This is a genomic window from Micromonospora sp. CPCC 205558 (genome assembly GCF_036902955.1).
In the GTDB taxonomy this organism is placed as follows: Bacteria; Actinomycetota; Actinomycetes; order Mycobacteriales; family Micromonosporaceae; genus Micromonospora.
Map to the genome: position 1 here is coordinate 344,641 of NZ_JBAKHR010000005.1, position 56,890 is coordinate 401,530.

Consider the following 56,890-nt stretch of genomic DNA (forward strand, 5'->3'; position numbering starts at 1 on the left):
TTCCGTTCTCGTTGATCTGCTCGACCGCCTTGACCATGGCGGGCAGCAGGCCGCGCTCGACGGCCTCCTGCGGGGTGAGCACGGGAGCGGTGACCGCCCGGCCGGTGACCTCACTCAGGATGGCCGCGATCTCGGTCATGGTGAGCAGGTCGCCGGCGAGTTCGACGTCCAGGCCGTCGAGCTTCCCCGGATTGGTGAGCGCGACCGCCGCGGCTTCGCCGATGTCGTTGACGGCGATCCACGGCATCCGCGTGTCCGCGGCGAAGCCGGTGATGATCGTGCCGCTGGACCAGTCGCCGAAGAGGTAGGACCAGCCGAGGAGATTCTCCATGAAGGTCGAGGGCTTCAGGATGGTCCAGTGCGCGAAGCCACCGGAGCGCACCATCTCGTCGATGGCGGCCTTGCTCTCCCAGTAGTGCGTGTCCCACCGACCCTCGGCCCACCCGGGCTGGTTGCGGTGGAAGTCGCCGGCACCCGAGACGCTGCTGTGCACGACGTGCGACACACCGGCCCGGCGCGCTGCCTCGATGACGTTGCGGCCGCGGGTCACCTCGGCGTCGCCCTGCATGTCCGTCACGTCCGGATACGGGATGGAGAAGAGGCCGTCCATCCCGTCCGCCGCGGCCAGCAGCGACTCCATGTCGTCCAGGTCGCCCTTGACCAGTTCGGCGCCCCGATCCCGCAGCGCCTGGGCGCTCTCGGCGCCGGGATCACGAACCAGGGCGCGAACCGGGACGCCACGGTCGAGCAGGGCTCGGGCCGTGGCCCCGCCCTGCTTGCCCGTCGCGCCGATGACGAGAACAGCCATGATGCCTCCCACGAAACAAGTGGGGTAGTCCCCCACTTTCCGTCGGCTACGATACGGGGGGCCACCCCACTTCTGCAAGGCGGGTCATGAGAGCGGACGCACAGCGCAACTACGACCTCATCGTCACGGCGGCGTCCGAGGCGATCGCCCGCGACGGCGCGTACGCCTCGCTGGAGGAGATCGCCCGATCCGCCGGGGTGGGATCGGCGACCCTGCACCGGCGCTTCCCCACCCGGTGGTCGCTGCTCCAGGCGGTCTTTCGCGGCTGCATCCGCAACCTGGCGGCGCGCGCCGGAGATCTGCTCGCCGAGCCGGACGCCCTCGACGCGCTGACGACCTGGCTGCACGAGGTCACCGCGTACGCCACGACGACCCGCGGCCTCGCGGAATCGCTCCTGAACGAGCCCCCCGAGGAGACCGAGGCCTGCGGCGCGATACTCGTCGCCGCCGGTGAACAACTGCTCCGCCGAGCCATCGACGAGGGTGCGGTACGGCCCGACATCACCATGGCCGACCTGATCATCCTCGCCAACGGCATCTCACTCGCGGCGCAACCGATGGGCGCGGCCAAGGCGGAACAACTGCTGACCCTCGCACTCAAGGGAATCGGCCGATCACAACCGTAGGCCGCAGAAGCACCGCCGGCCTTGGTGGACCGACGCGAGAGTTCCTTCCACCACCAAGATCGCGCATGGTCCTGGTTGTAGTGGCCTCCCGCGCGGCCCTACGCCACTACAACAACGATCGAGCACGATCTTGGTAGCCAAAGCGCGTCAGGTCGCCGGCCCGGCCCGGCAGCCCTCGCTGACCCGCCAGCCCTCGCTGACCCCGGCAGCCCTCGCTGACCCCCCCCAGCCCTCGCTGCCTACGTCGGGGGGCGCATGATTCGTTTGCGACATCAGCTCGATAGCGCCTGAAGCCACCTCACCGCCGCGACAACGACCCCCACCACGACGACCCCCACCACGACGACGATCACCCCGCCGACGACGGGCCCCAGACGACGGCCTGAACACAGACGACGGGCCCCAGACGACGGCCCCAGACGACGGCCTGAACACAGACGACGGGCCCCAGACGACGGCCCCAGACGACGGCCTGAACACAGACGACGGGCCCCAGACGACGGCCCCAGACGACGGCCTGAACACAGACGACGGGCCCCAGACGACGGCCCCAGACGACGGCCTGAACACAGACGACGGCCTGGACACAGATACGCCCGGGCACCGACCGGCGTCGGCACCCGGGCGTACCAGCGGTCAGGCGACCGGCTCGCGGGCCGAGTCGGCGTCGCGCTCGGTGCCCGGGGTGACCCGAGGGTCGCCCTCGTCGGCGAAGTAGTCGTCCGGCTCGGTGCCGTCGACCCCTTCCTCGACCTTCGCGGCCCGCAGCGCCAGCGTCACCAGCGCCGCCACGGCCAGGTTGACAGCCACCGCCACGATGCCGACGTAGATCGTCTTGGTCGTGTCGAACCCGAACTCCGACAGCGGGAACGCCGAGCCGCCGAAGTGCTTCCGGGTCGGGCTGGCCACCTGGTAGAGCATCCACATGCCCAGCCCCATACCGACCACCCAGCCGACGATCAGGCCGGTGCGGTGGAACCAGCGGGTGTAGAGGCCCAACGCCACCGCCGGCAGCGTCTGCAGGATGATCACACCACCGATCAGCTGGAGGTCGATGGAGAACTGCGGGTCGAGGAACACGATGCAGGCCACCGCGCCGACCTTCACCACCAGTGAGGTGATCTTCGAAACGTTCGCCTCCTGGGCCGGGGAGGCGTCCCGCTTCAGGTACTCCTTGTAGATGTTGCGGGTGAACAGGTTCGCCGCCGCGATCGACATGATCGCCGCCGGCACCAGCGCACCGATGCCGATCGCCGCGTACGCGACACCGGCGAACCAGTCCGGGAACTGCTGGTCGAACAGCAACGGGACGATGGTGTTGTTGTCCACCGAGCCGGCCGAGTTGCCAGGCAGCGGCTTCACGCCGGCCGCGATGGCCATGTAGCCGAGCAGCGCGATCAACCCGAGCAGCAGGCTGTACGCGGGCAGCGCCGACATGTTCCGCTTGATCACGTCGCGGTTCTTACTGGCCAGCACACCGGTGATGCTGTGCGGGTAGAGGAAGAGCGCCAACGCCGAGCCGAACGCCAGCGTCACGTACTGAAGCTGGTTGTTGCCGTTGAGCAGGATGCCGTCGTTCGGGCTGGGCGAGGCGTCGAACTTCGCGTCCGCGGCGGCGAAGATGTCACCCCAACCGCCCAGCTTGTACGGCAGGTAGACGACCGCCACCAGGATCACGATGTAGATCAGGCTGTCCTTGACGAACGCGATCAGCGCCGGCGCACGCAACCCCGACTGGTACGTGTAGGCGGCCAGGATGGCGAACGCGATGATGATCGGCAGGTGCCGTGCGATCGTGCTCTCGCCGGTCACCCCCATCGTCTTGAGCACCGCCTCGATGCCGACCAGCTGCAACGCGATGTACGGCATGGTGGCGACGATGCCGGTGATCGCGATCAGCAGCGCCAGCACCGGTGAGTCGAACCGGTTGCGGACGAAGTCGGCAGGCGTGACGAACCCGTGCCGGTGCGACACCGACCAGAGCCGCACCAGCACCAGGAAGACCAGCGGGTAGATGACGATGGTGTACGGCACGGCGAAGAACCCGGCCGCGCCGGCACCGAACATCAACGCCGGCACCGCCACGAAGGTGTACGCGGTGTAGAGGTCACCGCCGACCAGGAACCAGGTGATCCAGCCGCCGAAGCTGCGCCCGCCCAACCCCCACTCGTCCAGGTGCGCCATGTCCTTCGGTGCCCGCCACCGGGCGGCCACGAAGCCCATCACGCTCACCAGCAGGAAGAGGAACGTGAAGACGATGATCTCGGTGAGGTGGTCGCGCCACATCAGGAACCACCCCGCTTCTTTGTCATCTGGTAGACCAAGGTGGTGGTGCCGACGCCGAGCAGGATGAAGGCCAGTTGCAGCCAGTAAAAGCGGGGGAAGCCGAAGACCCGGGGCGAGTCGCCATTGAAGAAGACCGGGACCAGCGGCACCACGATGGGAATGAACAGCAACCAGTTCCAGGGGCTGTGGTCCTTCGCCCTGGTCGGCGCCGTGGTGGGCGCCTCCGGTTCGGGTGCAGCCATCTGACACACCTCCGGGTAGTCGTGGCTCTCGATGTAACGGCCGGAGGCTACGACTCTGTGATGGCGGTCACCTGACCCGCTCGGAGGGTGCTGCGCCGAACGGCCGGCCGGCTGCGCCGAACGGCGCGACCGACCAGCCTGACGGACGGGTGCGGGGGCTCAGCCGATGGTGGAGAGGTGGGCGGTGTCGTTGACCGTACGCACGGCCACGCCGCCGTCGGGCCACATGTCGAGCACCGAGATGCCGGCCGCGTCCAGGAAGAGCCGGTGCAGGAAGCCGTCGCCGGCCGCGAGGGCGTCGCGCAGCAACAGCTTGATCGGCGAGACGTGCGAGACGACCACCACGGTCTCACCGGGGTACGCGGTGAGCAGCCCGGCGATGACGCGGTGCGCGCGCTCGGCGACGTGGGTGAACGACTCCCCGCCCGGCGGCGCGACCCGGGGTGAGGCGAGCCAGGCATCCATCTCCCCCGGCCACTGCTCGCGCACCTCCGCGAAGGTGCGCCCCTCCCACTGGCCGAAGTTGCACTCGATCAGGTCGTCCTCGGTGCGGACCGGCACGTCACCGAGCGCCCCGGCGATCGACGCCGCGGTGGCCGTACACCGGGACAACGGTGAGCTGAGCACGGCCGCGACGGACGGAGCCAGCTCGGCCACTCGGGCACCGGTGGCGCGGGCCTGGGCCCGGCCGCGCTCGGAGAGCGGCACGTCGCCGCGCCCGGAGTAGCGCCGCTGCTCCGTGTACGGGGTCTCACCGTGCCGGACCAGGATCAGCCGGGTGGCGGTGAAGGTCGGCCGTGGCTCCCAGGAGGCCGGCGCGGTCGCCGGGTCACTGCCGATTGCGGGCTGGCCGGGGGCCGCAGCCGCCGCAGGACGGCCCGGGGAATCAGCCGCCGCAGGACGGCCGGTGGGCGCAGCCGCCGCAGGACGGCCGGTGGGCGCAGCCGCCGCAGGACGGCCCGCGGCGGCGTCCATGGCGGCGTTGGCGAGGGCGTCGGCGTGCCGGTTCTGCTCGCGCGGGATCCAGCTGAACCGGACCGCGGTGAACCGGCCCACCAGCGCGGCGGCTTGGGCGGCGAGGGGCCGCAGGCCGGGGTGCTTGATCTGCCACCGGCCGCACATCTGCTCGACCACCAGCTTGGAGTCCATCCGGACGTCCACCTCGGCGGCGCCCAGCTCGGCGGCGGCGGTCAACCCGGCGATCAGGCCCTGGTACTCGGCGACGTTGTTGGTGGCCGTGCCGAGCGACTCGGAGCGCTCGGCGAGCACCTCGCCGGTCGCCGGGTCGCGTACCACCGCCCCGTAGCCGGCGGGGCCGGGGTTGCCCCGGGACCCACCGTCGGCCTCGACGGAGACCACCCGCGGCGCCACGACCTACAGGCCCGACTCGTTGGTGCGGACCATGATCCGTCGGCAGTCCTCGCAGCGGACCACGTCGTCGGGGGCGGCCTTGCGGATCCGGGCCAGGTCGGCGCCGGACAGCTCCAGGCGGCACCCGCCGCAGCGGCCCGCGGTGAGCAGCGCGGCACCCAGCCCGGTGTCCTCGCGGATCTTGTCGTAGAGGTTGACCAGCTCGCTCGGGAGGTCGGAGGCGAGCGGTTGACGTGCGCCCCGCTTGAACTCCTCCTCCTTGGCGATCTCGGCCAACGCCTCGTCGCGGCGCTGCTCGGTCGCAGCGCGCTTGTCCCGGGTCTCGGCCAGCCGCTGCTCCACGCCGTCCAGTACGCCCTGCGCGGTCTCCCGCTGCTCCATCAGCTCCAGCTCGGCGTCCTCCAGGTCGCCCTGGCGGCGCTTCAGCGAGACCAGCTCGTGCTGGAGCGCCTCCAGCTCGCGGGCCGGGCCGGTGCCGGCGGCCAGCCGGTTCTCGTCCTTCTCCTTGCGGGCCCGGACCTGCTCGACGTCCTTCTCCAACCGGGCGATGTCGCGGTCCAGGTCGTCCACCGCCACCTGGGCGCGGACCCGCTCGTCCTCCATCGACGACAGCTCGCGGGCCAGCGCCTCCAGCTCGGCGCGCTCGGGCAGCGAACGCCGGCGGTGGGCGAGCTGGGCGAGGTTGGTGTCGATCGCCTGGAGGTCGAGCAGGCGGCGCTGCACCTGAGGGTCAGCCTTCACGGTCGGGCTCCTTGTCGTCCACAGCGGGTGCGGCGGCGTGCACGGTCCACGGGTCGGTGTCCAGGTCGGACACCAGCGTCTCGACGTCCAGCGCCTCCCGGAGGAAGGCGGCCAGGTCGTCCAGCCACGGTCGTTCCGTCGCCCAGTGGGCGGCGTCGATCAGGGCGGGACCATCGGCGGCGAGGTGCTCGCCGGCCGGGTGGTGCCGCAGGTCGGCGGTGAGGAACGCGTCCACCCCGGCGGCGGTCGCGGCGCCAAGGAAACTGTCCCCCGACCCGCCGCTGACGGCGAGGGTACGAACCATACGCCCGGGATCCCCCGCCGCGCGAACTCCCCAAGACGTGACGGGAAGCACCGCGGCGGCGTGCCGGGTCAGTTCGGCGAGAGTCATCGGCTGGGGCAGCTCGCCGATCCGGCCGAACCCCCGGTCGGCGCCGTGGGCGGGCGAGCCGGGCGTGGGCCGCTGGAGTGGGCGTAGACCGGTGAGCCCGAAACGGGCGGCGAGGGCGTCGGAGACGCCCGGGGAGGCGACGTCGGCGTTGGTGTGCGCCGCGTAGAGCGCCACCCCGGCCCGGATCAACCGGTGGATGATCCGCCCCTTGAAGGTCGTCGCAGCGACCGACGACACCCCGCGCAGCAGCAGCGGGTGATGCGAGACGATCATGTCCGCGCCGGCGACGAGCGCCTCGTCGACCGTCTCGGGCACCACATCCACCACACAGAGCACCCGGCGGACCGGGGCGGCCGGCTCACCGAGCACCAGGCCCACCCGGTCCCACTCTTCCGCCCAGACCGGCGGAAAGCGCCGTTCCAGCTCGGCCACCACGTCGCCGACAGTGGGGGCGGATCCGCTTGTGCTCACGGCGGGCCAGCTTACCGGCGTGGCGGCCACCGGGCGGTGACACCCGGCCCGGCCGCGTCGGGCGGATGATCTGCCGGGCTCGCTAGGCGGCGCTCCACGAGACGGTCTGCAGCGCGGCCAGCGGCATCGCCCAGGGGAAGGCGTGCATGTGCTGTTCCCCCATTCCGGGCGGATGCAGAGCGATCACATCGTCGCCGAAGAGCACAGTGACGCCCCACTCGGCCAACCGGGCCACCCCGGCCCGAAACGCCGGGTGGCAGGCCATCGCCGCGTTGGTGTACGGCACCGCCACGATGGGGACGCCCTTGCCCTGGGCCTCGACCAACAGCCCGAGCGCCAGGGTGTCGGTGATCCCGGCCGCCCACTTGTTCACGGTGTTGACGGTGGCCGGGCAGACGATCATGGCGTCGGCGGGCGGCAACACGTCCGGGTCACCGGGATTCTTGTAGTGCACCCGCACCGGATGGCCGGTCTGCCGAATCAGGGCCGACTGGTCGACGAACTTCGCACCGTCCGGCGTGGTGATCACGCAGACGTCCCAACCGTCCTGTTGGGCGAGGTCGACCAGACGACCGACGTGTCGTGCCAGCGGCGAACCGCAGGCGATGACGTAGAGCACCTCGCGGTGCCCGCTGTTGCGCGCTGTACCGGCCATCAGACCGGCTCCGCGCTCATACCCCTACTCCCATGTGCTCAGCCAACTCCGCTACCGGAGAAGGCGGCGCACCACGTGTGCGACGGAGGATGTCGGACATCACCTCGTGCGCGATCGGCCGGCAGCGGATCTCCGACGGGGCGAGCCGATCACCGAGCAGCAGCATCTCGCCGGCGTTCGCCACGTCACCTATCTGGGCGTAGCCGCGGGCGATGTCGAGCAGGTGGTGGGCGCGGCGCTCGGGCAACAGCGCGTTGAAGGCCGGCTCCGCGATGCGCAGCTGGTGCACCTCCACGGCCCGCCCCCCGTCACCCAACTCCACCGCGGCGGCGGCCCGGTGCAGCTCGACGTTCGTCGGGCCGAACGACGTCCAGTAGTGGTTGTGGTCGCCGCCGAGCAGGGTGGCGGCCTCCTGCGCGCAGTTGATCAGATCGTCGACGCTGGCCGAGTCGCCGATCCGGGACGCCGCCATCGCGCCCTGGAGCAGCAGCATCCCGTAGACGGAAAGGCGGGCCGGGGAGACCTCGTTGCTCCCACCCGGTGCCAGCCGGTTGGCGATCTGGACGTTCAGCTCCAGCGCGGGGCGGGCCCTCCCCATCGCGACCAGGGCGTTGCACACCCGGGTGGTGGCGATCCCGGCCAGCAGCGGGTCGTCGGCCCGCTGGGCCACCGCCATCGACCGGTCGGCGGCCAGCCAGGCGAGCTCGCACTCGCCGAGCTTGCGCAGCACCGAGGAGGCGATCTGATAGACCTGACCGAGCAGGTGGGCGGCCTCGGCGGCCCGCTCACCGCCGTAGGCGGCGTCGGCCGCCTGGGCGTCGCGCAGCAGCTTGGGCAGCGCCCGGGTGAGCATCCCGTAGCGGCCGTACTGATAGGTGAGCCAGGCGTGGTTGACGGCCTTGCGCATGTCGTCCATCGGCGGCGGGAACGGCGCCGCGTCGAAGTACGCGCTCATCGAGTCGTAGCGTTCCAACGCCGCCCGGATCTCCTGCACCTCGACCTGGTCGATGCAGTTGAGGGCGTCTGCGCGCCGCTCCGGGTCCTTACCCAGCAGCAGCTGGACGTCCATCTGGAGGATGTCGGCGATCTCATAGAGGACGGAGAACTTGTCCAACCGGCGGACGCCGCGTTCGACCTTGTCCACCCAGCTCTTGGACTTGCCCAGCCGGTCCGCGAAGACCTGCTGGGACATCTTGCGTCGCCCCCGCCAGTAGGCCACTCGCCGTCCTATGGGTAGCTCGTCCATCTCCCCATCCTCCCCTGCCACCGACGATTGATCGAGTCGGGGCGATGTCCGTGGGCCCGGCGGCTGCTGTTCACTTTCAGGTTTGAGCTGGTCGCACAGGATGTGCGTCAGCCGTACAGCTGGTCCTCGTACTTTTCGTGCAAGTTGCACGAGCCGTTCGTCAACCTCAACGATCGTGGGTTACGGCAGTGACGGTGCTCGACATGCGACCTGGCGAACGCCGGGACCGACGAGAGGAGTGGGCACACATGTGGGGGAATGTCGGACCGCGCGTCGCCGAACTGTCGCCGCTGGAACGGGTCCGGCTGCGCCGGGTCGCCATCCGGTACGCCATGCACGGCTGGGAGGTCACACCGGGCGCCTGTCTGGCCCGCAGCCGCTTCGTCTGCGGGCGGGCCGGCTGTCCCACAGTGGGCTGCCATCCCGCCCTGGAGAACTGGGAGCTCGCCGCCAGCGCCGACCCGGCCCGGGTGGCCACCTGGTGGCGGAGCCGCCCGCACGGCGTGCTGCTCCCCACCGGCCGGGCCTTCGACGTGCTGGAGGTGCCCGCCCACCTCGGCCGGCACGTGCTCGACGCGGTCCAGATCCACCCGGCCGGCACCGGCGTACGCGGGCCGGTGCTGGTCACGCCCACCGGGCGGTGGATGTTCCTGGTCCGCCCCGGCGACCCGCTCCGGCCCGAGTTGGAGCACTGCTTCCACGTGGTCCGGCACGGGCCGGGCTCGTGGATCCCCGCGCCGCCCACCCGGCTGCCGGAGGGCACGGTCCGCTGGGCGGTCGCCCCCGAGCAGGCGCGCTGGCAGCTTCCGGATTCGTACCTCGTGCAGAACACGTTGATCGGGGCGCTGCGCGCCGCCGGGGTGACGCTCGCCCCCGACCTGCTCCCCGGTCACCTGCCGCTGCCCCGACGAGGCATGTGAAACCAGCCCGGTCGACGATTCGATTCGAAGCCCGACAGCGTCGCCGGGGCGCCGGTCCTCGTTGAAAGGGAGACGGTGCGAACGCGCGCCACGAACGGGGGAACGATGTCCACCAACGACAGAGCGCCTCACCCCGGCGGGACCGAGCCGCCCCGGCGCAGCCACCCAGGGCGTCGCTGGGCCGGCACCCGACCGTCCGGCTCCCGCCCCGGCCGCCCCCGACCCACCGGCTCCCGCCCAGCCGGCACCCACCGCCCTCTCCGCTAGTCCGTCAGGGGGAGGTCGACGGACTGGTACTGGCGGGCGTTGTCGGTTATCGCCGCGTGGGTGTGATCGTCCAGGCGGGCCAACCAACCGAGGCCGGGGGTGCCCATGGCCAGGGCAGCGGTGGCGTACGCGTCGGCCACCCCGAGGTCGGTCCCGACCACGGTCACCGAGCGCAGCCCACTGGCCGGCGCTCCCCGGCGCGGGTCCAACACGTGCCGGCCCCGCTCGTACACGCCGGACGTGGCCACGGCCAGGTCGGTCCCGGCGAGCACCAGGCAGGCCGCCGTCGCGTCCCACGGGTGCCGGATGCCGATGCGCCACGGCTCACCGGACGGCGACAGGCCCCGCACCCGCACGTCACCACCGGCGTTGACGCAGTGGTTGACGGCACCGGCGGCGACGAGGCGGTCCGAGGCGACCTGAGCCGCCCAGCCCTTGACGAAGCCGGACGGGTCGAGCCGACCGGTGGCGTACGCGTCGAAGAACCCGTCGGTGGCGCCCCACAGGTCGGCGCAGGTCTCCAACACGTACCGCAGGTCCGCTGACGCTTCGGACAGCAGCACCTCACCCCGGTCGAAGCGGCACACCTCGCTGGCCGGCTGGTAGGTGCTGAACCGCGCGTCCACCTCGTGCATCCAGGCGAAGACCTCATCCGCCAGCTCGCGCAGGGTCGCCGGGGGCAGATCGTCGGCGAGGTCCACTGTGATGGCCGTACCCATGATCTGTTCGACCCGGCACAGCCCGGGTCGGGTCAGTGTGGCCCGCACGTCAGAAGGCCTGCTCGATGGCGGACCGCAGTGACTGCTTGTAGGAATTGCTGGTCTCGGTGGCCCCGGAGACGGTGTTGAGGTTCGCGTTCTGCTTCTGCACCACCTCGCCGCCGCTGCCGTCGTAGCGGTCGCGGACGTCGCTGCTGTGGATGTCGGATTCACCGCCGCTGGGCAGCGACAACGCCACGGCCTCGACGATCCGGTTACCCGAGACGACGATCTGCACCTGCACGTACCCGTACTCGTTGTCGAAGCCGTTGCCGGTGACCCGGCGGGTGCTCGACTGGGGTGCCTTGGTGGTGGTCCGGGGTGCGGCCTTCGTGGTGGTGCGCGTGCCGGACGGGCGAGCGGTGTTCTTGGTCGGCTTGGGCGACGTGGGCGCGTCGGCGGTCACCGACGGCGTCGGCGGCGCGCCCGACGGGTCGGCGCTCGGCTCGACCTCCTGCGGGGTGGGATCGACCGGCTGGGCGGTCGGCAGGTTCTGGGCGACCTGGGTGGCGCCCGGCGAGCCCTTGAACACCACCAGCGCGGTGGTGCTGGCGGCCAGGCCGGTGATCGCGAGGAACGCGCGACGCATGGGTATGCCCTTCCTACAGCTCGAACGTGGCCAGGTGGATCTGCCGCCGGGGCACGCCGGCCCGCCGCAGCGCCCGCACCGACTGTTCCACCAGCCCGGGCGGCCCGCACAGGTAGACGTCGCGCCGGGCCACGTCGGGCACCAGTTGGCGCAGCCCGTCCGGGCTCATCAGCTGCCGGGGGCCGGGGTCGTCGCGGGAACCGATGACGTACCAGACCGAGGTGTTCCGCTCCTGGGCCAGCCAGTCCAACTCTCGGCTGAGCAGCACGTCGGCCGGGGTGCGGGCCCGGTAGATCAGCGCGGCGCCCGGCGGCAGCTCCTCCAGCATCGCCCGGATCGGCGTGATGCCGCTGCCGCCGGCGATCAACAGCGCCCGCTCGCGGAGCCGGTGCGCGGCGGTGAAGGTGCCCGAGGGGCCTTCGGCCCAGACCCGGGTGCCCGGGTCCAGGTCGCGCAGGTCGGCGGTGTGGGTGCCGACCACCTTGACGGTGACCCGCAGCCAGCGGCCGTTGGCGGCGGCGGAGACCGAGAACGGGTGCGACTGCCACCAGCAGCCCCGGGTGAGGAACCGCCAGCGGAAGTGTTGGCCGCCGAGCATCGCGAGCCGGCCGAGCCGCTCCCCGGTGAGGTAGATGGAGATGGTGTCGGGGCTCTCGGCGACCACGTCGGCGACCCGCAGCCGGTAGCGCAGGTTGAACGCCAGCGGCGCGATCACCCGACCCCAGAGCAGGGCGGCGACGACCAGGAGGTAGAGCGCGATCCAGCCGGTGCGCACCGGGCCGGGCTTGTACAGCTGCGCGCCGTGGGTGAACTGGTGGCCGAAGCCGAGCAGCAGGATCAGGTAGCTGGACAGGTGCAGCAGGTGCCACAGCTCGTAGGGCAACGCCCGTCGGATCGCCCGGATGCTGCTGAACCCGACCAGCATCATGATGCCGGTGGCGGCGAACGCCGAGACCATGTCCTCGTAGTCGCCGAGCAGCGTGCCGACCTCGGCGAGGATCGACTGGTTACGCAGGTCGGCGTAGCCGACGAGGATCAGCGACATGTGCGCCAGCGCGGTGACCAGCAGGGTGGCACCGATGTCCCGGTGCCAGCGGGCCGTGTGCTCGCCGCCGATCCACCGTTCCAGCACCGGTAGGCGGCTCATCATCAGCACCTGCACCAGCAGCAGGTAGCCGGCGACCAGGCCGGTGATCCGGCCGGCCGCGGTGATGGTGGTCGCGGTGGTCCGCAACGATCCGGCGGGGGTGCCCAACCACCACGGGAGCACGCTGGCGAGCAGGCCGATCAGGAGCAGCACGCCCAGCAGCCGTCGGCCGCCGGGTCCGCGCCGGGCCGGCACCTGCGGGGGTACGGGAGCAGCCGACCGGCCGCCGTGCCGGGACGAGGTCCCGGTGCGGCGGCCGGTGGCGTGGGTGTGCGGGTACGTCACGCGTACAGCTTCATCGGGGCGTACTTCTGGCGAGGGAAGACCTTGTCGACCTCCGCGTTGGTGAGCCCGAACCGGCCCTGGGCCACCGCGCCGTAGACGTTGAACATGTTGTTGTACTCCGGCACGTCACCGGAGTCCAGCTTGTCCAGGCCGTTCCAGGTGCCGAGCAGCGAACCGGCCAGCTTCTTGCCGGAGAGCAGGGTGACCACGCCGCCGTGTCCGTGGTCGGTGCCGCCGGTGTTGGAGCTGACTCGCCGGCCGAACTCGCTGGACACCATGATCGTCACGTCGGCGGCCTGCGGGCCGAGATCGGTGAAGAACGCGGCCATCGCGCTGGCCAGTTCGTTCAACCGGCGGTGCAGCTGGCCGCCCTCGCGGGTGCCCTGGTTCTCGTGGGTGTCGTAGCCGCCCATGCCGACCGTGGCGACCCGCACGTTGGCGCCGCCCTTGATCAGCTGGGCGAGCTGCTGGAACGCGTTGCCGACGCCCTCGTACTTGACACCCTCGGCCGGCTGGTACGGCTTCGCGGCGAGCTTCTGGGCGGTGGCCAGCGCGCCCATGCCCTCCTGCACGGCCTCCTCGACCGGGTGGTTGATGCCGGTGAAGAGCCCCTTGATGGCCTTCTCGGTGGCGGCACGGAACCGCTCGTCACCGTTGAGCCGCAGCGAGCCGACCCTGCTCAGCGAAAGCGCGCCGTTGTTGCCGACCAGCGAGCGGGGCAGCGTGCTGCCGACACCGACGCTGCGGAACGCGGTGCCCTTGCCCAGGTTGTCGACGAGCCCGTCGAGCCAACCCCGGCCGCCGGTCTCGTTGGGCAGCCCGCCCAGGTTGCAGGCGTCCGCGGCCTGGAAGTGGCTGCGGGACAACCGCTCGTCCGAGACCGCCGGGATGAAGCCCAGCTGACCGGCCGTGAGCCACTTCTCCAGCGGCTTGAACGCGCTGGTCAGCTTGAAGCCCCGGCCCAGGGCCAACGAGTCGTTTCCGAGCAGCAGGTCGGGGCGGGCCTTGGCGAGCACCGGGTCGTTGTCCGGAGCGACGAGGCTCAGCCCGTCCAGCCCGCCGTAGAGGAAGACGTGGATCAGGGTGCCGGTCTTGGTCGCCGCGAACGACGCCGAGGTGGTGACGAACTGGGCGGTGGCCAGCGCGGTCGCGGTGGCGGCGGCACCCGCGACGAAGGTCCGTCGGGTCACGCCCCGCCCGTCCTGCTGGGCCTCCTCCAGGTCCTCCAGGGTGCGGTACCTGTCGAACTCGGCGGCGTTCTCGGCGGCGACGATGTCGGCCTCGGCGCGCAGCAACGCCTCGGCCGGGTTGTCGGCCAGCCGTCGCACGTCCGGGCATTCGGGGTGCAGGGGGAAAGAGTTGTACACAGTCTTCTCCATCGGGTGCCTCACCGGAGGTGGTGCTGGGGGGAAGCGAGGATCGCCCGCGCGACGGCGGTGATGGCCCCGTTGAACGTGGCGTCGACCTTGGCGGTCGCCGACACACCGGCCACGCCGAGGATGAGGTTCTTCTCCCGCGTGCTCAACTTCTGGCCCACCAGCCGCAGGGAGAGCGCGTCCACGTACGCCCCGGCCGTCGCCGGAGGCTTGGCGACCAACTTCTCCGGCGCCGTGTACGTGAAGGTGGTGCGGTAGCCGGCGAGGATCTCGCCCGCCTCGTTCCAGCCGTTGACCATGGTGCCGGCCGAGGTCCAGGCGACGTAGACGTCCGGGTAGCCGTCCGGCGTGGGCTGACCCATCGGGTAGTGACCCAACTCGCGCAGCTTGTCGTTGATCTGGCGCAGCCCCCGGGCGTACGGGGTGCGCTTGCTGTCGCCGTTGTTGTGCTTCGGCGACGCCTCGGGCGAGACACCCAGGGTGCGGTACGTGGCGACCAGGTACTCCATCGGCCGGCGCACCTTCTGGCCCACACCGGCCCAGAACTCCGAGGAGCAGAAGAGCGTCATCAGGACCGGCTTGATCATGCCCTTGTTGGTGGTGTACGTCTTGGCCAGCCGGTCCACCAGGGACTTCGGCGGGGTGTCCGAGACGAACCGGGTGGCCAGGCTCTGCGCCACGTACTTCGCGGTCGACGGGTGCGTCGCGATGTAGGTGATGTACGCGTCGATCGCCGCTTCGGCCTTCTTCGGGTCGGCCGAGTTGTTGGCGTGGGTGAAGCCGAGGATCTTCACCTTGCCGACGTAGTGCTGCTCGGGCCGGAAGACGTACTTGCCGTCCTGGACGCCACGGCCGGTCTGGAGCATGGCGGCCTGCCGGACGTCCGGCTCCTTGTAGCCGCCGTCGACGCCGACCGAGTAGAGCTCGAGGTTCTCCCGCGCGAGGTTCTCGTTGATCGCGTCCTTGCGGGAGTCCTTCTGGTTCAGGTAGATCAGCAGCGCCGGGTGCTTGTTCGCGGCGACCAGCATCTCCGGGTAGCTGCCCAGGGCGTGCTTGCGGACGACGTCCTGGTCGAACGAGTTGCGGTACACCTCGCCGCCGTCGAAGTCCGCGGCGACGTGCAGGAAGTCGTTCCAGAAGTCGACCATCACCTCGAACAGTTGGCGCTTGGACCAGATCTGCCGGGCGATGGTGGCGTCGACCATCTCCTGGTCCGGCTGGGCGCCCTGGTCGTTGAGCTTGTCCCGCTGGTCGCGCAGCTGCTGCACGGAGAGCTTCTGGGTCGGCAGCTCGGCGAGCTTCAGCTCGCCCTTGCTCGGCTCCAACTTGTCCGGGTCCAGCTGGGCGCGGATCCAGGCGTCCATGCCCTCGCGCTTGATGTCGGCGACCAGCGCGGGCGTCACGCCGAAGGTGGCCCGCCGGGCCAGGTGCAGGATCGGGTCCTTCGCCAGCACCGTCTTCACGGTCACCTGGGTCGCCGCCGCTGCCGCCGCCGGGCCGGAGAAGGTGCGCCCACCGGCCGGCGCGTTCTTCTTCAGCGCCGCACCGGCGCGGGAGCCCATGTAGCTCTCGTTCTGCTCGGTGTAGGTGCGCACCGTGCTGGGCTGCTGGCCGCTGGGCCGTGCAGCGGTGCCGTCGGTCACCGTGCTGCCGGTCGCGTCGCCAGCCGCCGCCTCGCCGCCGAGGAGGCCACGGATCTGCGGGGTCATGGCGAGCGCCGCGCCACCGGCGACGACGGCGGCGGTGCCGCCGAGGGCCACCATCGCCTTGCGTCGGCCGACCTTGCGACCCGGCTCGTCGTCATCGTCGAGGGTGGGCAGTCCGGTGCCGGCCGGGCGGGCCGGGGCCGGGCGGCCAAGGCCCTCCGGGCCGATCCACTGCGGACCGCGCGGGGCGGGTGCGGGCTGCCCGGCGTACTGCTCACGCGGGTCGGCCGGCGCGGCGTAGCCGCCCTGCTGGGGGTGGGGCGAGTCGTAGCCGTAGGGCGCGGGCGGGTGGGGGTCGCCGTAGCCGTCAGCGCTGTGGTGCTGGTGTCCGTCCCAACCGCGGTCGTCCCGCGGCCGACGTGGTGGCACATTCTGGTCGGCCATGTACCAATCCCGATTTCTGATGAGCGCCGGAAGCTGCTACCAGGCAGGTGCGGCAGGTGCGGCGACTGTTGCCTGAGGGGGTTGCTACGGCAAAGTAACCAAGGCCCCAGGGCCCTTCAAGGCGGCCGGAGCACCCCCGTGAGGGCACTTAAGACACCGTTCAGTGCGGCCTCGTCGGCGGGCGACGGGACGGATCCGCCCGCAGACTCTCCCAGCAGGGCGTACGCGCGCCAGCCGAGCACGGATCGGACCACCCCGCCGTACCCGACACTTTCGGCGTCGTTAACCACCAAAGGCAAACTTAAGGTCGGGGTAAGCCGGACATGAAGCGCGTTCGGATGGAGGAAAAGTAGCAGCAGCAGGCGAGCGTGAGCCGCCACCGCAGCGGGTATGCCGCCGAACCGCTGAACGCGTGAGGGGAAGGCAGCGCCATGCTCAGCAAAGAGGATCAGCGCAGATTCGACCAGATCACCCGTCAGCTCCGGGAAAGCGACCCGGCTTTCTTCAAGAAGCTCGACCACCGGGTCCGGGCCCGCAGGGGCCGCTATCTGATGTTGTTGACCATCGTGCTGTGGGCGTCACTGCCGGCGATAGCCGTGTTCGCCGGTCGGCTCACCGGGGCGATCTGCGCGGTGGTGCTGATGGTCAATGCCGCGATCATGTGGCGGTTCCGCCGCCGCTGGACATGACCGCTCAACCGCTCGACGGGACGGCTCACCGGTCCGCCGGGCCGAACGCCCGGTACGCGCGGCGCAACCGTTCGAGCATTCCCGGCCCACCGATGGCCGGGGCTGGCGCTCCGAGCTGGCGCAGCAGCAGGTCCGTGCCGGTCACCAGTCGGGGCGGGCGGTCCGGCAGCGGCACCGGCGCTGACCAGAACCGGTCCGCCGCCTCCGCCAGCGGCGTCGCCGACAGCCCGACGAGCGCGCGGGCGGCACCGACCGGCGCCACGACGTCCACCGCCGACACCACACCGTCCGGTTCGGACGGTTCGGCGACCGGCGGGGGCGGCGGGATGACACCGGTGGCCTCGGCCCGGCGGGCGCGCAGGGCGTCGAGCAACTCGGCGCGGGACCGACCGCGCCAGTGCAGCAGCTCGAACGGGTCCGCGTCGAACGCCTCGGCCAGCAGGTAGAACGTCGCCGCAAGGTGCTTGCAGGGCACCGCGAAGTCCGGGCAGTTGCAGCGCTGGGTCAGCTCGTCGACGCCTGCCGGAAAGAGCGGCGCGCCGGCGGCGGCGAACAGCTCCTCCAACTCGTCGGGCAGGTCCCCGGCGAGCAGCCGGGCGCTGAAGAACGCCTGCCCGGCCAGCTCGTCCTCGATTCGGGACCAGAGCGCGGCCGGGAACGGCTGCACCGCGATCGACACCTGGTACGGCTTCGGCCGGGAGCCCTGCACCACCGCGCTGACCCGTCCGGGGGTGACGTCGAGCGTGAGCACCTGACCGGCTCGCGCGTACGACCGCCCGCGGGTCAACCGGGTGCCGAGCGCGAACGACTCCAGCACCTCCAGGAAACGCCGCGACCACCAGGACCGGCCGATCGCACCCCGGGCGCTGCGCGCCCGCAGACCCCCGTCGACCCGACGGGGGCGCCCGTAGTCGGCGAACCGGTCGGTGCTCACGCCGGCGCTCCGCTCGCTCACTCCACCACCGCCCCGGCCTCCAGGGCGAACAGGTCCCGCAACTGGCCGGTGGACAGCTCGGTGATCCACTGCTCACCGGTGCCCACCACCCGCTCGGCGAGGCTGCGCTTGTCGGCGATCAGCGCGGCAACCTTCTCCTCCACCGTTCCGGCGCAGACGAACTTGCGGACCTGCACCCGTCGGCGCTGCCCGATCCGGAACGCCCGGTCGGTGGCCTGGTCCTCGACCGCCGGGTTCCACCACCGGTCCACATGCACCACGTGGTTCGCGGCGGTCAGGGTCAGCCCGGTGCCGCCGGCCTTGAGGGACAGGACGAACAGCGGCGGACCCTCCGCCGACTGGAAGCGCTGCACCAGGGCGTCCCGCTCGGCCTTGCCCAGGCCACCGTGCAGGAACAGCACCTCCCGACCGAACCGGGCCGACAGGTGACCGCGCAACATCGCACCGAACTCGGCGTACTGGGTGAAGAGCAGCGCCTTCTCCCCAGCCGCCAGCACCTCCTCCAGGATCTCGGTGAGCCGGGCCAGCTTGCCGGAACGGCCCTCCAACGGCGAGCCGTCGCGCAGCAGTTGGGCGGGGTGGTTGCAGACCTGCTTGAGTCGGGTCATCGTGGCCAACACCAGGCCGCGTCGCTCGATGCCGTCGCTGGTCTCGATCCGGGCGAGCATGTCGTCGACCACCACCCGGTAGAGGGCGGCCTGCTCGGCGGTGAGGTTGCAGAGCACCTCCATCTCCAGCTTCTCCGGCAGGTCGGAGATGATCGACGAGTCGGTCTTGAGCCGGCGCAACACGAACGGGCCGGTGATCCGGCGGAGCCGCTCGGCGGCCTCGGCGTCGCCGTTGCGTTCGATCGGCTCGGCGAACCGCTTGCGGAACGTCGCGGCCGGCCCGAGCAGACCCGGGTTGGCGAACTGCATGATCGACCAGAGGTCGGCGAGGCGGTTCTCCACCGGCGTACCGGTCACCGCCACCCGCTGCCGGGCGGGCAGCGCGCGCACCGCCTCGGCCTGTCGGGTCGACGCGTTCTTGATTGCCTGCGCCTCGTCCACCACCACCCGGTGCCAGTCGATGCCGGCCAGGTCGGCGGCGTCGCGGGCGGCCACCGAGTAGGTGGTGAGGACCAGGTCCGCGCCGTGCGCGGCCGTGGTGAACTCCGCCCCCCGCGCCCGCTCGGCACCATGGTGTACGTGCACCCGCAGCCCCGGGGTGAACCGCGCCGCCTCCCGCTGCCAGTTGCCGACCAGCGACATCGGACAGACCAGCAGGGTCGGCCCGGCCTCCGGTGGGTCCCCGGCGAGCAGCGCGAGCAGTTGCACCGTCTTGCCCAGCCCCATGTCGTCGGCGAGCACACCGCCCAGACCGAGTGAGCGCAGGAAGGCCAGCCAGGCGAGCCCACGCTGCTGGTACGGCCGCAGCGTCCCCTCGAAGCCCGGGGGCGGGTCCAGCGGGGTGAGCCGCCGCTCGACCGCGCCGGCGAGCAGATCCCCCAGCGCTCCGTCGGCGCTCACCTCCAGCACCGGCAGCGCGCCTGTGGCGTCGCCGTCGGCCAGCCCGAGGCGGAGCAGGTCGGCGACGGTCAGCTCGCCCGAGGAGCGGAGCAGGCGCAGACCGGCGGCGAGCCGCCCCGGGTCCAGCTCCACCCACCGGCCACGGAGCCGTACCAGCGGGGTCTTCATCTCGGCCAGCGCCGCCAACTCCTCGGCGGACAGCGGCTGGTCACCGAGGGCGATCTCCCAGCGGTAGTCGACCAGGGCGTCCAGGCCGACACCGCCATCGGTGCCACCCACAGTGCCCGGCGCGGTGCGGCTGCGCGCCCGCAACCGGGCGCCCAGGCGCGCCGACGGGCGCTGCCACCAGGACGGCAGCAGCACCCCGAAACCGGCCGAGTGCAGCACCGGGGCACCCGCGCTGAGGAACCGGTGCGCCCCTTCCACGTCGAGTTCCATCGCCTCCGGGGCGGCGGTACGCAGCGCCGCGTCCAGGTCCGGCCAGAGCCGGCTGGCCCGGCCCAGCTCGGCGAGGAGCGTCTCCTGCGGGCTGGTCGTCCGGCCGACCAGGCCGCCGAGGGTCTGCGGGGCCTGCCAGATGTCCCCGGCATCGACGTGCAGGCCGGGTTCGTCCGCGGCCTGCAACCCGAACTCCAACCGCCAGCGCCCGCCACCGGTCGACTCGACCGGCTCCGGCGCACTGTCGGCCGGCACCGCTCGGGTGGCCAGGATCGGTTCGGTGACCTCGTCGGGGGCCGGCTCGACCAGGCGGAAACTGGCCCGCACCGGCCCACCGGCCGCGTCGCGCTGCCACGCGTCCAGTTCGGAGGAGAGGACGGCCAGCCCGGCCGGGTCGATGGTGAAGTCCCGCTGTGGGCCGGCGAGCGCGGCCAACCAGGCCGGTGCCGGACCACCCGGGCGCAGCCCCCGGCCCAGCGTGGTGGTCGCCAGCGCTGCCCGCGCGGCAGCGTCGGTCAACGCGTCGAGCGCGTCCGCGACCAGCGCGGCGGCGGTCAGCTCGCCGACGGCAGAACCGGCGGTCGCCACAGCCTCGCTCTCGGCGCGTCGCTGAGCAGCGGCCAGCTCGCGCCCGCCAGAACCGGCGGTCGCCACAGCCTCGCTCTCGGCGCGTCGCTGAGCAGCGGCGGCGGTGGACGTCGGCAACGCGGCGGCAGCGGGCGGCACGACGGTGGCGCGGGCGGCAGGTGGCAGGGCCAGCGCCAGCGATCGCGCCCAGGCGGCGTCGGTGCCGGTCAGCAGCGGACGCCAGACCGCCTGCGCGGGCACCTCGCCGGCAGCGCCGGGCGTCACCGTCTCGGCAGCGCCGGAGGTCACCCGCGCGGCAGCGCCGGAGACCACTGTCGCGCCAGCGCCGAGCGGCCGGTCGCCCGTCGGCGTGCGTACACCGGGCAGGACGCGGCCACGGGTCACCAGGTCGGCGGCGAAGTCGGCCAGCTCGGCGAGGTGCCGCAGGGCGGCCCCGGGCACCGCCAGGATGCTGTCCAGGGACTGGAGCAGCGGCAGGGCGGCGTCCGGGGCGTACACCAGGATGGGGACCCGCCACCCGGCCAGGGTGAGCCGGCCACGGGCCGCAGGTGCGACGGTGGTGCGGATCAGCTCGGGTGAGTCGGTCGGCACGCCCGCCAGGGTCGGCAGGGTGAGCAGCGCGGTGTCCAGCCGGGTCGGCTCGGCGGCCTCGGCGAGGACGGCGGCCAGGTCGGTGTGCCCGGCGGCGAAGGGGTGCGGGCGTTCCCGGGCCGGGCGACCCGAACGCGGAGCGGGAATCGGCGCGGCGCTGTCCTCGGCCCAGACGGCAAGGCCGCCGGTGAAGCTGGCGCCGGTCGAATTGTCGCGGGGCAACCACAGCCCGTGGATGACCAGCACCTGCTCCCCCTCACCGCCGCCCGCGACCAGGATAGGCGGCCCGACAAACCAGGCACCCACACCCACCACCGCACCCACCACCACACCTGCGCGATCTTGCAGTTCGTGTCGACGATCCGCGAAGAATGCACCTTTTGTCGCAGCCGAAAGTGCAAGATCGCGAGGGCTGGAGGTGGAGGGGCAACACCGGTACCGAGGGTTCAGAGCGCGCCGCACTCGCCGTCGGTCAGCTCGCGCAGGATGTCGGCGTGGCCCGCGTGCCGGGCCGTCTCCTCGATCAGGTGCACCAGAATCCAGCGCACCGACACCTCACCGAGCTGCGGGTGCGGCACCACGTGGTCGAGGTCGACGCTCGCGACGATCTCCCGGGAGCGGGTGCAGGCCCGCTCGTACGCCTCGACGACCCCGGCGACGCTTTCCTCGTCGCTGAGCAGGAAGCTGGCCACCGCGTCTTCCTCGGAGGTCAGGTAGACGTCGCCGGGCTCCGGGGCCAACAGGGTCGGGAACCAGTTCCGCTCGACCATGCTCAGGTGCTTGACCAGCCCGAGGAGGGTGGTCGCCGAGGGCACCAGCCGGCGACGTGCGTCGGCGTCGGAGAGCCCGCGCAGTTTGCGCAGCAGCACGGCCCGGTGAAAGTCGAGGAACGAGGTCAGGACGGCGCGCTCGTCGCCGGTGCGGGCGAGCACCGGACCGAGCGTGGGATCGATCGTCTGCTCCATCCGCCGACCCTAGCCACGGGCGGGTCACCCCGCTGCCCCGCTATCCGCTGCGGGCGGGCGCTCTGCCGGGCAGGATGGGCGCATGGCTTCATCCGTGCAGATCCTTCTCGTCGGCGGCACGGCGGACGGGCAGACCGTCACCGTCGAACTGGACAGCAACGGCCGCCCGCCGCTGACCCACCACCACCTCGGCTCCGGTGGGCTGGCCGACGCGCAGATCTACGAGTTGGAGACCGCCCGCGAGGAGGGCCGCGAGTGGCGCTACCGGTGGACCGGCCCGGCGGTGTGACCGCCCGCTCAGACCCGGGTGAGGGTCTGGCTGCGCAGGCTCTCCAACACGCCGCGGGTGACCTCCGAGGTGCCCCGCGCCTGATCACACACATCCGCCACGCGCCGTGCGGTGGCGTCGGCGCGTTGCTCCCGCTCGTCCCAGAGTCGGTCGACCTCGGCCAGCAGTGGCCCCTCGACCTCCCGCTCCACGCCGCGTAGCGCCGGCACACCGAGCCGTTGGGCCAGGTCGAAGACCTTGCCGGCGTACGGCAGGGGCAGGAACGGCGTACCGACCATCGCCGCGAAGATCAGGAAGTGCAGGCGCATGCCGACGGCCAGGTCGAAGTGGCGCATCAGCCCCAGCACCTGCTGCGGAGAGTAGGTGCCGTGCAGGATCCGGCCCCGCTCGGCGGCGACCATGTGCGACAGCACCCCGTGAGCGTGCCGGATGTCGTCGCGTTCCATCGGCACGAACAGCACGTACGCGTCGATCCGGTGCACCAGGAAGTCGCCGATCTGCGCCAGCAGCCGGTGGTAACCGTCCACGTCGAGGCGTTCGGCGGCACGCCCCGGTTCCCGCACGCTGATCCCGACCAACCGTTTACCGACCGGCACACCTTCCTCGGCCAGCAGGTGGGCCGGGAACTCCTCCGGTTGCAGGAGGAACGCCGGGTCCGCGGTGACGGTGATCGGGTTGAGCAGGCCCGCCTCCTCCAGCACCATCCGGGACTCCTGGTCCCGGACGGTCACCTGGGTCGCGCTGGAGAGCGTCTCCCGGACCATGCCGGTGTCCACCGCGTCGCTGAGCGGCCCGACCCCCACCGCGTACGTGATCAGCGGCAGGCCCCGCTCCTGGGCGACCCGGACCACCCGCAGGTAGCGGCGGGCCTCCCGGTCGTAGAGGATGCCGCCGCCGCCCAGGATGAGCAGGTCGAGCTGGGCCAGGACCAGGGCCGAGTCGGTACGGCTCACGCCCTCCCACGGCACCGCTTCGACGTCCGGGTGCGCGGCCCGGGTGTGCTCCGGGTTCCGAGAGAAGACGATGATCCGGGCGTTCGGTTCCTGCGTACGCAGATCGGTGAGCAGGCCGGTGAGGATCGCCTCGTCGCCGAGGTTTCGCCCACCGTACGAGCCGAGCACACCGATGGTCAGTCCGGCGCCGTGCGTCATCCGTCGCTCCTCCCCAGGTGCGGTCCGCGCCGGTTTCCCGCTGGGCAGGTGAACAGTCCTGCCGGGGGGACCCTCGCTGGCCCTTCGCCAGCTCAGCCCGCCGGTTTGATCCGCTTCGCCATCTGCTGCGAGGTGACCTCGAAGCCCAGACTGCGGTAGAGGCCGATCGCCACGGTGTTCGTGCCGAAGACGTTCAGGCCCAGCTCGGGCACGCCGAGGTGGGCGAGTTCGACCTCGATGAGCTGGATCATCCGTCGTGCGTACCCACGCCCCCGGTGCTCCCCGTGCACCTCGATGTTGTGGATCCAGGCCTGGTCCGGGGCGGCGGCCGTCGGCAGGGTCACCCAGATCCAGCCGACCTCGGTGTCACCGGCCCGGGCCAATCGGAGCAGCGCGCCCTCGGTGGCCGCGCCCGCCGGCAGCGACTCCCCGATCTGGGTGACCGCCCGCTCGCGGGCCGCCTCGGGGGTCATCCCCCGGTGCGCCACCAGGTCCTCGGCGTACCCCTGCTCCAGTGCCCCCAGCAGACGGGCCAACTCCGGTGCCGTCATCGGCGTCAACGTCAACTCCACAGCGTCTCCCCCTTCGTCGTCGCCAGCGGGTAGTGCAGCAGAACCGGCCGGGCCACGCCAACAGATTCCGTCCGGGGCGCACGGGGCAGCCCGGGGTGCGCGGCCCAGCGACGATGGCGAGGTGCGGATCGCCCACATCAGCGACAGTCACCTCACCAACCAGGAGGGGGTGGCCACCTCGGTCGGCACCACCGTGGCTCTCCTGCGCGCCGCCGGGCACCGGGTCGTGCTGTACTGCCCCGGCCCACTGTCGCGGCGTCGCCGCCGACCGGGCGAAGTGCCCTCGCTGTCGGTGCCGACCCGGCCGTACCGGTTGGCACTGCCCCGGGCGCCCAGCGCACCGGTCGACGTGGCGCACGTGCACACGACCGGCCCGCTCGGCGTCGCCGGCCTGCGGTGGGCCGCCGACCGGGGCGTACCGACCGTGCTGACCTGGCACACCGACCTCGTGGCGTACGCGGCGCACTACCCGGAGATCCCGATCGGGGCCGGGTACGCCGGTCTGCGGCTGGGCCTGCGCTGGCGGGGCCGGGACCTGTGGGCGCTCGCTCACCCCGGGCCCGGTCGACAGGCCCGACTGGCGGCCCTCGGGCGAACCCTGCTGGCCCACACCAGCATCCTGATCGCCCCCTCGGCGAAGACCGCGACGATGATGGCGACGATGGCGGGGCGTACCCCCATCGTGGTCCTGCCGACCCCGGCCGCCGCGCCGCACGCCGACGCCGACGACCGGCGGCGGGTGCGGGCCCGGCTGGGCATCCCGGCGGGCGCGCCGGTGCTGCTCGCCGTGGGCCGGGCCACGCCGGAGAAGAACCCGGAGCTGCTGCTGGCCGCGTTCGCCCAGGTCCGCCGCGAGTTGCCGGCCGCCCAACTGGTGCTGCTCGGGGTCCGGCGGCATCGACTCGCGGTCCGCCGCATGGCCCGCCGGTACGATGTCGCCGGCGGGCTGCACCTGCTGCGCCCCGTGCCCCGCCACCGGGTCGGCGCCTACTACCGTGCGGCGGACGTGCTCGCGTTCACCTCCACCACCGACACCCAGGGCCTGGTGCTCGCCGAGGCCGAGGCGTACGGACTACCAGTGGCCATGGTGGACACCCTGCTGGTCGCGCGGCCCGGCACCGGCACCACCCGACCGGTCGCCGAGCCCACCCCGGAAGCGTTCGCGGCGTTGCTCACCCGGCTGCTGACCGAGCGGGACCTGCGCGCGGCCGTGATCCGGGACGGGCTAGCGGCGGCGGCGGCCTGGTCCGCCGAGCGTTACCTGACCGAGCTGGTCACGCTGTACGCGTCGCTGCCGCCCGTCAGCCCGGTGTCGGAGACCGGGCGCGGGTGGCCGTCGTGACGTCCATCGACGCGACGAGGGTGGCGGTGGTCGACCGGGTCCTGCGGGTGAGCACCGCGCTGGTGGTCGCCGTCGGGCTGGTCCTCGCCGCAGTCGCCGCCCGCGACGACCTTGTCGAGCTGCTGTTCTACTTCACCGTGCAGGTCGACCTGGCCTATCTGGTGGTGTTGCTGGCCGGCTGCGGTGACCGGTTGCGTACCGCGCTCACCGTCTACCTCGTCGGCACCGGGCTGGTCTTCGTCCTCGTGCTGGCCAACCCGTGGAGCGGCTACGCCATGGTGGCGAACCCCGAGGCTCGGGGGCTGGTCTCCGACGTCGGCAACCTGCTGCTGCACGCCGTGGCACCGCCGCTGGCCGCCGCCCAGTGGCTCAACCGACGACCTCGGGTCGCGCTGCGTCCGGCGTACGCGGTCAGCCTGCTCGGCTACCCGCTGCTGTGGCTGACGGCGATCCTGCTCCGGGGCGCCTTCGGCGGGGCCGAGGGCCGCTACCTCTACCCGTTCCTCGACGTACCCCGACTCGGCTATCCCATCGTCGCCCTCAACGCCCTGCTCTTCGGGCTCACGCTGTTCCTGATCGCGCTGACCGCCGTCCGCCTGACCAATCGCAGCGCTGGCTGACCCTGTCAGGGCGCCGGCGGCGTCGACTCCAGGTGGCGTGCCAGCTGCGCCAGGTCGGCAAGGCGCAGGTCGCCGTCGAGGCCTTTCAGCGCGGCGGTCATCGCACCGGCCGCCCGCCCAGCCCGCAGCCCCACTTCGGCGTCCTCGACGACGAGGCACCGCGCCACGGGCACGCCCAGCAGAGCGGCGGCCCGCAGATAGCCCTCCGGGTCCGGCTTGCCCACGCTGACGTCCTCCACCGTGACGAGCACCGGCGCCTTGATGCCGGCGGCGCCGAGCCGGGCCTCGGCAAGTCGCGCGTCGGCGCTGGTCACCACCGCCCAGGGCAGCCCCAACCGGGCCAGCGCGTTCAGCAGCTCGTGCGCCCCGGGGGTGGCCGTCACGTCGGACAGGTCGTCGTACTGCAACGAGAGCTGCCGCGCCGCTGCCGCGGCGACCGCGCTGTCGTCGAGCGCGGGCAGCAGCCGGCGGATGGTCCGGTCGGCGGGGCCGCCGTGCGCGATCGCCAGCGCCGCAGCGGGGTCGACGGCGTACTCGACGGCCCACCGCTCCCAGGCCCGCTCGACGGCGGCGTCGGAGTCGACCAGGGTGCCATCCATGTCGAACAGCACCGCATCAATGCCTGCCAGTTCCACGCCCACGCTCCCCTGATACTCGTCGAACGAGAATGACACCACCTCCGCCGAGCCTTCCAGCAACACCAGGTTGTACGCCTCGTCCACGGCGCGCATCGCCGCGTACGCCTCGTCGTGGCCGGACGCCGGCTCGTCCCCGCCGGCCTCGACCCACCGCCGGTATGCCTGGTCGCAGGCGCTCAGGAACCCGACGTACGCCTCCCGCCGCAGTTCGCCCCGGCGGGTCGCCCGCCGCTCGACGTTCTCCTGCCGGGCGACGGTGAGCTGGTGAGCAAGTTGCCGGCGGGTACTGAACGCCCCGACCATGCCGGTCAAGGCCACGGCGGCCAACGTGAACAGTGCGGTGGTAAGCGCGACGGCGACGCTGTGTCCTGCACCCGCCAATCATGGCGGTGCCAGGAATGGGTGCTCAGCGGGAGTTACCGCCGGGAGCCGAGCTGCCACGCCGGCACGGCCCCTCTACACCGGGCAAGAGCCGACCTTGTAAAGACAGACGACTGCAAATAGATTGATCTCTGCGAGAACGCGTTGTTCGTGAGCCCTGTTCCCGAGACCGTCGAGTGGTGTGCCTTCATCCGAACGGGGCTCCTCGCGCATTTGATGCGGCAGATGCCGCACCACCAAGTCACACGGGGGTGTCTCATGAAGTTGCACAGGACGAAGCAGGCAATCGGGGCCACAATGTTGGCGTTGACGCTGATCTGGCCGGCGACCGCCAGCAGCGCGACGGTGCCCGACGAGACGGCGACGAATTCATCCTTTGTCACCGATGACGAAACTCGGGCAATGCGGCAGGCGCTGCAGGCCGAGGTAAACCGGCGCACGACGCTGTCCGCGACGGGCTCCGTCTGCTACGCCGTTCACCTACAGAACATCCCCGGTTGGTTTTACCCGTATTGCGATGGGCAGATCGCCGGCACCACCGGCCAGAATCGACAGATCGAGGCGTTCGCCGTCACCGCCACGGGCGGCGTCTGCTATTCCGCCCACGTGCAGAACATCGGTTGGCAGTCGGAACGCTGCGACAACGAGGATGCTGGCACCATGGGCAGGAACCTCCAGTTGGAGGCCTTCAAGGTCAAGGCCACCGGAGCAATCCACCGAATCTGCTACGAGGCCCACGTGCAGAACCTCGGCTGGCAGGGGCAGCGTTGCGACGGTCAGGTGGCCGGCACCGTCGGGCAGAACCGCCAGATTGAGGCAATGGCCATGGACATGAAGTAACACGCGGGGTGTGGTCGCGGGGCCGCCGGCCCCGCGACCGCGCCGTGGCGGCTCGTCAGCAAAGTCGACGCCAGTCGCCGGAGGCATGCTCACTTGTTGCGGCTCAAGGGCCACGCTTCCCATGCGTCCGCAAGGATCTCGCTCAGCTTGGACCTTGCCGGGGTCCAGCCCAGAACGGTGTGGGCGCGGTTGATGTCGGCGATCAGCACCGGCGGTTCAGGCTTGGGCGGTTGACGGCGAATGGTGACCGGTTGGCCGGTGACCTGTTCGGCGGTGGCTACCACGGTGGCCATGCTCGTCCCGATGCCTGAGCCAAGGTTGATGGTCTGGCTGACACCTGGCGTGCAGACGGTCAGAGCGAGCCGGACTGCGGTAGCGACGTCGGCGACGTGCACGAAGTCCCGCACTGCTGCCCCGTCGCCGTTGAGAGTTACGTGGTCGAGTTCCCCCGTAATTGCGCGGAAGACATTCGGGATTATCCGTGTTCGGTCGGTGTCGGTAACGCCGTCGACGGCCCCCGCGATGTTGAAGGGCCGGAGGATGACCGCGCCGATTGCTCCGGTCGCCGCACACGCCGCGACCAACTGCTCAGCCGCGACCTTCGACGCCGCGTACGGGCTCTCGGGGTGTGGGTCGAGGTCTTCGGACAGTGCGCCATGGCGCTGCGAACCGTAGACGATGTTGGTGGAGGCGAAGACCAGAGAAGCCGGCGCGGTGGTCGTCCGTGCGGCGTCCAGTGCCATGAGCAGGTTCAGGGTGCCGGTCGCGTTGACGTCGAAGTAGCCCAGCGGGTCAGCGAACGAGTCCCGCCCGCTGATCAGCGCCGCAAGGTGTACGACTCCGTCGTACCCGCCCTCCTGGACGATCTCGGCGACCCGCGCACGGTCCCGGATGTCCCCCGTCACCAGCTCGACGCCGGACGGTGCGGTTCGGTCACCGCGACCCCGGGTCATGACCGTGACCCGGTGCCCGGCGGCAAGCAGGTCACGGGCTACGGCGCGGCCGAGAAATCCAAGGCCACCAGTTACCAGTACGTGCACGTCAGCTTCTCCCCAGGATCGTGCGGCGGTGTTCCCACGCGAGTTCAAGGCACCCGGCCGCCGCCGGCGCCACCCGCCCATTGGCGGTCAATTCGTCGATGGTGTGCCGGGTGAACGGCAGCGCCGACGTTGGCCGTACCCGCAGATGGCCATGACGACGAGGTACCAGCACCTAGCCCCGCAACTCATCGAGGGCATTGCTCGTCAGGTCGCCGGACTGCTCCGGAAGGCCGACTGGGACGACAACTGAGACGAAGAGGGCCACCGGTGACCCGAGGCCCTCTTCGCTTACTGGTCGGACTGGTGGGCGCGGCAGGTTTCGAACCTGCGACCCCCCGCTTGTAAGGCGGGTGCTCTCCCACTGAGCTACGCGCCCGGATCGCCCGTGTGGCGGGCCGGTGGCTGGCAAGCTTACCTGCCCACCACCGACCCGGGCGCACGGCGTACCCCGGTCAGCTGGTCGCTTCGGCGATGGCCTTGCGCCAGCCATGCTGGTCGCGGGCCTCGCCCGGGCTGTTCATCTCGGCGAAGCGGACCACGCCGGTCTTGTCGATGACGAAGGTGCCCCGGTTGGCGACGCCGGCCACGTCGTTGAAGACCCCGTACGCCTGGGCGACGGCGCCGTGCGGCCAGAAGTCGGCCAGCATCGGGAACTGGTAGCCCTCGCGGTCGGCCCAGATCTTGTGGCTGTAGGCCGAGTCGACGCTGACGGTCAGCACCTGGACGTCGTCGTTCACGTACTCGCCGAGGTTGTCTCGTATCTCGCTCAGCTCGCCCTGGCAGGTGCCGGTGAAGGCGAGCGGGTAGAAGACCAGCAGCACGGTGCGCCTGCCCCGGAAGTTCGCGAGGCGGACCTCCTGGTTGTTCTGGTCCTTGAGCACGAAGTCCGGCGCCTCGGCACCAACCTCGATGGGCATGGGAACTCCCCTTGCTGCTCGACCTCGCCGGTGCCGGCGACGGCGTATGAGTCGGGTGAACGGCGCCAGCCTGCTACCCGACGGTGGGGGACCGTCGGGCGCGCGGAGCGGCGCTGGCTACTTCTTGGCCTTGGCCCCTCGACGCAGCACCAGACGTGCGCCGCTCCAGTCCCGGCCGGCGTTCACGGTCGAGGTCTGCTGAAGGCCGGCGGTGGGCGCGGACTCCGCGACCTCGCTCGGCTCGACATGCCCCTCGCGCCCCGCCTTCGGGGTGAGCAGCCACACGACGCCGTTGTCGGCCAGCGGGCCGAGGGCATCGACGAGCAACTCGAAGAGGTCACCGTCGCCGTCCCGGTACCAGACCAGCACCGCGTCGACCACCTCGTCGGTGTCCTCGTCGACCAGATCTCCACAGCGGTCGGTCAGGGCGTCTCGGAGATCCTGGTCGACGTCGTCGTCGTACCCCATCTCCATGACGACCATCCCCGGTTCGATTCCGAACCGGTCCGCCAGGCTGCGAACCCCGTCGGCGGCCTGACCAGCGGTCGCGCTCACTGTCGCGTGCCTCCTCATCTCGTCCCTGCTCGCGGCGTCGGTGCGACGCCGTCAGGCAAAGTCCACACAGTTGTGCGTCCGCGCGCAAGTGGCGCACCGGGTGGAACGGAATTTACCGTGCCAGCAGCGTACGGGCACCGTCGGTAATGGCTTCCTCGGAGACCAGTACGTGACGTGCTGCCGGACCTAATGGTACAAACGAGTCAACTCCCGCCACTCGCCGTGCGGCGCCGACATATCCGGCGTCGACCAGCGCGGCGATCACGCCCTCGCCGACCCCGCCGGAACGGCGCGTCTCGTCCACCACCAGCACCCGGCCGGTCGCTGCGGACTCCCGGATGATGTCGGCCACCGGCAGCGGGGCCAGCCAGCGCAGATCCACCACGCGGGTGCCCACCCCCTCCTCGGCGAGGACGGCCGCGGCCCGCAGCGACATCCGTACCCCGTTACCGAAGGTGATGATGGTGAGGTCGTCCGCCGAGCCGACCCGGTAGACCCGGGCCCGCCCGATCGGCACGTGCCCGGCCACCCACCCACCCGGCTCCGGATAGCCGGCCAACCACTCCCCATCACCATCCGCGTACAGGTCACGGGTGTGGTAGAGCGCGATCGGCTCCAGGAACACGCACACACTGCCGTCCACCGCCGCGCTCGCCAGGCAGGTCCGCAGCATGGGCGCGGCATCGTCCGGCCGCGCCGGCACCGCGACCACCAGACCGGGCACATCCCGGAGTACGGCCACCGAGTTGTCGTTGTGGAAGTGCCCGCCGAACCCCTCCTGGTACGCCAGCCCGGCCACCCGCACCACCATCGGGTTGCGGAACGCCCCCTGCGAGAAGAACCGCATGGTGGCCGCCTCACCGCGCAACTGGTCCTCGGCGTTGTGCAGGTACGCCAGGTACTGGATCTCCGGCACCGGCAGCATCCCGGCCAGCCCGGCACCGAGGCCCAGCCCGAGCACCGACGTCTCGTCGAGCAGGGTGTCGAAGACCCGGGCCGCCCCGAACCTGTCGCGCAGCCCCTTCGTCACCCCGTACACGCCGCCCTTGGCGGCCACGTCCTCACCGAAGATCGCCATCTGCGGGTGGTCGAGCATCCCGTCGGCGAGTGCGGCGTTGATGCTCTGCGCCAACGTCATCGGCCCGGCCAGCTCCGGCGGCTTACCACCGAACGCCTCAGCCCGGGCACCCGCGCCCGGGCCGCTGGCCCGCGCCGCCGCGTCCGCCACCGCCCGCGCCACCCGCACCGGACGGCGGGGCGCCAGCGCCGACACCACGTCGGCCGCTGCGGCCAGCTTCGGCTCGCCCAGCACCTCCTCGGCCAGCCGGCGCACCTGCCAGCCGGTCTCGTCGTACCGGGCCAGCAGCTCCTCGCCGGTCGCCACGCCTGCGTCGACCAGCAGCCGCGCGGTGGCGGCCACCGGGTCCCGGCCCACGTCCGCGGCCAGCTCGGCCGGGCTGCGGTACGCCGACTCCGCGTCCGCGCCGGCGTGCCCCATCAGCCGCACGGTGCGCAGGTGCAGCACAGCCGGCCGCCGATTGCGGCGTACCCAGGCCGCGGCCTCCGCCGCCACCGCGTACGTCTGCACCGGGTCGGCGCCGTCCGCGCTGAAGTAACGGATGCCCGGCTTGGCCCGCAGGGTCGCCTCGACCCAGCCCTCCGGCGAGCGGACGCTGATGCCCAGCCCGTTGTCCTCGCAGACGAAGAGCACCGGGATCCGCAGGCCGGCGTGGTCGTACCAGCCGGCGGTGTTGAAGGCGGCGGTGGCGCTGGCGTGGTTGACCGAGGCGTCGCCGAACGAGCAGACCACGATCGCGTCCGGTGGCCAGGGCGCGTGCGTGGCGCCGGCGCCGCTGCCGACCCGCACCCCGGCCCCGGTACGCCGTCCGGCGCTGTCCAGCCGGCGCAGCCGCTCCACGGCCAGTCCCATCCCCACCGCGCGGGGCAGGTGCGAGGCGATGGTGGAGGTGGTCGGCACGATGGCCAGGTCGGCCCGGCCGAACACCTTGTGCCGACCACCGGCGATCGGCTCAAGGCTGGAGGCGACCATCCCGCGCAGCACGTCGCGGGCCGCGTCGGCGTACGCCGCGAACCCGTTGGCGGCCCCGGTTGCCGAGACCGGTTCGGGCCCGGACGGCTCCGACTCGGCCAGCCGCGGACCGGCGCTCGACTCGGGATCGCGGGTCGACTCGCCATCGACTGTGGCTTCGGGATCGGCGGCCGGCCCGGAGCCGGCGGTCAGTGTCGGCTCGGCGGCGGCGGTCAGCGTCGACTCGGCCGCGGCGGTCAGTGTCGGCTCGGCCGCGGTCAGCGTCGGCTCTGCGGCGGCCTGGGCGGCACGGAGGCAGTAGAAGGCGCCCGATCGGTAGTGCAGCAACGCCGGATCGGTGGGACGCAGCGCGGCGGCGACCGCCGCGTTGCCCTCGTGCCCGGCGGAGCCGATGGTGTAGAAACCCTCCCCGAAGCTGCGCAACCAGCGGCCGGCCAGGTCGAGCTGCCGGCTGGTCACCTGCGCGTCGAACAGGTCCAGCACCTGCGCGCCGGTCAGTGGGGCGTCGTCGGTGACCGGGTCGGCGGGGTCACGCCGCCGCTCGGCGGCGGGCAGCGCCGCCAGCGTCTCCCGGAACCGGTCGTCGAGATCTTGCGGGGTGGTCACGTCGGACAGCATTACCGACGGAAGCCTTGCTCGCCCAGTGGGACACGGCCGGCGGGGGTGCGCTCACTGCGGGCCGCAGGCCTCCGGACAGCCGCCGTCGGACACCTTCCAGACCAGGTCACGAAGGGCGGTCAGCTCCTCGTCGCTCAGCCCGGACAGGAGTCGGGAGTCGGACATCACCTCGATCACCCGGGCCCGGACGGCCCGGCCCTCCTCGGTCACCAGCAGTGTCTTCTGCCGCCGGTCCGTCGGCTCGGTGCGGCGCTCCACCAGCCCGGCCTGCTCCAGCTTGTCGACCAGCACCGTCACGTTCGACCGGTCGCAACCCAGCTGACCGGCGAGATCCCGGGCCGGCAGCGGGTGGTCCGGATCCAACTCCCGTAGCGCCCGGGCCGCCGCCGGTGTGAGCCCAACCTCGGCGAACGCGCTGCTCTGCCGGTGTCGTACCGCGTCGCTGACGTGGGCCATCCGGCGCAGCACGTCGGCCGCGAGACCAGCCCGATCCACCGGCCCGCCCAACACGAACCCCACCTGCCCCGTCACGACCACATCGTACGGGCCACGCCCGCCCACCCCAGCCCAGCCTGATCACCCCCCCGCTCGCGCTCCCTCCGCGCCGATCTTGCAGTTTCGGTTGCCCGAATGAGTGGGATGCCCCTTTTGTCGGGACAGCAAGTGCAAGATCGCGGAGATTGGGGCTGGGTCAGGCGGGGAGGAAGGAGAGGCGGACCTGGCGGGTCGGGTTGTCGCCGTTGGTGTCGACGAGACAGATCGACTGCCAGGTGCCGAGCGCCAGCCGGCCGCCGAGCACCGGCAGGGTCGCGTACGGCGGGATGAACGCCGGCAGCACGTGATCGCGGCCGTGGCCGGGCGAGCCGTGGCGGTGCCGCCAGCGGTCCTCGGCGGGGAGCAGGTCGGCCAGCGCGCTGAGCAGGTCGTCGTCGGAGCCCGAACCGGTCTCGATGATCGCCAGCCCGGCGGTGGCGTGCGGCACGAAGACGTGCAGCAGGCCGTCACCCTCGCCTGAGACGAACTGCTGGGCCTCCGCGGTGATGTCCCGGACGGTCGGCCGGGACCCGGTCTGGACGGTGATCACGTCGCTGCGCATACGTCGCATTCTGCCGCAGTGTGACGTCAGGAGCCGCCGCCACCGCCGCCCGAGTCGCCACCGCCCGACCAACCTCCACCGGAGTCGCCACCGGACCCGCCTCCGCCGGAGTCGCCACCGGACCAGCCCCAGCGGGACCAGCCGCCCCCGGAGTCGCCGCCGCCGACCGCTTCCGAACCGCCCGAGTTGTCGTGCCCGCTGTCGCGCTGGCGGTCGACGTGCCAACCGCTGCCGGTGTCGCCGGAGGGCGCCGGGTAGGGGTGGTACCCCGCGCCGTCGGTGTCCGGGCGGCCGCGACGGCCGGCCGGGCCGCTCGGCCGCGCCGCGCGGACCGCCGCGCGCAGCAGGGCCGTGCCGAGCACGACCAGGAGGGCGCCGAAGACCACCAGCCCCACCATCGCCAGGTCGCCGGAGGCGAAGGCGACCACGCCGATGACCAGGCCCGCCACTCCGACAACGATCATGCCCGTGGCGACCGCGACATGGCCTCTGTTCATGGCCGTGACGGTAGGAGGGGCGGTCAAACCGCTCAGGTTCCACTCGGTCGTCGCGCTAAGTTACCGGCGAGTACCTGTGTTCAGCATCGCGTCCGGGGGGCCTAGACGTGACGAGGGGTGCCACCAGGGGGCAGGATGGCGCTAGAGACCTATCCCACACACAACCGAGGGAACGCCTGTGGCTACGGAACGCAAGCGCCCGGTGATCAGCGACGGCCTACCGAGCCAGCTTCCGGACATCGACCCTGAAGAGACCAGCGAATGGGTCGAGTCGCTTGACGGTGTCATCGACGAACGCGGCGCCAAACGCGCCCGCTACGTCATGCTGCGCCTGCTGGAGCGGGCCCGTGAGCGCCAGGTCGGGGTTCCGCCCCTGACCACCACCGACTACATCAACACCATCCCGTCGGAGCGCGAGCCCTGGTTCCCGGGTGACGAGCACGTCGAGCGGCGGATCCGGGCGTACGTCCGGTGGAACGCCGCCATGCTGGTGCACCGGGCGCAGCGTCCGGAGATCGGCGTCGGCGGGCACATCTCCACCTTCGCCAGCTCGGCGTCGCTCTACGAGGTGGGCTTCAACCACTTCTTCCGGGGCAAGAACCACCCGGGCGGTGGCGACCAGATCTTCTACCAGGGCCACGCGTCCCCCGGCATGTACGCGCGGGCGTTCCTGGAAGGGCGGCTCAGCGAGCACCAGCTCGACGGGTTCCGCCAGGAGCTGTCGCACCCCGGTGGTGGGCTGCCCTCGTACCCGCACCCTCGGTTGATGCCGGACTTCTGGGAGTTCCCCACCGTCTCGATGGGTCTCGGCGGTCTCAACGCGATCTACCAGGCCCGGTTCAACCGGTACCTGCAGCACCGCGGCATCAAGGACACCTCCCAGCAGCACGTCTGGGCGTTCCTCGGCGACGGCGAGATGGACGAGCCGGAGACGCTCGGCGCCATCGGCGTGGCCGCCCGCGAGGAGCTGGACAACCTCACCTTCGTGATCAACTGCAACCTCCAGCGGCTGGACGGCCCGGTCCGGGGCAACGGCAAGGTCATGCAGGAGTTGGAGGCGTTCTTCCGGGGTGCCGGCTGGAACGTGATCAAGGTTGTCTGGGGCCGCGAGTGGGACCCGCTGCTCGCCGCGGACACCGACGGCGCGTTGGTCAACCTGATGAACACCACGACCGACGGCGACTACCAGACCTACAAGGCGGAGTCGGGCGCCTACGTGCGGGAGCACTTCTTCGGCCGTGACGCACGGACCCGCAAGATGGTCGAGCCGCTCAGCGACGACGAGATCTGGAACCTCAAGCGGGGTGGGCACGACTACCGCAAGCTCTACGCGGCCTACAAGGCGGCCACCGAGCACACCGGTCAGCCCACCGTCATCCTGGCGAAGACGATCAAGGGCTGGACGCTCGGCTCGCACTTCGAGGGCCGCAACGCGACCCACCAGATGAAGAAGCTGACGCTGGAGGACTTGAAGACCTTCCGCGACCGGCTCTACCTGGACATCCCGGACTCGGCGCTGGAGGACAACCCCTACCTGCCGCCGTACTTCCACCCGGGCGAGAAGTCCGACGAAATGGCGTACCTCAAGGAGCGGCGCGAGCAGCTCGGCGGATACCTGCCGTCCCGGCGGACCAGCACGAAGCGGCTGGCCATCCCCGGCCCGGAGCGGTTCGCCGACATCAAGCGCGGCTCGGGCAAGCAGAAGGTGGCCACCACGCAGGCCTTCGTCCGGCTGCTCAAGGACGTGATGAAGGACAAGGAGTTCGGCAAGCGTTGGGTGCCGATCATCCCGGACGAGGCCCGCACCTTCGGTCTCGACTCGATCTTCCCGACCGCGAAGATCTACTCGCCGCACGGCCAGCGCTACACCTCGGTCGACCGCGAGCTGTTCCTGTCGTACAAGGAGTCGACCTCCGGGCAGATCCTGCACGAGGGGATCAACGAGGCCGGTTCGGTGGCCTCGTTCACCGCGGCCGGCTCGGCGTACGCCACGCACGACGAGCCGATGATCCCGATGTACATCTTCTACTCGATGTTCGGGTTCCAGCGGACCGCCGACGGGCTGTGGGCGGCGGCCGACCAGATGGCCCGGGGCTTCCTGCTCGGCGCCACCGCGGGTCGGACGACGCTCAACGGTGAGGGCCTTCAGCACGAGGACGGGCACTCGCTGCTGATCGCCGCCACCAACCCGGCCGTGGTCGCGTACGACCCGGCGTTCGCGTACGAGATCGCGCACATCCTGGAGCAGGGTCTGCACCGGATGTACGGGGACGCTCAGGAGAACGTCTTCTACTACCTGACGGTCTACAACGAGCCGACCCTGCAGCCGGCCGAGCCGGCCGACGTGGACGTGGAGGGCCTGCTCAAGGGCATCTACCGCTACTCGCCGGCACCGCAGGTCGACGGCCCGAAGGCCAACCTGCTCGCCTCGGGCACCGGGATGCAGTGGGCGCTCAAGGCCCAGCAGCTGCTCGCCCAGGACTGGGGGGTGGGCGCCGACGTCTGGTCGGTGACCTCCTGGACCGAGCTGCGCCGCGACGCGGTGGAGACCGAGGAGTACAACCTGCTCAACCCGGGCGCCGAGGCGAAGGTTCCGTACATCCAGCAGAAGCTGGCCGACGCGGACGGGCCGAAGGTCGCGGTCAGCGACTTCATGCGTGCGGTACCGGATCTGATCGCCCGCTGGGTACCCGGCGACTACACGTCGCTCGGCACCGACGGTTTCGGCATGTCGGACACCCGGCACGCGCTGCGCCGGCACTTCCACGTCGACGCGGAGTCGATCGTGGTGGCCACGCTGCGGCAGCTCGCCCGCAGCGGCGCGGTGGCGACCACGGTGCCGGCCGAGGCCGCCAAGAAGTACGCGATCGACGACGTGAACGCCGCCCCGGTCGGCGAGACCGGCGGCGACAGCTAGACCCGTACGACCAACGAGGGCCCGGCACGCGACCGCGTGCCGGGCCCTGTCTTTCGGTACGCCTCGCGCCGGGGTCCGCGCCGGGGTCCGCGCCCGGCCCCTCGCGGCTGCCGACCGCACGATCACGCTCGAACGTGGATGTAGTGGCCTCACGGACCGGCCGAAGCCACTACATCCACGATCGAGCACGAACCCCCACGAGCGACGCGAGCGACACGGGCGATGCGGGCGACGCGAGCGACACGGCGGGTACGGCAGCGGCGGTGGTCCGGGAGCCCTGGCGGGGATCCGGACCACCGCCGTCGCGGGTGACGCCGGGAGGATGGGCGCTCGTCAGCCGACGGCGGCCAGGTCGGTGAGCCGGGCCAGCGAGTCCTCCAGGTCGGCGCCGACCCGACGCAGTCCGAGGCGCAGCAGGGCCGCCTTGACCGGGCCGGCCGGCCAGCGGACCACGATGAGGCGCACGATGGTTCCGCCCTCCTCCTCGTCTCCGGTGAGCTGGACGTAGATCTCGGTGCGCGCCTCCGCACGAGCACCGGCGCCCTTGGCCCGTTCCCGCCAGCCGATCAGCGTCGGCTCCTGGTAGGCGATCACCTCGGCCTCATGCGCCGAGCCGCGCCCCGCCTGGACAAGTTGTCGCCGCCCGAAGCCCTCTCCCGAGAGCACTTCGGCCGCGCGGACCCCGGCCAGCCAGGCCGGCAACTGCTCGGCCCGCTGCACGACATCCCAGACCACTTCAATTGGCGCCGCCACGTGCGCACTGCGTTCCACGAGGATCATTTCCGTCTTTCCTCCGGTGAGGACATCCCACGATATCGGCACTCTATGCGTTAAATCGGACTTACCAGGACGGGTTCGGAAAAAGACACGCCGATCAACCATTGCGTATTGCGCCAGCCCGGCCTATGGCGCATTCATCGAGAGCGCCCTAAAGTCCCGAGCACGTTTCACGTTGACCGGGAGGGCGCATGTCGACCGCACCGATGCCCCAGTTCCCCACCGGCTTCCGCTGGGGCGTCTCCACATCGGCCCACCAGATCGAGGGCGCCACCACTGCCGACGGCCGAGGTCCGTCCATCTGGGACACCTTCGCGCACTCCCCCGGCCGGATCAGCGACGGCAGCAGCGGCGAGGTGGCCTGCGACCACTACCACCGGCACAGCGAGGACACCGCGCTGCTGGCCGGGCTTGGCGTCTCCGCGTACCGGTTCTCCATCGCCTGGCCCCGGATCCAGCCCACCGGCGCCGGCCCGGCCAACCCGGCCGGCCTGGACTTCTACGACCGGCTGGTGGACGAGTTGCTGGCCGCCGGCATCGACCCGGTGGCCACCCTCTACCACTGGGACCTGCCGCAACCGCTGGAAGACGCCGGCGGCTGGCTGCAGCGCGACACCGCCGCCCGGTTCGCCGAGTACGCCGAGAAGACCGCCGCCCGGCTCGGCGACCGGGTCCGGCTCTGGATCACCCTGAACGAACCGTTCATCCACATGAGCCTCGGCTACGGCATGGGTGTGCACGCCCCCGGCCGGATGCTGCTGTTCGACGCCTTCCCGGTCGCCCACCACCAACTGCTCGGGCACGGGCTGGCGGTCGCCGCGCTACGGGGGCACACCACCAGCCCGGTGGCGATCGCCAACAACTACTCGCCGGTGCGGGTGCTCGGCGACAGTGACGCCGACCGGGCCGCCGGGGCGGCGTACGAGGCACTGCACAATCGACTCTTCACCGACCCGCTGCTCGGCCGCGGCTACCCGGAGCTACCCGGCCTCGACGCGAACGTCATCCACCCCGGCGACCTCGAAACGATCGCCGCACCGATCGACGTGCTCGGGGTCAACTACTACAACCCCACCGGCGTACGGGCAGCCGAAGAGGGTTCGCCTCTGCCGTTCGACCTGGTCGCGCTGGACGGCTACCCGCGTACCGCCTTCGACTGGCCGGTGGCCCCCGACGGGCTGCACGAGCTGCTCGGCTGGCTGCGTGACACCTACGGCGACGCGCTGCCACCCATCGAGATCACCGAGAGCGGCTGCGCGTACGACGACACACCCGACGCCGACGGGCAGGTGGCGGACCCGGATCGGATCGCGTACCTCGACGGGCACCTGCGTGCGGTCCGGGCCGCCATCGACGACGGGGTGGACGTGCGCGGGTACTTCGTCTGGTCGCTGCTGGACAACTGGGAGTGGGCCGAGGGGTTCACCAAACGCTTCGGTCTGGTGCACGTCGACTACGCCACCCAGACCCGTACGCCGAAGTCGTCGTACACCTGGTTGCGGGACATGATCGCGGCCAGCCGGCCGGGGTCGGCGCGGTGACCACCCTCGACCCGACGCCGGCGTCGCTGCCGGCGGCGCTCGCCGAGCCGACGGTGCCGGTACGGCGCGGCTGGATCGGCCTGATCTTCGCGGCCAACCTCGGCGTGTGGATGGCGTTCTTCACGCCCATCCAGGTGCTGCTGCCGCAGCAGATCGAGCAGATCGCGCCCGGCGACAAGGAGAACATGCTGGCCGTGGTCACCGGCCTCGGCGCGCTGGCCGCGGTGCTGGCCAACCCCCTCGCGGGCGCGCTCTCCGACCGGACCTGCCTGCGGATCGCCGGCCGCGAACTCGGTCGTCGGCACGTCTGGACGGCGGGCGGGGCCGTGCTCGGCGCGGCGGCCCTGATCCTGCTGGCCCAGCAGCGGACCATCCTCGGGGTCGCCCTCGGCTGGGTCGCCGCGCAGATCTGCTTCAACGCGATGCTGGCCAGCCTCAGCGCGGCCGTCCCGGACCGGGTGCCGGTGACACAGCGCGGCGGCGTCTCGGGTTGGGTGGGCATCCCGCAGGCGCTCGGGCTGGTGCTCGGCGCGGTGCTGGTCACCGCCGTGGTCACCGGAAACGCCGCGGGATACCTGGCCATCGCCGTGGCCATCCTGCTGCTGTCGCTACCGTTCGCGCTGCTCACCCCCGACGAACCGCTGCCCCGTACGCATCGGCCGGCGCTCCGGACGCGGGCACTGCTGGCCTCGATGTGGATCAGCCCCCGCCGACACCCGGATTTCGCCTGGGCCTGGATCACCCGGTTCCTGGTCCAGTTGGGCAACGCGCTCGGCACCCTCTACCTGCTGTACTTCCTCAGCGACGGGGTACGTCACCCCGACCCCGAGGGCGGTCTGCTGGTGCTGATCCTGCTCTACACGCTCGGCATGATGCTGACCGCCGTGGTCGCCGGTCGGCTGTCCGACCGGTCCGGCCGCCGCAAGATCTACGTGATCGCCTCCGGGTTGATCATGGCGGTGGCGGCGCTGCTGCTCGCGGTCGCGCCGGTCTGGCCGATGGCCATCGTCGCGGCGCTGCTGCTCGGCGCCGGCTACGGCGTCTACCTCTCGGTGGACGCCGCGTTGATCACCCAGGTGCTGCCCCGGGCCACCGACCGGGCCAAGGACCTCGGCGTCATCAACATCGCCAACTCGGCGCCGCAGGTGCTCGGCCCGGCGCTCTCCGCACCGCTCGTTGTGTATCTGGGCGGCTATCCCACGCTCTACGCGGTCACCGCCGTGGTCACCCTGCTCGGCAGCGCCCTGGTCGTCAAGATCCGCTCGGTTCCGTGAGCCAGGGCGTGTGTCAAAGCTTCGGTCGAGCCGAGGCGGAGTCCAGGCCGGCCAGGGGCTTCGACACACGCCCTGGGGGCCGTGGCGGAAAGCAGTCGCGCACCGCCGTAGGCTGGGGGACGTGACAGTACGTGTGCGCTTCGCCCCCTCCCCGACCGGTATGTTCCACGTCGGCGGTGCCCGCTCGGCACTACAGAACTGGATCTACGCCAAGCAGCAGGGCGGCGTGTTCGTGCTGCGCATCGAGGACACCGACGCGGCGCGCAACAAGCCCGAGTGGACCGAGGGCATCCTCTCCGCGCTGGACTGGATCGGCATCTCCCGGGGCAGCTACGAGGGCCCGTACTTCCAGTCGGCGAACGCCGGCGAGCACCGGGCCGCCGCCGCCCGGCTCTACGAGTCGGGCCGCGCCTACTACTGCGACTGCACCCGGGAAGACGTGCAGGCCCGCACCGGCTCGCAGTACCAGGGCTACGACGGCTACCACCGCGACCGTGGCCTCGGCCCCGGCCCGGGGCACGCGCTGCGCTTCCGTACGCCCGACGAGGGCGCGACCGTGGTGATCGACCTAATCCGTGGTGAGCCCACCTTCGAGAACAAGCTCATCGAGGACTTCGTCATCGCCCGGGGCGACGGCTCGCCGGTCTTCCTGCTGGCCAACGTCGTCGACGACATGACCATGGGGATCACCCACGTGATCCGGGCCGAGGAGCACCTGCCCAACACTCCCAAGCAGCAGCTGCTCTGGGAAGCCCTCGGGGTCAAGCCGCCGATCTGGGCGCACGTGCCGGTGGTGGTCAACGAGAAGCGGCAGAAGCTCTCCAAGCGCCGGGACAAGGTCGCCCTGGAGGCGTACCGCGACGAGGGTTACCTCGCCAGCGCGATGCGCAACTACCTCATGCTGCTCGGCTGGGCCCCCTCCGGCGACCGGGAGATCGTTCCCTGGTCGGTGATCGAGGACGAGTTCCGGCTGGACGAGGTCAACCTCTCCTCGGCGTTCTTCGACGAGAAGAAGCTGCGCGCGTTCAACGGCGAGTACATTCGCGCGCTGCCGGTGGCCGAGTTCGTCGACGCCTGCCAGCCGTGGTTGACCGGCACCGACACCATCGCGCCGCCGCCGTGGCAGCCGGAGGAGTTCGACGCCGACGCGTTCGCCGCGGTGGCGCCGCTGGCCCAGACGCGGATCGCGGTGCTCAGCGAGATCGTGCCGAACGTCGACTTCCTCTTCCTGGCCTCGCCGCTGATCGACGAGGCCGCGTGGACCAAGACGATGAAGGACGGCTCCGCCGAACTGCTGGACGACGCCGTCGCGGCGTTCGAGGCGCTGGAGTCCTGGGATGCCGAGTCGTTGAAGTCGACGCTGGAGGCGGTCGGCGCCGAGCGGGGGCTCAAGCTCGGCAAGACGCAGGCGCCGGTGCGGGTCGCGGTCACCGGCCGCACCGTGGGTCTGCCGCTGTTCGAGTCGCTGGAGGTGCTCGGTCGCGAGCGCACCCTGACCCGGATCCGCGCCGCCCGCCTACGCCTGGTCTAATCCCCGCCCCGCCCCGCCCCGCCCCGCCCCGCCCCGCCCCGCCCCGCCCCGGCCCGGCCCGGCCCGGCCCGCCCCGGCGATCTTGCACTTTCGGTTGTCGACATGAGCGGAAACGCACCCTGTGTCGGGACAGAAACTGCAAGATCGGCGCGGCCTGGCGGGGTGCGTGGCCGGGGGGTGGGTTATCGGGGTTGGCGGCGGCGGAGCAGGACGGCGGTCGTCAGGGCGACGAGCAGCGCCAGGGCGCCCAGAGCCCAGAGCCACCAGCGACCGCTCGAGTCGGATTGCTCGGCGGCCACCGGGGTCGTGGACGCCGGCGGGCTGCTGGGTGCTGCCGACTCCGGCCCGGCGGAAGGGCTTGCCACCGGGGGCGGCCCGACCGGATTCGCCGGCGGGCTGCCGGGGGCCGACGGCAAGGCGGACGGGTCGGCGGCGGTGCCGGTCGTGAGGGTGAACCGCACCTCGCCCTTCACCGGATGCCCGTCGGACGACGCGAGCTGGTAGCCGACGATGTAGAGCCCTGCGGCGGCCGGCTTGAACGGCACCCGCACGCGACTGCCGTCGAACGCGGGTGGGCCGCCAGCGACCACATTGTCCGGCCCGGTTATTGTGATCTTCGTCGTTGCCGGTGACGGCTTGGCGAGGAACCGCAGCTCCACCCGGGCAGGTGCCGTCGCCACGCGGGCGCCGTCGCGCGGGTTGCTGCCTGTCAATTCGTTGTGGGCGGCAGCCGGTGTCGCCGGCACCAAAAACGACACACCGAGCGCCACGCCGAGCACCACTGGCATGACCCGCACCGAACGTGTAACCCTGCCCCCCATGAACCCCTCCGTAAGGGTACGATCCGCCCGCTGATCAAACGGCTCCTCATTAGTCGAGCAGAGATCGCAGATAGTTCCAATTACTGTTCCGAAAGCTGCAACTCATCGACGTTCTGCGGAGTCTGTAGGAGTGGACACGACCATCTGGTCGATGCCGCACCGGCAGGTCGGTCCGGACGTCACGACGAAGCCATCCATCGAACGGGGCGAGGAGGCGGGATGGTCCGACACATGAGGCGGTTGGCCGCCGTACTGGCGGGCACCCTGGCGACAGCGCTGCTGTCGCTCGGCACCACTGGCTCGGCCTCGGCGGCGCCGAAGCCGGCACCCGCCGGAGTGGACATCACCGGCACAGGGCTGTCCGCGCCGCTGCGAATGCACGCGGACACCGAACCCGCCCTCGTGGGCGCGGTCATCGACCAGGTCAACTTCCTCGCTCGCACCGGCATGCCGAACGGCCCGAAGGCCGCCAACCTCGGTCCGAAATACACGGTCGTGGTGCTCGCCGGCGAGACGCCGAAACAGACCTACGACCTCTATCCCAAGGCGATCGGTGGCCCCCGCGTCTACCGGCCGGCCAAGCAGCCGGACGGCCGCAAGACCAGCGCCGGCTGGTTCCTGGGTCGGCTCAGCATGTCCGAGACCCTGCGCACCGCCGGCGTGCCGCTGGAGCGACAGTTCGACACGGTCAGCGGCGGCGCGGGCGGCGGCGAGCGAGTGCTCCCGGAGGACACGCTCGACCCGGCGAAGGATCTCGACGAGGCGCTTGGCGACCTGCAACGCCTGCTGCTGCTCAACGTCGGCGTGATGCTGACCATCACGGTCGGCCTCGCCGGGATCGCCCTGCTGATCCGCCGCCGCACACGCTGAGCGGACGCGGCGCACACGCTGAGCCCGGCGCACGCGCTGAGCGGACGCGGCGCACACGCTCAGCCGGGGCTCGCATTAAGCCCGGTGCATGTGCTGAGCCGGGACTCGCGCTGATCAGCGCGCCGCGTCGACGGTGATCAGCACCAGCGGCGCGGTGGGCGCTCCCGGCGGGTGGCCCGCGGACGCGGTCGGACCGGGCCGTGCCGGTGTGCCCCGGCCCAGCCGGGAAGTTCGCTGAGGCAACCAGCGGGATCGTCGGAGTCGGACTCGCCGAGCGTGTTGGGCTCCGCGGAGCGCTGACGCGGCAGCACGGGCTCGTCATCGGCCCGCCCGACGAGCGGCTCCACCGGGTGCGATGGTGCGCCGCCGACCGTTCGGCGGTGCTTGCCGGCCGCCTGCGGGTCGTGGTGCCCCGGCCGGCAGGGCTCGCCCTGGGCGCAGCCGTGCTCGGCCTCCCCGTGCGCCATCCCCGGTCTCCTCACGCTCGCCCCACCCTCGGGTGCTCTCCCCGAGGTGCCCTGTCACCGTACTGGCCGGGACCGACGGGCCGCGCGCAGCGTACCCGGGCTCCGGACCGACCGGTCCCCGACGACGCCGCTGAGCGCGGGACCCGGTTACGCAGTTCACAGCTAGTTTTCGTGCCGTTAACCGTGGGGCTCGCCGGCGGGGCAGGCCGGGCGGGAGCGGACCGGGCGGAGGCGGACCGGGCGGGAGCGGACCGGGTGGGAGCGGACCGGGTGGGAGCGGACCGGGTGGGAGCGGACCGGGTGGGAGCGGACCGGGCGGGTTGCGGTTCGCGTACCCCTTTCGGCGCATGGCGGTGCCGTCGAGGTCCTCCCCCGGTCGGAGTTCGGCGGGCGACGGCTGTGGTGGGATCGGGTCATGCGTCCGCCACCGTGGCTCGACTCCGGCACCCTCGGCCGTGATCTCGTGCTGGCCGGCGCGTCGCTGGCCGGTGGCCTGGTGCTGCACTCCCTGGGTTGGCAGCCGCAGGTCCGCCCGAACGCGCAGGTGCCCTCGGCGTTGTTCCTGCTGCCACTGGTGGCGGTGTGCGTCGCCGTCGGCCTACGGCGGGTCGCACCGCGCGCGAGCCTGGCGGTGGGCACCGGCGCACTGGTGGTCGACACGGCGCTGGGCAGTTCGCTGGGCACGGTCCTGATCTACACGCAGGTGCTCTACGACGCCTGCGTGTACGGCCCGCCCCGGCTGTGGCGATGGTTGCTGCGGATCACGGTGGCGTTGAGCCTGGTCGGGGTGGTCGCCGGCGTGCTCGCGTCCGGGCACTGGCGCGGGGCGGCGCTCGGGGTGCTGGTGGTGCTCGCCGGCCTGCTGCCGGTGCTGACCGGCATCAGTGTGCGGCAGTACCGCGACCAGGCCGCCGCCGAGCGGGCGCGGGCCGAGCAGACCGCCCGGCTGGTCGAGTTGGACCGTCGGCAGGCGGTCAGCGCCGAACGGGCCCGGATGGCCCGGGAGTTGCACGACGTGGTCGCGAACCACCTCAGCGCGGTGGCCATCCACGCCACCGCCGTGCTCTCCGTGCCCGGGTTGGATCGCGGCCAGGTCGAGTCGGCGTTGCGGGTGATCCGGGAGAGCAGCGTGCAGGGGCTGGCGGAGATGCGTCAGATGATCGAGGTGCTGCGCGAGCCCGGGATCAGCGGTGCCCCGACCGCGCCGGAGGTCGTCACCGCGCGGCTGGCCGAGGCGGACGGACTGGTCGAACGGGTTCGGGCGGCTGGGCTCGCGGTCCGGGTCCGGACCGATGGCACGCCGGGCGCGCTGCCGGTGGGGGTGGACCTCGCCGCGTACCGGATCGTGCAGGAGTCGCTGACGAACGCGCTCAAGCACGGCACGGGTGAGGCGGATCTGACGATCGCGTACGGGCAGGCCGAGGTGGTGCTGACGGTGGAGAACCCGGTGCGCCGGGGCGGGGCCGGGCTGCCGGGCGCCGGGGCCGGGCTGATCGGCATGCGGGAGCGGGCCACCCTGCTGGCCGGTCGGTTCACCGCCGGGCCGCGTGACGGTCGCTGGCAGGTGCGGGCGGCCCTGCCCACCGGGGAGGGCGGGTGACCGGGGCGGCGCGACCCTCGGACGACGCGGGCGCGGTGACGGTACGGGTGGTGCTCGCCGACGACCAGCCGGCGGTACGGGCCGGACTGGCCCTGATCCTGAACGGCTCACCGGGTCTCAGCGTGGTCGGCGAGGCCGCCGACGGTGACGCCGCGGTGCGCCTGTGCCGGGAACTGCGGCCCGACGTGGCGGTGCTGGACGTGCGGATGCCCCACTCCGACGGCATCTCCGCGACCCGGGCGATCGTCAGCGATGGGCTCGCCGACGTGCTGGTGCTCACCACCTTCGACCTGGACGAGTACGTCTTCGGGGCGTTGCGGGCCGGCGCGGCCGGGTTCCTGCTCAAGGACACCGACGCCGACGGCCTGGTCAGCGCGGTGCGGATGGTGGCGCGGGGCGACGGGTTCATCGCGCCCACTGTGACCCGCCGGCTGATCACCGCGTTCGCGGCCAGCGCGCCGGGCGCGTCGGCGGACACCCGGGCCGCGCTGGGCACCCTCACTCCGCGCGAGCGTGACGTGTTGGCCTGCCTCGGGTTGGGCCTGTCCAACCAGCAGATCGCCGACCGGTTGGTGCTGGCGGAGAGCACCGCCAAGACCCATGTGAGCCGGATCCTCGCGAAGTTGGACCTGCGCAACCGGGTGCAGGCCGCGATCCTGGCCCAGGACCTGGGCCTGCCGTCTCCCCCGCACCCGTGAGCCGCGTGCACCGTGCCGACCGGTGCCGACGTGGTTGGCCTGCTCACGACGTGTCAGGCTAGGGCGGTGAGCACGCCGGGCGGTGGGGAACTGTCGGCCACGCTGCGCCGGATCGAACGATCTGCGGGGGCGTTGGCCACCTCCAGCGTGGCCCGGATGGACGAGACGCTGCCCTGGTTCCGGGCGCTGCCGGCCGACCAGCGCTCCTGGGTGATGCTGGTCGCCCAGGCGGGCGCGAGGTCGCTGGTTCAGTGGCTGCGCGAGGGCGGCGGCACGGCGGACAGCACCCAGGAGGTCTCGGACGACGTCTTCGCCGCCGCACCGCAGGCGCTGGCCCGGTCGATCACCCTCCAGCAGACCGTGGCGTTGATCAAGGTGACGATCGACGTGGTCGAGGAGCAGGTGGCGCACCTGGCCGCCGAGGGCGAGGAACAGCAGTTACGCGAGGCGGTGCTGCGCTTCTCCCGGGAGATCGCGTTTTCGGCCGCCCGGGTCTATGCGCGGGCCGCCGAGTCGCGCGGCGCGTGGGACGCCCGGCTGCAGGCGCTGCTGGTCGACGCGCTGTTGCGCGGTGACTCGCCGGACGTCCTGGCCAGTCGGGCCGCCGCGCTCGGTTGGGCGGACGCGCCGCCGGTGGCGGTGGCGGTCGGTCGGTCGCCGGGCGGCGAGGTCTCCGCGGTGCTGCACGTGGTCTACCGGCAGGCCCGCCGGATCGGAGTGGAGGTGATCGGCGGCGTCCACGGCGACCGGCTGGTCATCGTGCTGGGCGGCGCACCGGATCCGCTGACCGCCACGGCGAAGCTGCTGAGCGCGTTCGGGGATGGCCCGGTGGTGGTCGGTCCCGCCGTACCGAGCCTGGACGAGGCGACCGAGTCGGCCCGGGCCGCGCTGTCCGGCTTTCGGGCCGCGCCGGCATGGCCGGGCGCGCCCCGGCCGGTGCCGGCTGCGGACCTGTTGCCGGAGCGGGCCCTCGCGGGCGACGCGGAGGCCCGTCGGCGGCTGCGCCACGATGTGTACGCGACGCTGGTGCGCGCCGGTGGGGAACTGTTGGCGACCCTGGACGCGTTCCTGGCCGCCGGTGGCACACTGGAGAGCGCGGCCCGGGCGCTGTTCGTGCACCCGAACACTGTGCGTTACCGGCTTCGCCGGATCGCCGAGGTGACCGGGTTCTCGCCGCTGTCTCCCCGGGACGCGTTCGCGCTCCAGGTGGCGTTGACCGTGGGTCGATTGGATCCGGTTGCCCCGCAGACCTCGCCCGTCCCGACTCAGACAATGACCCCGGCCACCCGGAAATCCGCCCAAAATGAGGATGATCCCCGCCGATCTTTGTAGGAAACCTCCAAAGGTCCTAGTACGGTTTGGTCGAAGGCGGCACAGCGTTACCCGCCTTTATCCGGGAGAGTCATAGGCGTGCTCGCTGTACTTAGTCCCGGCCAGGGTTCCCAGAAACCCGGCTTCCTGACCCCCTGGCTCGACCTGACCGGCACTGAGGCGCGACTGCGCGAGTGGTCGGCGTTGGCCGGGGTCGACCTGCTGCACCTGGGCACCGCCGCCGACGCCGACGAGATCAAGGACACCGCACGCACCCAGCCGTTGCTGGTCGCTGCGGCGTTGCTCGCGGCCGAGCACCTGCCGCTGGACGGCGTCGCGCTCACCGCCGGCCACAGCGTCGGCGAGTTGGGTGCCGCCGCCCTGGCCGGAGTGCTGTCGGCCGACGCCGCGATCACCCTGGCCGGCGTACGCGGCCGGGAGATGGCCGCCGCCTGCGCGCTGGAGCCGACCGGGATGGCCGCGGTGCTCGGCGGGGACCCCGACGAGGTGATCGCCGCGATCGAGGCGAACGGTCTCTACCCGGCCAACCGCAACGGCGCCGGGCAGATCGTCGCCGCAGGCGCCCTGGACGGGCTCGACAAGCTCGCCGCCGCGCCGCCCGCCCGGACCCGGATCATCCGCCTCCAGGTGGCCGGCGCGTTCCACACCCCGTACATGGCTCCGGCCGAGACCGCGCTCGCCGCGGAGGCCGCCGGGATCGTCCCCGCCGACCCGGCCCGGACCCTGCTGTCGAACCTCGACGGCACCGCGGTCGACAACGGCGCGGCGATGGTGCAGCGCCTCGTCCGTCAGGTCACCGCGCCGGTGCGCTGGGACCTGTGCATGCGCACGCTGGCCGACCTCGGGGTCACCGGCGTGATCGAGCTGCCCCCGGCCGGCACCCTCGCCGGCCTGGTCAAGCGGGAGCTCAAGGGCACCGGCGCCCCGGAGATCGTCACCCTCAACACCCCGGACGACCTGCCGGCCGCACGGGACCTGATCGCCCGTATCGGAGGTCGTTCATGACTGGCAGTCGCATCGTCTCGATGGGGCACTACCAGCCCTCCCGGGTGGTGACCAACGACGACATCGCCCAGCTCGTCGACACCAACGACGAGTGGATCCGCGACCGGGTCGGCATCGTCAGCCGGCGGATCGCCGACAGCGAGACGGTCGCCGACATGGCCGCCGCGGCCGCCGGTAAGGCGCTGGCCAACTCGGGCCTGACCGCCGCCGACATCGACCTGGTCGTGGTCGCCACCTGCTCCTCCATCGACCGCAGCCCCAACGTGGCCTGCCGGGTCGCCGCCAAGCTGGGCATCAACGCGCCGGGCGCGTACGACCTCAACACCGCCTGCTCGGGCTTCGCGTACGCGTTGGGCACCGTGGATCACGCCATCCGGGCCGGGGCGTCGCGCAACGCGATCGTCATCGGGGCGGAGAAGCTCTCCGACTTCACCGACTGGACGGACCGCTCCACCTGCATCATCTTCGCCGACGGGGCCGGTGCCGCGGTGGTTTCCGCCACCGCCGACGACGAGCCGGCCGGGATCGGCCCGGTCGTCTGGGGTTCGGTGCCGGACAAGAGCGACGCGGTCCGCATCGAGGGCTGGCGCCCGTACATCCAGCAGGAGGGGCAGGCGGTGTTCCGCTGGGCCACCACCGCGCTGGCGCCGCTCGCGCTGCAGGCCTGCGAGCGGGCCGGGGTCGACCCGTCGGAGCTGGCCGCGTTCGTGCCGCACCAGGCCAACGCCCGGATCATCGACGGCATCGCCAAGCGGCTCAACATCCCCAACGCGATCATCGCGAAGGACATCGTCGAGTCCGGCAACACCTCTGCGGCGAGCGTTCCGCTGGCCCTGTCCAAGCTGGTCGAGCGCCGGGAGGTGCCCTCGGGCGCGCCGGTGCTGCTGTTCGGCTTCGGCGGTGGCCTGACCTACGCCGGTCAGGTCGTCCGCTGCCCCTGATGACCCCCTCGGGCGCGTACGCGTCCAGGAGTGGCGGTTGGCGACGCCGACCGCCGGAGAACCCCGATGAAAGGAACCAACCGCAATGACCCGTGACGAGATCACCACCGGCCTCGCCGAGATCCTCGAAGAGGTTGCCGGGGTGAACCCGGACGACGTGGCCGAGGGGAAGTCCTTCACCGACGACCTCGATGTCGACTCGCTCTCCATGGTGGAGGTCGTGGTGGCGGCCGAGGAGAAGTTCGGCGTCAAGATCCCGGACAACGAGGTGCAGAACCTCAAGACCGTCGGTGACGCTGTCAGCTACATCGCGGCGCAGTCCTGATCATGAGTCGTCCCGACGTCGTCGTCACCGGGCTCGGCGCGACGACCCCGCTTGGCGGGGACGTCGCGTCGACCTGGGACGCCATGCTCGCCGGCCGCTCCGGGGTGAGTGCCCTCACCCAGGAGTGGGCCGAGCAACTGCCGGTCCGGATCGCCGCCCAGTTGGCCGTGGAGCCGTCCGAGGTGCTGGACCGGGTCCGCCTGCGCCGCCTGGACCGTTCCGAGGCGATCGCGATCATCGCGGCCCAGCAGGCGTGGGCGGACGCCGGCCTGGCCGGCTCCGACCTCGACGGGGAGCGGTTGGCCGTCAGCGTCGGCTCCGGCATCGGCGGTGCCACCACCCTGCTCGCCCAGGACGACATCCTGGAGGCCTCCGGGCCACGGCGGGTCTCCCCGCACACCATCCCGATGCTGATGCCCAACGGTCCGGCCGCCTGGGTCGGCCTGGAGCTGGGTGCCAAGGCCGGTGTGCACTCGGTGGCCAGCGCCTGCGCCACCGGCGCCGAGGCGATCGCCCTGGGTCTGGACATCATCCGCTCCGGGCGGGCCGACGTGGTGGTGGCCGGCGGCACCGAGGCGGTCATCCACCCGCTGCCGATCGCCGGTTTCAGCTCGATGCGGGCCATGTCGACCCGCAACGACGACCCGGAGCGGGCCTCCCGCCCATGGGACCGGGGCCGGGACGGCTTCGTCCTCGGCGAGGGCGCCGGCATCGTGGTGCTGGAGCGGGCCGAGCACGCCGCCGCCCGGGGTGCCCGGGTGTACGCGCGCCTGGCCGGCGCCGGCATCACCTCCGACGCGTACGACATCGTGCAGCCGCACGCCGAGGGCGAGGGTGCCATCCGGGCCATCGCCAAGGCGATCGCCGACGCGGACATCGCCAAGCGGGACATCGTGCACGTCAACGCGCACGCCACCTCGACCCCGGTCGGGGACATGCTGGAGATCGGCGGGCTGCACAAGGCGCTCGGCGACCACCCGGTGTTGTCCGCGACGAAGTCGATGACCGGTCACCTGCTCGGTGCGGCCGGCGCGCTGGAGTCGATCGCCACCATCCTGGCGATCCGCGACAGCGTCGTCCCGCCGACGATCAACCTCGACGACCCGGAGCCCGGGCTCACCCTGGACGTCGCCGTGCACAAGGCCCGCCACATGGAGATCCCGGCCGCGTTGAACAACGCGTTCGGCTTCGGCGGCCACAACGTGGCGCTCGTCTTCGCCCGACCCTGAGATCCCGCGCAAGGGCCTCTCCTCGTCGAGGAGGGGCCCTTGCGTCGTTCAGCCCCGGTTGCGGGGGTGCTGCTTCGCGGTGCGCTCGTTGCCGTGCCGGTAGTTGCCCGTCCAGCGGGCCATCACCAACTGCGGATCGTCGTCGACCTCAGCCAGGAACTCTGCCGCCCGTGCGCCACGCAGCGTGCCGGCGACCCGACCGTGGTGGCTGATCACCACCGTGCCGTCCGCCCGTTGCACGTGCCGGAATCCCGCTGCCGCTCCCATGGGAGGAGGGTGTCAGACCGACCGGGACGGGGCGACCCGGTTTCGGCCGCGCGGGACCGCCCGGCGGCGTCAGCCGGTGGGGCAGGTCGTCGCTGGCAGCCCGGGAACGGGCACCGGCGACTGGCCGCCCGGCTTGGCCTTTCCGGCGAGCACGGCGGCCAGGGCGGTCATCGATGCCCGGCTGGAGGAGTACGTGGCCAGCAGCGTCGGTGACTTGGCGTCGGCCAGCACGTACGGGGTGTCCATGGCGACCGTGACCGCGGCGTCGGGGCGCAGGTCCTTGGCGCCGTCGCCGTAGCCCACCAGGTGCACGATCGTGCCGCCGCTGGGCTTGACCGACACCCCGGCGGCGGTCAGCGCGGCGGTGAGCGTGGCCCGGGTGCCGTCCCGACCGTCGGACGAGGTGACGGTGACCGGCCCGCGTACTCCTGCGCCGCAGGTGCCGCGCAGCACGGTGACGGCAGCGGCGGCCAACGCGTCGGCCGCCGCCCGGTGCGCCGGGGTGTTGAGCGTGGACATCTGCGCGGCGGGCAGCTCCGCGAGCGTGAACTTCATGGTCAGCACCCGGGTGACCGCCTCGACCAGCCGGGTCCGGGGCAGCGATCCGCCGCGCAGCGCGGCGAGCAACCCGTCGTACGCCTGACCGACGTTCGGAGTCATCAGGATGAGGTCGTTACCGGCGTTGAGCGCCCGGACGGCCGCCTCACCGGGGGCCCAGCGCTTCGCGGGAGGCATGTTCATCCCGTCGGTGATCACCACACCCTTGAAGCCGAGTTGACCGCGCAGCACGTCGGTGAGCAGTTTGTGCGAGAACGTCGCCGGGGTCCCCGGGTCGATCGCGCGCGCGTCCAGGTGACCGGACATCACGGCCATCGCGCCCGCGTCGATCCCGGCGGTGAACGGCGGCCACGCGCCGCTCTGCAACGCCGCGGCGGACTGGGTGAGCACCGGCAGATCCTGGTGCGAGTCGTCGGCGCTGTGACCGTGCCCGGGGAAGTGCTTCAGGGTGGCCGCGACACCGGCCGCCTGGAGGCCCCGGACCGCGCCGCCCACCTGCGTGGCGGCCTTCTTCGGGTCGGCGCCGTACGACCGGGAGCCGATCACGGTGCTGCGGGTGGCCAGCACGTCGGCCACCGGCGCGAAGTCGATGTTGATGCCCATCGCGGCCAACTCGGCGCCGGCGGCCCGCCAGGCGGCCTCGGTGAGCTTCGGGTCACCGGCCGCGCCGGCCGCGAGGGCGCTGGGCAGCACGGTGACCCCGTCGGTCACACGGGTGACGACGCCGTACTCCTGGTCGGTGCCGATCAGCAGCGGTGCGGGGCCGGCGGCGAGCCGGCCGGCGGCGGCCCGCAGCCCGGTGGTGAGCTCGTGCACCTGCTGGGGGTTGTCGACGTTGGTGGTCTCCTGGTTGCCCTTGGTGGGGTCGTCGGCGCTGAAGCCGACCAGGATCAGGCCGCCGAGTCGGTACTTGGCGATCATGTCGGCGGGGGTGTCGACCCCGGCGAGGGCCTGGTTTCCGGCGGCCGAGCCGGCGGAGACCTTCGTCGCCGAGTCGCCGTAGGCGTACGGCATCAGCACCTGGCCGACCAGGTCCTCGTCGGACAGCGTCGCCACCAGCGCTGCGGCGCGGCTGGCGGGATCGCCGGCGGGCGGCGCGGCCGGGACGCTCGGGCCGCCGGACGGGGCGGCTGGGCTGGGCGTCGGGGCGGGGCGGGGCGACCCACCCGAGCAGCCGGAGACGAGCAGGGCGGTCAGGGCGGCGACAGCGACAGGGGCACGCCACAGGCGATTCGACACGTCGCCTATCCCACCAGTTCCCCCTTATCGGGGCAACTTGACCTTACCGCCCGCACGCCCATCCGAGGGCTGGCGTGCACGTCGCCGGCCCGCGGACCGTCGGGTCAGCCGACCCGGGTGAGCAAGGTCACCGGGGCGCCGTCGCCGGCGTACCGGTAGGGCTCCAGGTCAGCGTCCCACGCCGTGCCGAGTGCCTTGTCGAGGGCGTGCGCCAGCGCCTCCGGGGCCCTGGATGCCGCCATCAGTGCCCGAAGCCGGTCCTCGCCGAGCTGAATGTCGCCGGCCACGCCGACCGTCGCCCGGAACAGGCCACGGGCCGGCACATACATGAAGCGCTCACCATCGGCACCGGGACTCGGCTCCTCGGTGACCTCGAAACGGATCATGGGCCACTGCCGTAGGGCAGCAGCCAGCTCGGCGCCCGTCCCCGGACGACCGGTCCACCCGCATTCGGCCCGGCGTGCGCCGGGGTCGACGGGCTGAGCCGTCCACTGCAGGTTGACCGGCGCGGCGAGGACGCGCGCGATCGCCCACTCGACGTGCGAGCACACGGCGAGCGGGGTCGAGTGGACGTATACGACGCCACGCGTTGGCACGGTGACCTCCCGGAGAGCGAGGTGCGTCTTCCCCTACGACCTCGTCCACCCAGGTGGCTGCTGCAACACATGATGACTCCTGTGACACGTGGTGCGCCAGGGAATCGGAAAAAACGCCGGGTGGAATAGCCGGACGGGTGGTCGCCGTTGCCTCTCAGGACACCGCGACGACCAGCATGATGTCGTGGTCCTGTACAGTTCCACCGGCGGCTTATGCCGCGTTACACCTACGCGGGCCGACTCACGTACGACCCGCACACAGCCCCCGGACGTCCAGTCCTCCCGTACGTCTTGCAAGGAGTACCTCCGTGGCGAGCAACACCTCTAAGACCGCGCGCGCGTCCGTCCGGGCCGGCCAGGCTGGCCAGGGTGGCGCCCTCAGCGTGCTGGGCGAGTTCAAGTACCTCATCCCGCTCAACGGCGGCAAGCACGCCTACGTGCGGAACCTGACCAACGGCAAGACCGCGCACCTGCGCACGGACTCCGACGCCTTCGTCGAGGAGATCCGCGTTCTGGCCGCCGCCGGCCACGCCGCCAAGATCCGGGCGGAGATCAACAACCTGGCTGCCACCCACCCGGGTGACGGCTGGGAGGCCACCGAGAAGCGCCTGGTCGCGGCCGGCGTCTTCGAGGGCTGAGCTCTCCCCCACCGCACCAACCGAAACCGCCCACCGGGAACTCCCGGTGGGCGGTTTCGCGCGTCCCGGGGTCGGCTCAACCCGGATCGATCAGTACGACCTCGCCGGTGGCCAGGTCGTAGAGGCCTCCGACCACGGCCACCCGACCGGCGGCCACCGGCCCGGCCAGCAGGTCGTCCTCGCGCAGGGTGCGCACCGTGCGCCGGACGTGTCGCCGGATCGCCAGCGGCCGCACCGCCGGATCGTCGATCCCCGCCTCGGTCACCGCCGGGGCGATCTCGTCCACCAGGTGCGCCAGCGACCCCCCGGGCCGCTGCCCGGTGCGCAGCGCCTGCACCGTGGCCTCCACCGCGCCGCACCGCTCGTGGCCGAGGACCATCACCAGCGGTACGCCGAGCTGGCCGACCACGTACTCGATCGAGCCGCAGACCGCGCGATCGAGCACGTGCCCGCCGGTACGGATCACACAGATCGCGCCGAAGGTCTGGTCGAAGATCGCCTCCAGCGGCACCCGGGAGTCGATGCAGCCCAGCAGCACGGCGTACGGCTGCTGGTCGCCGGAGGCCGCCGCGGCGGCCGTGACGTCGTGTCCGTGCACCGGCTGGCCGCTGACGAACCGTCGATTTCCGGCGAGCAGATCGGCCAGTGCGGCACGGGGCGTACCGCCGGCCTGCCGCCCCTGCCCCGACGTTGCGCCCATGGGCGCTTCCGACGACCCCATGCCGTTCAGCTTGGCCTGCCGGCGTCCACCCCGGGTGCGGTCGGAAATGTTCGCCAGGGCGCGATTGGCGTGGTGACATGGCGGGTAGCCGGTGTTACCGCCGGGTATCCCGGTGCTCGTGGTGCTGGGCGGCCCTGGGGAGGTGGCGATGCCGGAGCGGTTCGAGGTCGGTCTGCCGGACGGCGTACGGCTCAACGTCGAGGCGACGGGTCCGACGGACGCCCAGGTCACCGCCATCCTGCTGCACGGCTGGACGCTGGACGGACGCGCCTGGCACCGGCAGGTCGACGGGCTTACCGCGGCGCCGTTCGGGGGTGCGGTGCGGGTGGTCTCGTACGACGCGCGGGGGCACGGCCGATCCAGTTGCATGGCGTTGCCCACGGCCACCCTGGCGCAGTTGGGTGACGACCTGGCGGCGGTGCTCGACGCCGTGGCGCCGGCCGGCCCGGTGGTGCTGGTGGGGCACTCGATGGGCGGCATGACGATCATGGAGTACGCCCACCGCCACCCCACGCACTTCGCCGCCCGCGTCGCTGGCCTGGTCTTCGTCTCGACCACCGCCGAGGGGCACACGCACACCGTCTACGGGCTCTCGCCGCGGATCGCCCGGTTGATCCGGCTGGCCGAGACGACGGGCGCCGGCGTGCTGGCCCGGTGCGGCTCGTGGCGGGCACCCCGGGCACTGCTGAACGCGCTGCAACCCAGCATCCGGTGGATGCTCTTCGGCGACCGCTGCGAAGCGGCCGACATCCGCCTGGTCACGTCGGCGGTGGCTCGCGCCTCGCTGCGGTCGATCGGTGGGTTCCGGGCGTCCATCGGCACCCAGCACCGGCTGGACACCCTCGCCGCGTTGGCCCACCTGCCGGCTGCCGCCCTGGTCGGCGACCGGGACCGGCTGACCCCACCGCCGTGCGCCGAGTCGATCGCGGCGGCG

53 protein-coding genes, 1 tRNA gene and 3 pseudogenes (2 of these 57 running past the window's edge) are annotated in these 56,890 nt (G+C 71.9%); 22 read left to right on the forward strand and 35 right to left on the reverse strand.

All coding sequences use genetic code 11. From position 1 onward, the window contains the following. A protein-coding gene (locus V6U86_RS06645) for an NmrA/HSCARG family protein (protein ID WP_334499585.1) crosses the window boundary here: on the reverse strand, positions 1-808 show its 5' portion. Its footprint begins 83 nt before the window's first position; 808 of the gene's 891 nt are visible here — the first part of the coding sequence; its start codon is at positions 806-808; its stop codon lies beyond the left edge, outside the window. Positions 809-894: 86 nt separating this feature from the next. Between V6U86_RS06645 and V6U86_RS06650 the strand changes: the two genes are divergently transcribed. Next, positions 895-1,434, forward strand: a complete 540-nt coding sequence (locus tag V6U86_RS06650; RefSeq protein ID WP_334499587.1) for a TetR/AcrR family transcriptional regulator — start codon at positions 895-897, stop codon at positions 1,432-1,434. Between the two features lie 636 nt (positions 1,435-2,070). Here V6U86_RS06650 and mctP read toward each other — a convergent pair. The 7 genes from mctP to V6U86_RS06685 all read right to left on the reverse strand — a co-directional run bounded on the left by mctP (position 2,071) and on the right by V6U86_RS06685 (position 8,837). Next, positions 2,071-3,720 (reverse strand): monocarboxylate uptake permease MctP, encoded by a 1,650-nt coding sequence (gene mctP / locus V6U86_RS06655; protein ID WP_334499589.1) that lies wholly within the window; start codon positions 3,718-3,720, stop codon positions 2,071-2,073. Next, positions 3,720-3,962 (reverse strand): DUF3311 domain-containing protein, encoded by a 243-nt coding sequence (locus V6U86_RS06660; RefSeq protein WP_334499591.1) that lies wholly within the window; start codon positions 3,960-3,962, stop codon positions 3,720-3,722. The genes mctP and V6U86_RS06660 overlap by 1 nt, the downstream gene beginning before the upstream one ends. A gap of 159 nt (positions 3,963-4,121) precedes the next feature. Continuing rightward, positions 4,122-5,333, reverse strand: a complete 1,212-nt coding sequence (locus tag V6U86_RS06665; protein ID WP_334499593.1) for a bifunctional RNase H/acid phosphatase — start codon at positions 5,331-5,333, stop codon at positions 4,122-4,124. Positions 5,334-5,336: 3 nt separating this feature from the next. Continuing rightward, the gene (locus tag V6U86_RS06670) at positions 5,337-6,074 is read right to left on the reverse strand and encodes a zinc ribbon domain-containing protein (protein WP_334499595.1); all 738 of its coding nucleotides are present in this window, start codon (positions 6,072-6,074) and stop codon (positions 5,337-5,339) included. Next, positions 6,064-6,900, reverse strand: coding sequence for a Nif3-like dinuclear metal center hexameric protein (locus V6U86_RS06675; RefSeq protein WP_442934892.1), 837 nt, complete (start codon positions 6,898-6,900; stop codon positions 6,064-6,066). The genes V6U86_RS06670 and V6U86_RS06675 overlap by 11 nt, the downstream gene beginning before the upstream one ends. A 118-nt stretch (positions 6,901-7,018) precedes the next feature. Next, positions 7,019-7,591: a flavoprotein gene (locus V6U86_RS06680; RefSeq protein ID WP_334499599.1), complete on the reverse strand. Its 573-nt coding sequence runs from the start codon at positions 7,589-7,591 to the stop codon at positions 7,019-7,021. Positions 7,592-7,607: 16 nt separating this feature from the next. Further along, positions 7,608-8,837, reverse strand: coding sequence for a helix-turn-helix domain-containing protein (locus V6U86_RS06685; protein WP_334499601.1), 1,230 nt, complete (start codon positions 8,835-8,837; stop codon positions 7,608-7,610). 248 nt (positions 8,838-9,085) lie between these two features. On the opposite strand from V6U86_RS06685, the gene V6U86_RS06690 reads away from it, so the two are divergent. Continuing rightward, positions 9,086-9,757, forward strand: a complete 672-nt coding sequence (locus V6U86_RS06690) for a bifunctional DNA primase/polymerase (RefSeq protein ID WP_334499603.1) — start codon at positions 9,086-9,088, stop codon at positions 9,755-9,757. A gap of 263 nt (positions 9,758-10,020) precedes the next feature. On the opposite strand, the gene V6U86_RS06695 is transcribed toward V6U86_RS06690, so the two are convergent. The 5 genes from V6U86_RS06695 to V6U86_RS06715 are packed head-to-tail and all read right to left on the reverse strand — an operon-like array spanning position 10,021 to position 16,269. Next, positions 10,021-10,743: an FAD:protein FMN transferase gene (locus tag V6U86_RS06695; protein ID WP_334499935.1), complete on the reverse strand. Its 723-nt coding sequence runs from the start codon at positions 10,741-10,743 to the stop codon at positions 10,021-10,023. 49 nt (positions 10,744-10,792) lie between these two features. Next, entirely contained in the window at positions 10,793-11,371 is a 579-nt protein-coding gene (locus tag V6U86_RS06700; protein WP_334499605.1) for an FMN-binding protein, read from the reverse strand. Positions 11,372-11,384: 13 nt separating this feature from the next. Then, entirely contained in the window at positions 11,385-12,803 is a 1,419-nt protein-coding gene (locus tag V6U86_RS06705) for a ferredoxin reductase family protein (protein WP_334499607.1), read from the reverse strand. Continuing rightward, entirely contained in the window at positions 12,800-14,182 is a 1,383-nt protein-coding gene (locus V6U86_RS06710; RefSeq protein WP_334499608.1) for a DUF1501 domain-containing protein, read from the reverse strand. Before V6U86_RS06710 ends, V6U86_RS06705 begins: the two co-directional genes overlap by 4 nt. Before the next feature lie 8 nt (positions 14,183-14,190). Next, positions 14,191-16,269, reverse strand: a complete 2,079-nt coding sequence (locus tag V6U86_RS06715) for a DUF1800 domain-containing protein (protein ID WP_334499610.1) — start codon at positions 16,267-16,269, stop codon at positions 14,191-14,193. A 431-nt stretch (positions 16,270-16,700) separates the two neighbouring features. On the opposite strand from V6U86_RS06715, the gene V6U86_RS06720 reads away from it, so the two are divergent. Then, positions 16,701-16,958: a DUF3040 domain-containing protein gene (locus V6U86_RS06720; protein ID WP_334499612.1), complete on the forward strand. Its 258-nt coding sequence runs from the start codon at positions 16,701-16,703 to the stop codon at positions 16,956-16,958. A 25-nt stretch (positions 16,959-16,983) separates the two neighbouring features. Here V6U86_RS06720 and V6U86_RS06725 read toward each other — a convergent pair whose 3' ends face one another. From V6U86_RS06725 to V6U86_RS06735, 4 genes and pseudogenes are all read right to left on the reverse strand, one after another. Next, positions 16,984-17,913, reverse strand: a complete 930-nt coding sequence (locus V6U86_RS06725) for an SWIM zinc finger family protein (RefSeq protein ID WP_442934886.1) — start codon at positions 17,911-17,913, stop codon at positions 16,984-16,986. Further along, a pseudogene (locus tag V6U86_RS06730) lies at positions 17,910-20,696 on the reverse strand (DEAD/DEAH box helicase); the annotation flags it as partial. The gene V6U86_RS06725 and the pseudogene V6U86_RS06730, both read right to left, overlap by 4 nt. Positions 20,697-20,791: 95 nt before the next feature. Continuing rightward, positions 20,792-21,284, reverse strand: a pseudogene (locus V6U86_RS33340) (ATP-dependent helicase); the annotation flags it as partial. 200 nt (positions 21,285-21,484) lie between these two features. Next, positions 21,485-22,003, reverse strand: coding sequence for a DinB family protein (locus tag V6U86_RS06735; RefSeq protein ID WP_334499616.1), 519 nt, complete (start codon positions 22,001-22,003; stop codon positions 21,485-21,487). Between the two features lie 82 nt (positions 22,004-22,085). Here V6U86_RS06735 and V6U86_RS06740 point away from each other — a divergent pair, with 82 nt between their 5' ends. Continuing rightward, a complete protein-coding gene (locus V6U86_RS06740) occupies positions 22,086-22,292 on the forward strand; it encodes a hypothetical protein (RefSeq protein WP_334499618.1) in 207 nt (68 codons plus the stop codon). 8 nt (positions 22,293-22,300) lie between these two features. On the opposite strand, the gene V6U86_RS06745 is transcribed toward V6U86_RS06740, so the two are convergent. Together V6U86_RS06745 and V6U86_RS06750 are read right to left on the reverse strand one after the other, a co-directional pair. Then, entirely contained in the window at positions 22,301-23,443 is a 1,143-nt protein-coding gene (locus V6U86_RS06745; protein ID WP_334499619.1) for a polysaccharide pyruvyl transferase family protein, read from the reverse strand. Between the two features lie 92 nt (positions 23,444-23,535). After that, positions 23,536-24,015 (reverse strand): GNAT family N-acetyltransferase, encoded by a 480-nt coding sequence (locus V6U86_RS06750; protein ID WP_334499621.1) that lies wholly within the window; start codon positions 24,013-24,015, stop codon positions 23,536-23,538. A gap of 121 nt (positions 24,016-24,136) precedes the next feature. Between V6U86_RS06750 and V6U86_RS06755 the strand changes: the two genes are divergently transcribed. Further along, a complete protein-coding gene (locus V6U86_RS06755) occupies positions 24,137-25,357 on the forward strand; it encodes a glycosyltransferase (RefSeq protein WP_334499623.1) in 1,221 nt (406 codons plus the stop codon). After that, positions 25,354-25,977: a Pr6Pr family membrane protein gene (locus V6U86_RS06760; protein WP_334499625.1), complete on the forward strand. Its 624-nt coding sequence runs from the start codon at positions 25,354-25,356 to the stop codon at positions 25,975-25,977. Before V6U86_RS06755 ends, V6U86_RS06760 begins: the two co-directional genes overlap by 4 nt. A 5-nt stretch (positions 25,978-25,982) precedes the next feature. Here the strand turns inward: V6U86_RS06760 and V6U86_RS06765 are convergent, their stop codons facing one another. Then, complete coding sequence (locus tag V6U86_RS06765) at positions 25,983-26,933, reverse strand: HAD-IA family hydrolase (protein ID WP_334499627.1); 951 nt, start codon at positions 26,931-26,933, stop codon at positions 25,983-25,985. Positions 26,934-27,302: 369 nt separating this feature from the next. Between V6U86_RS06765 and V6U86_RS06770 the strand changes: the two genes are divergently transcribed. Continuing rightward, entirely contained in the window at positions 27,303-27,836 is a 534-nt protein-coding gene (locus V6U86_RS06770) for a hypothetical protein (protein ID WP_334499629.1), read from the forward strand. 89 nt (positions 27,837-27,925) lie between these two features. Here V6U86_RS06770 and V6U86_RS06775 read toward each other — a convergent pair whose 3' ends face one another. Continuing rightward, positions 27,926-28,876, reverse strand: a complete 951-nt coding sequence (locus V6U86_RS06775) for an NAD-dependent epimerase/dehydratase family protein (RefSeq protein ID WP_334499631.1) — start codon at positions 28,874-28,876, stop codon at positions 27,926-27,928. 28 nt (positions 28,877-28,904) lie between these two features. On the opposite strand from V6U86_RS06775, the gene V6U86_RS06780 reads away from it, so the two are divergent. Beyond that, positions 28,905-29,126 carry a hypothetical protein gene (locus V6U86_RS06780; RefSeq protein ID WP_334499633.1) on the forward strand — a complete coding sequence of 74 codons (222 nt, stop codon included), beginning with the start codon at positions 28,905-28,907 and terminating at the stop codon, positions 29,124-29,126. Positions 29,127-29,177: 51 nt separating this feature from the next. On the opposite strand, the gene V6U86_RS06785 is transcribed toward V6U86_RS06780, so the two are convergent. From V6U86_RS06785 to V6U86_RS06815, 7 genes are all read right to left on the reverse strand, one after another. Beyond that, positions 29,178-29,252: transfer RNA gene (locus V6U86_RS06785), tRNA-Val, on the reverse strand. Positions 29,253-29,328: 76 nt separating this feature from the next. Then, a complete protein-coding gene (locus V6U86_RS06790) occupies positions 29,329-29,793 on the reverse strand; it encodes a peroxiredoxin (RefSeq protein ID WP_334499634.1) in 465 nt (154 codons plus the stop codon). A 117-nt stretch (positions 29,794-29,910) separates the two neighbouring features. Beyond that, positions 29,911-30,348, reverse strand: coding sequence for a DUF3052 domain-containing protein (locus tag V6U86_RS06795; RefSeq protein WP_030330240.1), 438 nt, complete (start codon positions 30,346-30,348; stop codon positions 29,911-29,913). Between the two features lie 112 nt (positions 30,349-30,460). Next, on the reverse strand, positions 30,461-33,016 hold the full coding sequence (locus V6U86_RS06800; protein WP_334499645.1) for a thiamine pyrophosphate-dependent enzyme: 2,556 nt from the start codon (positions 33,014-33,016) through the stop codon (positions 30,461-30,463). Positions 33,017-33,067: 51 nt separating this feature from the next. Further along, positions 33,068-33,472 (reverse strand): MarR family winged helix-turn-helix transcriptional regulator, encoded by a 405-nt coding sequence (locus tag V6U86_RS06805; RefSeq protein WP_334499939.1) that lies wholly within the window; start codon positions 33,470-33,472, stop codon positions 33,068-33,070. A gap of 235 nt (positions 33,473-33,707) precedes the next feature. Further along, positions 33,708-34,112: a YjbQ family protein gene (locus V6U86_RS06810; RefSeq protein ID WP_334499647.1), complete on the reverse strand. Its 405-nt coding sequence runs from the start codon at positions 34,110-34,112 to the stop codon at positions 33,708-33,710. Positions 34,113-34,138: 26 nt separating this feature from the next. After that, positions 34,139-34,609, reverse strand: coding sequence for a hypothetical protein (locus tag V6U86_RS06815; RefSeq protein ID WP_334499649.1), 471 nt, complete (start codon positions 34,607-34,609; stop codon positions 34,139-34,141). Between the two features lie 178 nt (positions 34,610-34,787). On the opposite strand from V6U86_RS06815, the gene aceE reads away from it, so the two are divergent. Continuing rightward, positions 34,788-37,526: a pyruvate dehydrogenase (acetyl-transferring), homodimeric type gene (aceE, locus tag V6U86_RS06820; protein ID WP_334499652.1), complete on the forward strand. Its 2,739-nt coding sequence runs from the start codon at positions 34,788-34,790 to the stop codon at positions 37,524-37,526. A 333-nt stretch (positions 37,527-37,859) separates the two neighbouring features. Here aceE and V6U86_RS06825 read toward each other — a convergent pair whose 3' ends face one another. Further along, positions 37,860-38,306 carry an SRPBCC family protein gene (locus V6U86_RS06825; RefSeq protein ID WP_112582592.1) on the reverse strand — a complete coding sequence of 149 codons (447 nt, stop codon included), beginning with the start codon at positions 38,304-38,306 and terminating at the stop codon, positions 37,860-37,862. A gap of 188 nt (positions 38,307-38,494) precedes the next feature. On the opposite strand from V6U86_RS06825, the gene V6U86_RS06830 reads away from it, so the two are divergent. From V6U86_RS06830 to gltX, 3 genes are all read left to right on the forward strand, one after another. Then, positions 38,495-39,844, forward strand: coding sequence for a GH1 family beta-glucosidase (locus V6U86_RS06830; RefSeq protein WP_334499658.1), 1,350 nt, complete (start codon positions 38,495-38,497; stop codon positions 39,842-39,844). Next, the gene (locus V6U86_RS06835; protein WP_334499660.1) at positions 39,841-41,118 is read left to right on the forward strand and encodes an MFS transporter; all 1,278 of its coding nucleotides are present in this window, start codon (positions 39,841-39,843) and stop codon (positions 41,116-41,118) included. The genes V6U86_RS06830 and V6U86_RS06835 overlap by 4 nt, the downstream gene beginning before the upstream one ends. A gap of 121 nt (positions 41,119-41,239) precedes the next feature. Next, positions 41,240-42,649: a glutamate--tRNA ligase gene (gene gltX / locus V6U86_RS06840; RefSeq protein WP_334499662.1), complete on the forward strand. Its 1,410-nt coding sequence runs from the start codon at positions 41,240-41,242 to the stop codon at positions 42,647-42,649. 182 nt (positions 42,650-42,831) lie between these two features. Here the strand turns inward: gltX and V6U86_RS06845 are convergent, their stop codons facing one another. After that, positions 42,832-43,437 (reverse strand): copper resistance CopC family protein, encoded by a 606-nt coding sequence (locus V6U86_RS06845; protein ID WP_334499664.1) that lies wholly within the window; start codon positions 43,435-43,437, stop codon positions 42,832-42,834. Between the two features lie 252 nt (positions 43,438-43,689). Between V6U86_RS06845 and V6U86_RS06850 the strand changes: the two genes are divergently transcribed. Further along, positions 43,690-44,340, forward strand: a complete 651-nt coding sequence (locus V6U86_RS06850; protein ID WP_334499666.1) for a hypothetical protein — start codon at positions 43,690-43,692, stop codon at positions 44,338-44,340. A 137-nt stretch (positions 44,341-44,477) separates the two neighbouring features. Here the strand turns inward: V6U86_RS06850 and V6U86_RS06855 are convergent, their stop codons facing one another. Then, a complete protein-coding gene (locus V6U86_RS06855; protein WP_334499669.1) occupies positions 44,478-44,807 on the reverse strand; it encodes a hypothetical protein in 330 nt (109 codons plus the stop codon). A 415-nt stretch (positions 44,808-45,222) separates the two neighbouring features. Between V6U86_RS06855 and V6U86_RS06860 the strand changes: the two genes are divergently transcribed. The 7 genes and pseudogenes from V6U86_RS06860 (at position 45,223) to fabF (ending at position 51,937) form a co-directional block, all read left to right on the forward strand. Beyond that, positions 45,223-46,407 (forward strand): sensor histidine kinase, encoded by a 1,185-nt coding sequence (locus tag V6U86_RS06860; RefSeq protein ID WP_334499671.1) that lies wholly within the window; start codon positions 45,223-45,225, stop codon positions 46,405-46,407. Positions 46,408-46,442: 35 nt separating this feature from the next. Next, positions 46,443-47,105: a response regulator transcription factor gene (locus tag V6U86_RS06865; RefSeq protein WP_334499941.1), complete on the forward strand. Its 663-nt coding sequence runs from the start codon at positions 46,443-46,445 to the stop codon at positions 47,103-47,105. Positions 47,106-47,135: 30 nt separating this feature from the next. Further along, positions 47,136-48,437: a PucR family transcriptional regulator gene (locus V6U86_RS06870; protein ID WP_334499673.1), complete on the forward strand. Its 1,302-nt coding sequence runs from the start codon at positions 47,136-47,138 to the stop codon at positions 48,435-48,437. Between the two features lie 78 nt (positions 48,438-48,515). Continuing rightward, positions 48,516-49,433: pseudogene (locus tag V6U86_RS06875) on the forward strand (ACP S-malonyltransferase); the annotation flags it as partial. Positions 49,434-49,438: 5 nt separating this feature from the next. Further along, positions 49,439-50,383, forward strand: a complete 945-nt coding sequence (locus V6U86_RS06880; RefSeq protein WP_334499675.1) for a beta-ketoacyl-ACP synthase III — start codon at positions 49,439-49,441, stop codon at positions 50,381-50,383. An 85-nt stretch (positions 50,384-50,468) separates the two neighbouring features. After that, complete coding sequence (locus V6U86_RS06885; protein ID WP_030330276.1) at positions 50,469-50,708, forward strand: acyl carrier protein; 240 nt, start codon at positions 50,469-50,471, stop codon at positions 50,706-50,708. A gap of 2 nt (positions 50,709-50,710) precedes the next feature. Then, on the forward strand, positions 50,711-51,937 hold the full coding sequence (gene fabF, locus V6U86_RS06890) for a beta-ketoacyl-ACP synthase II (RefSeq protein WP_334499689.1): 1,227 nt from the start codon (positions 50,711-50,713) through the stop codon (positions 51,935-51,937). 48 nt (positions 51,938-51,985) lie between these two features. Here the strand turns inward: fabF and V6U86_RS06895 are convergent, their stop codons facing one another. The 3 genes from V6U86_RS06895 to V6U86_RS06905 form a co-directional block, all read right to left on the reverse strand. Continuing rightward, positions 51,986-52,204 carry a hypothetical protein gene (locus tag V6U86_RS06895; RefSeq protein WP_334499691.1) on the reverse strand — a complete coding sequence of 73 codons (219 nt, stop codon included), beginning with the start codon at positions 52,202-52,204 and terminating at the stop codon, positions 51,986-51,988. A gap of 69 nt (positions 52,205-52,273) precedes the next feature. Next, positions 52,274-54,001, reverse strand: coding sequence for a glycoside hydrolase family 3 protein (locus tag V6U86_RS06900; protein WP_442934888.1), 1,728 nt, complete (start codon positions 53,999-54,001; stop codon positions 52,274-52,276). A gap of 104 nt (positions 54,002-54,105) precedes the next feature. Beyond that, positions 54,106-54,597, reverse strand: coding sequence for a DUF3145 domain-containing protein (locus V6U86_RS06905; protein ID WP_091409261.1), 492 nt, complete (start codon positions 54,595-54,597; stop codon positions 54,106-54,108). A gap of 308 nt (positions 54,598-54,905) precedes the next feature. On the opposite strand from V6U86_RS06905, the gene V6U86_RS06910 reads away from it, so the two are divergent. After that, complete coding sequence (locus tag V6U86_RS06910; protein WP_030330285.1) at positions 54,906-55,235, forward strand: hypothetical protein; 330 nt, start codon at positions 54,906-54,908, stop codon at positions 55,233-55,235. A gap of 76 nt (positions 55,236-55,311) precedes the next feature. Here V6U86_RS06910 and V6U86_RS06915 read toward each other — a convergent pair whose 3' ends face one another. Beyond that, the gene (locus tag V6U86_RS06915; protein WP_334499698.1) at positions 55,312-55,935 is read right to left on the reverse strand and encodes a carbonic anhydrase; all 624 of its coding nucleotides are present in this window, start codon (positions 55,933-55,935) and stop codon (positions 55,312-55,314) included. A gap of 169 nt (positions 55,936-56,104) precedes the next feature. Between V6U86_RS06915 and V6U86_RS06920 the strand changes: the two genes are divergently transcribed. Next, a protein-coding gene (locus V6U86_RS06920) for an alpha/beta fold hydrolase (RefSeq protein WP_334499700.1) crosses the window boundary here: on the forward strand, positions 56,105-56,890 show its 5' portion. The gene runs 168 nt beyond the window's last position; the window shows 786 of its 954 coding nt (coding positions 1-786); the start codon lies at positions 56,105-56,107; its stop codon lies beyond the right edge, outside the window.

Bases quoted from the DNA above. Each gene is read 5' to 3' on its own strand.
- V6U86_RS06915 (WP_334499698.1), bottom strand. From the start codon at position 55,935: ATGGGCGCAACGTCGGGGCAGGGGCGGCAGGCCGGCGGTACGCCCCGT.
- V6U86_RS06700 (WP_334499605.1), bottom strand. From the start codon at position 11,371: ATGCGTCGCGCGTTCCTCGCGATCACCGGCCTGGCCGCCAGCACCACC.
- V6U86_RS06855 (WP_334499669.1), bottom strand. From the start codon at position 44,807: ATGGCGCACGGGGAGGCCGAGCACGGCTGCGCCCAGGGCGAGCCCTGC.
- V6U86_RS06660 (WP_334499591.1), bottom strand. From the start codon at position 3,962: ATGGCTGCACCCGAACCGGAGGCGCCCACCACGGCGCCGACCAGGGCG.
- V6U86_RS06815 (WP_334499649.1), bottom strand. From the start codon at position 34,609: ATGAACAGAGGCCATGTCGCGGTCGCCACGGGCATGATCGTTGTCGGA.
- V6U86_RS06695 (WP_334499935.1), bottom strand. From the start codon at position 10,743: ATGGGTACGGCCATCACAGTGGACCTCGCCGACGATCTGCCCCCGGCG.
- V6U86_RS06685 (WP_334499601.1), bottom strand. From the start codon at position 8,837: ATGGACGAGCTACCCATAGGACGGCGAGTGGCCTACTGGCGGGGGCGA.
- V6U86_RS06850 (WP_334499666.1), top strand. From the start codon at position 43,690: ATGGTCCGACACATGAGGCGGTTGGCCGCCGTACTGGCGGGCACCCTG.
- V6U86_RS06805 (WP_334499939.1), bottom strand. From the start codon at position 33,472: ATGGCCCACGTCAGCGACGCGGTACGACACCGGCAGAGCAGCGCGTTC.
- V6U86_RS06860 (WP_334499671.1), top strand. From the start codon at position 45,223: ATGCGTCCGCCACCGTGGCTCGACTCCGGCACCCTCGGCCGTGATCTC.
- fabF (WP_334499689.1), top strand. From the start codon at position 50,711: ATGAGTCGTCCCGACGTCGTCGTCACCGGGCTCGGCGCGACGACCCCG.
- V6U86_RS06880 (WP_334499675.1), top strand. From the start codon at position 49,439: ATGACTGGCAGTCGCATCGTCTCGATGGGGCACTACCAGCCCTCCCGG.
- V6U86_RS06690 (WP_334499603.1), top strand. From the start codon at position 9,086: ATGTGGGGGAATGTCGGACCGCGCGTCGCCGAACTGTCGCCGCTGGAA.
- V6U86_RS06650 (WP_334499587.1), top strand. From the start codon at position 895: ATGAGAGCGGACGCACAGCGCAACTACGACCTCATCGTCACGGCGGCG.
- V6U86_RS06810 (WP_334499647.1), bottom strand. From the start codon at position 34,112: ATGCGCAGCGACGTGATCACCGTCCAGACCGGGTCCCGGCCGACCGTC.
- V6U86_RS06885 (WP_030330276.1), top strand. From the start codon at position 50,469: ATGACCCGTGACGAGATCACCACCGGCCTCGCCGAGATCCTCGAAGAG.
- V6U86_RS06715 (WP_334499610.1), bottom strand. From the start codon at position 16,269: ATGGCCGACCAGAATGTGCCACCACGTCGGCCGCGGGACGACCGCGGT.
- V6U86_RS06825 (WP_112582592.1), bottom strand. From the start codon at position 38,306: ATGATCCTCGTGGAACGCAGTGCGCACGTGGCGGCGCCAATTGAAGTG.
- V6U86_RS06800 (WP_334499645.1), bottom strand. From the start codon at position 33,016: ATGCTGTCCGACGTGACCACCCCGCAAGATCTCGACGACCGGTTCCGG.
- V6U86_RS06895 (WP_334499691.1), bottom strand. From the start codon at position 52,204: ATGGGAGCGGCAGCGGGATTCCGGCACGTGCAACGGGCGGACGGCACG.
- V6U86_RS06845 (WP_334499664.1), bottom strand. From the start codon at position 43,437: ATGCCAGTGGTGCTCGGCGTGGCGCTCGGTGTGTCGTTTTTGGTGCCG.
- V6U86_RS06720 (WP_334499612.1), top strand. From the start codon at position 16,701: ATGCTCAGCAAAGAGGATCAGCGCAGATTCGACCAGATCACCCGTCAG.
- V6U86_RS06710 (WP_334499608.1), bottom strand. From the start codon at position 14,182: ATGGAGAAGACTGTGTACAACTCTTTCCCCCTGCACCCCGAATGCCCG.
- V6U86_RS06745 (WP_334499619.1), bottom strand. From the start codon at position 23,443: ATGACGCACGGCGCCGGACTGACCATCGGTGTGCTCGGCTCGTACGGT.
- V6U86_RS06735 (WP_334499616.1), bottom strand. From the start codon at position 22,003: ATGGAGCAGACGATCGATCCCACGCTCGGTCCGGTGCTCGCCCGCACC.
- V6U86_RS06740 (WP_334499618.1), top strand. From the start codon at position 22,086: ATGGCTTCATCCGTGCAGATCCTTCTCGTCGGCGGCACGGCGGACGGG.
- V6U86_RS06790 (WP_334499634.1), bottom strand. From the start codon at position 29,793: ATGCCCATCGAGGTTGGTGCCGAGGCGCCGGACTTCGTGCTCAAGGAC.
- V6U86_RS06830 (WP_334499658.1), top strand. From the start codon at position 38,495: ATGTCGACCGCACCGATGCCCCAGTTCCCCACCGGCTTCCGCTGGGGC.
- V6U86_RS06680 (WP_334499599.1), bottom strand. From the start codon at position 7,591: ATGGCCGGTACAGCGCGCAACAGCGGGCACCGCGAGGTGCTCTACGTC.
- mctP (WP_334499589.1), bottom strand. From the start codon at position 3,720: ATGTGGCGCGACCACCTCACCGAGATCATCGTCTTCACGTTCCTCTTC.